54 protein-coding genes and 3 tRNA genes (1 of these 57 cut by a window edge) are annotated in these 57,671 nt (G+C 40.4%); 11 read left to right on the top strand and 46 right to left on the bottom strand.

What is annotated here, in order from left to right:
* The 15 genes from ACHSBP_RS11370 to ACHSBP_RS11300 form a co-directional block, all read right to left on the bottom strand.
* Positions 1–757 carry the 5' portion of an NAD-glutamate dehydrogenase gene (locus ACHSBP_RS11370; RefSeq protein ID WP_395388903.1) on the bottom strand. 4,082 nt of this gene lie to the left of the window's left edge, so only the first 757 of its 4,839 coding nucleotides appear in the window; it begins with the start codon at positions 755–757; the stop codon falls past the left edge of the window.
* Positions 758–960: 203 nt separating this feature from the next.
* The gene (locus tag ACHSBP_RS11365) at positions 961–3,285 is read right to left on the bottom strand and encodes an RND family transporter (RefSeq protein WP_395388901.1); all 2,325 of its coding nucleotides are present in this window, start codon (positions 3,283–3,285) and stop codon (positions 961–963) included.
* 2 nt (positions 3,286–3,287) lie between these two features.
* Positions 3,288–4,274, bottom strand: coding sequence for a WD40/YVTN/BNR-like repeat-containing protein (locus ACHSBP_RS11360; protein ID WP_395388899.1), 987 nt, complete (start codon positions 4,272–4,274; stop codon positions 3,288–3,290).
* Positions 4,275–4,321: 47 nt separating this feature from the next.
* Positions 4,322–5,689 (bottom strand): DUF1329 domain-containing protein, encoded by a 1,368-nt coding sequence (locus tag ACHSBP_RS11355; RefSeq protein WP_395388898.1) that lies wholly within the window; start codon positions 5,687–5,689, stop codon positions 4,322–4,324.
* A 10-nt stretch (positions 5,690–5,699) separates the two neighbouring features.
* The gene (locus tag ACHSBP_RS11350; RefSeq protein WP_010560016.1) at positions 5,700–7,793 is read right to left on the bottom strand and encodes a DUF1302 domain-containing protein; all 2,094 of its coding nucleotides are present in this window, start codon (positions 7,791–7,793) and stop codon (positions 5,700–5,702) included.
* 277 nt (positions 7,794–8,070) lie between these two features.
* Positions 8,071–8,298 carry a DUF2835 domain-containing protein gene (locus ACHSBP_RS11345; protein WP_010560015.1) on the bottom strand — a complete coding sequence of 76 codons (228 nt, stop codon included), beginning with the start codon at positions 8,296–8,298 and terminating at the stop codon, positions 8,071–8,073.
* A complete protein-coding gene (gene pepN / locus ACHSBP_RS11340) occupies positions 8,288–10,891 on the bottom strand; it encodes an aminopeptidase N (protein WP_395388897.1) in 2,604 nt (867 codons plus the stop codon). Before pepN ends, ACHSBP_RS11345 begins: the two co-directional genes overlap by 11 nt.
* Before the next feature lie 18 nt (positions 10,892–10,909).
* Positions 10,910–12,370: a Na+/H+ antiporter NhaC gene (gene nhaC / locus ACHSBP_RS11335; RefSeq protein WP_010560013.1), complete on the bottom strand. Its 1,461-nt coding sequence runs from the start codon at positions 12,368–12,370 to the stop codon at positions 10,910–10,912.
* 137 nt (positions 12,371–12,507) lie between these two features.
* Complete coding sequence (gene prc / locus ACHSBP_RS11330) at positions 12,508–14,532, bottom strand: carboxy terminal-processing peptidase (RefSeq protein WP_100913442.1); 2,025 nt, start codon at positions 14,530–14,532, stop codon at positions 12,508–12,510.
* A gap of 11 nt (positions 14,533–14,543) precedes the next feature.
* Positions 14,544–15,194: an RNA chaperone ProQ gene (proQ, locus tag ACHSBP_RS11325; protein WP_010560011.1), complete on the bottom strand. Its 651-nt coding sequence runs from the start codon at positions 15,192–15,194 to the stop codon at positions 14,544–14,546.
* A 17-nt stretch (positions 15,195–15,211) separates the two neighbouring features.
* Positions 15,212–15,502 carry a hypothetical protein gene (locus ACHSBP_RS11320; protein ID WP_010560010.1) on the bottom strand — a complete coding sequence of 97 codons (291 nt, stop codon included), beginning with the start codon at positions 15,500–15,502 and terminating at the stop codon, positions 15,212–15,214.
* 1 nt (position 15,503) lies between these two features.
* Positions 15,504–15,959 carry a GAF domain-containing protein gene (locus tag ACHSBP_RS11315; protein ID WP_395388895.1) on the bottom strand — a complete coding sequence of 152 codons (456 nt, stop codon included), beginning with the start codon at positions 15,957–15,959 and terminating at the stop codon, positions 15,504–15,506.
* 141 nt (positions 15,960–16,100) lie between these two features.
* A complete protein-coding gene (locus ACHSBP_RS11310) occupies positions 16,101–16,478 on the bottom strand; it encodes a hypothetical protein (RefSeq protein ID WP_395388894.1) in 378 nt (125 codons plus the stop codon).
* Positions 16,479–16,565: 87 nt separating this feature from the next.
* Positions 16,566–16,656 (bottom strand) — tRNA-Ser (locus ACHSBP_RS11305).
* 14 nt (positions 16,657–16,670) lie between these two features.
* Positions 16,671–16,761 (bottom strand) — tRNA-Ser (locus ACHSBP_RS11300).
* Between the two features lie 244 nt (positions 16,762–17,005).
* Between ACHSBP_RS11300 and ACHSBP_RS11295 the strand changes: the two genes are divergently transcribed.
* From ACHSBP_RS11295 to tusE, 5 genes are read left to right on the top strand one after another with little or no spacing between them, the layout of a single operon-like run.
* Positions 17,006–17,671 (top strand): Bax inhibitor-1/YccA family protein, encoded by a 666-nt coding sequence (locus tag ACHSBP_RS11295; protein WP_395388893.1) that lies wholly within the window; start codon positions 17,006–17,008, stop codon positions 17,669–17,671.
* Positions 17,672–17,728: 57 nt separating this feature from the next.
* A complete protein-coding gene (locus ACHSBP_RS11290; RefSeq protein WP_395388892.1) occupies positions 17,729–18,082 on the top strand; it encodes a DsrE family protein in 354 nt (117 codons plus the stop codon).
* On the top strand, positions 18,079–18,435 hold the full coding sequence (tusC, locus tag ACHSBP_RS11285) for a sulfurtransferase complex subunit TusC (RefSeq protein WP_100913445.1): 357 nt from the start codon (positions 18,079–18,081) through the stop codon (positions 18,433–18,435). Before ACHSBP_RS11290 ends, tusC begins: the two co-directional genes overlap by 4 nt.
* Positions 18,435–18,692: a DsrH/TusB family sulfur relay protein gene (locus ACHSBP_RS11280; RefSeq protein WP_010560004.1), complete on the top strand. Its 258-nt coding sequence runs from the start codon at positions 18,435–18,437 to the stop codon at positions 18,690–18,692. Before tusC ends, ACHSBP_RS11280 begins: the two co-directional genes overlap by 1 nt.
* A 5-nt stretch (positions 18,693–18,697) precedes the next feature.
* On the top strand, positions 18,698–19,030 hold the full coding sequence (tusE, locus tag ACHSBP_RS11275) for a sulfurtransferase TusE (protein WP_010560003.1): 333 nt from the start codon (positions 18,698–18,700) through the stop codon (positions 19,028–19,030).
* Between the two features lie 68 nt (positions 19,031–19,098).
* On the opposite strand, the gene ACHSBP_RS11270 is transcribed toward tusE, so the two are convergent.
* From ACHSBP_RS11270 to ACHSBP_RS11230, 9 genes are all read right to left on the bottom strand, one after another.
* A complete protein-coding gene (locus ACHSBP_RS11270) occupies positions 19,099–19,716 on the bottom strand; it encodes an FKBP-type peptidyl-prolyl cis-trans isomerase (protein WP_010560002.1) in 618 nt (205 codons plus the stop codon).
* A gap of 69 nt (positions 19,717–19,785) precedes the next feature.
* Entirely contained in the window at positions 19,786–20,160 is a 375-nt protein-coding gene (locus ACHSBP_RS11265; RefSeq protein ID WP_395388889.1) for a hypothetical protein, read from the bottom strand.
* A 52-nt stretch (positions 20,161–20,212) separates the two neighbouring features.
* Positions 20,213–20,303: transfer RNA gene (locus ACHSBP_RS11260), tRNA-Ser, on the bottom strand.
* A 57-nt stretch (positions 20,304–20,360) separates the two neighbouring features.
* A complete protein-coding gene (locus ACHSBP_RS11255) occupies positions 20,361–20,738 on the bottom strand; it encodes a hypothetical protein (RefSeq protein ID WP_010560000.1) in 378 nt (125 codons plus the stop codon).
* Between the two features lie 93 nt (positions 20,739–20,831).
* Positions 20,832–22,208 (bottom strand): SLC13 family permease, encoded by a 1,377-nt coding sequence (locus tag ACHSBP_RS11250; protein WP_395388887.1) that lies wholly within the window; start codon positions 22,206–22,208, stop codon positions 20,832–20,834.
* 12 nt (positions 22,209–22,220) lie between these two features.
* The gene (nagZ, locus tag ACHSBP_RS11245; protein WP_395388886.1) at positions 22,221–23,207 is read right to left on the bottom strand and encodes a beta-N-acetylhexosaminidase; all 987 of its coding nucleotides are present in this window, start codon (positions 23,205–23,207) and stop codon (positions 22,221–22,223) included.
* Positions 23,208–23,214: 7 nt separating this feature from the next.
* A complete protein-coding gene (locus tag ACHSBP_RS11240) occupies positions 23,215–23,763 on the bottom strand; it encodes an NAD(P)H nitroreductase (protein WP_105171316.1) in 549 nt (182 codons plus the stop codon).
* A gap of 74 nt (positions 23,764–23,837) precedes the next feature.
* Positions 23,838–24,533: a DoxX family protein gene (locus ACHSBP_RS11235; RefSeq protein WP_395388885.1), complete on the bottom strand. Its 696-nt coding sequence runs from the start codon at positions 24,531–24,533 to the stop codon at positions 23,838–23,840.
* Between the two features lie 58 nt (positions 24,534–24,591).
* Positions 24,592–26,565 carry an FAD-dependent oxidoreductase gene (locus tag ACHSBP_RS11230; RefSeq protein ID WP_395388884.1) on the bottom strand — a complete coding sequence of 658 codons (1,974 nt, stop codon included), beginning with the start codon at positions 26,563–26,565 and terminating at the stop codon, positions 24,592–24,594.
* Between the two features lie 215 nt (positions 26,566–26,780).
* On the opposite strand from ACHSBP_RS11230, the gene sppA reads away from it, so the two are divergent.
* Both sppA and ansA read left to right on the top strand, forming a co-directional pair.
* Complete coding sequence (gene sppA / locus ACHSBP_RS11225; protein WP_395388883.1) at positions 26,781–28,646, top strand: signal peptide peptidase SppA; 1,866 nt, start codon at positions 26,781–26,783, stop codon at positions 28,644–28,646.
* Between the two features lie 61 nt (positions 28,647–28,707).
* The gene (gene ansA / locus ACHSBP_RS11220) at positions 28,708–29,718 is read left to right on the top strand and encodes an asparaginase (RefSeq protein ID WP_395388882.1); all 1,011 of its coding nucleotides are present in this window, start codon (positions 28,708–28,710) and stop codon (positions 29,716–29,718) included.
* A 62-nt stretch (positions 29,719–29,780) separates the two neighbouring features.
* Here the strand turns inward: ansA and msrB are convergent, their stop codons facing one another.
* Together msrB and gndA are read right to left on the bottom strand one after the other, a co-directional pair.
* Positions 29,781–30,152, bottom strand: coding sequence for a peptide-methionine (R)-S-oxide reductase MsrB (gene msrB / locus ACHSBP_RS11215; RefSeq protein ID WP_100913455.1), 372 nt, complete (start codon positions 30,150–30,152; stop codon positions 29,781–29,783).
* Positions 30,152–31,525: an NADP-dependent phosphogluconate dehydrogenase gene (gene gndA / locus ACHSBP_RS11210; protein ID WP_054981264.1), complete on the bottom strand. Its 1,374-nt coding sequence runs from the start codon at positions 31,523–31,525 to the stop codon at positions 30,152–30,154. The genes msrB and gndA overlap by 1 nt, the downstream gene beginning before the upstream one ends.
* Positions 31,526–31,992: 467 nt before the next feature.
* Here gndA and pyk point away from each other — a divergent pair, with 467 nt between their 5' ends.
* Complete coding sequence (pyk, locus tag ACHSBP_RS11205) at positions 31,993–33,429, top strand: pyruvate kinase (RefSeq protein WP_395388881.1); 1,437 nt, start codon at positions 31,993–31,995, stop codon at positions 33,427–33,429.
* A gap of 232 nt (positions 33,430–33,661) precedes the next feature.
* Here the strand turns inward: pyk and ACHSBP_RS11200 are convergent, their stop codons facing one another.
* From ACHSBP_RS11200 to ACHSBP_RS11190, 3 genes are read right to left on the bottom strand one after another with little or no spacing between them, the layout of a single operon-like run.
* Positions 33,662–34,315 carry a DUF2987 domain-containing protein gene (locus tag ACHSBP_RS11200; RefSeq protein WP_395388879.1) on the bottom strand — a complete coding sequence of 218 codons (654 nt, stop codon included), beginning with the start codon at positions 34,313–34,315 and terminating at the stop codon, positions 33,662–33,664.
* Complete coding sequence (locus ACHSBP_RS11195; protein ID WP_010559988.1) at positions 34,308–35,111, bottom strand: glucosaminidase domain-containing protein; 804 nt, start codon at positions 35,109–35,111, stop codon at positions 34,308–34,310. Before ACHSBP_RS11195 ends, ACHSBP_RS11200 begins: the two co-directional genes overlap by 8 nt.
* A 59-nt stretch (positions 35,112–35,170) precedes the next feature.
* On the bottom strand, positions 35,171–35,746 hold the full coding sequence (locus ACHSBP_RS11190) for a hypothetical protein (RefSeq protein ID WP_010559987.1): 576 nt from the start codon (positions 35,744–35,746) through the stop codon (positions 35,171–35,173).
* Positions 35,747–35,868: 122 nt separating this feature from the next.
* Here ACHSBP_RS11190 and ACHSBP_RS11185 point away from each other — a divergent pair, with 122 nt between their 5' ends.
* Positions 35,869–37,167, top strand: a complete 1,299-nt coding sequence (locus tag ACHSBP_RS11185) for an anti-phage deoxyguanosine triphosphatase (RefSeq protein ID WP_395388876.1) — start codon at positions 35,869–35,871, stop codon at positions 37,165–37,167.
* Here the strand turns inward: ACHSBP_RS11185 and ACHSBP_RS11180 are convergent.
* The 16 genes from ACHSBP_RS11180 to ACHSBP_RS11105 all read right to left on the bottom strand — a co-directional run bounded on the left by ACHSBP_RS11180 (position 37,164) and on the right by ACHSBP_RS11105 (position 53,638).
* On the bottom strand, positions 37,164–37,430 hold the full coding sequence (locus ACHSBP_RS11180) for a DUF1272 domain-containing protein (RefSeq protein ID WP_010559985.1): 267 nt from the start codon (positions 37,428–37,430) through the stop codon (positions 37,164–37,166). The genes ACHSBP_RS11185 and ACHSBP_RS11180 overlap by 4 nt on opposite strands.
* A gap of 191 nt (positions 37,431–37,621) precedes the next feature.
* A complete protein-coding gene (locus tag ACHSBP_RS11175) occupies positions 37,622–39,547 on the bottom strand; it encodes a CHASE2 domain-containing protein (RefSeq protein WP_395388875.1) in 1,926 nt (641 codons plus the stop codon).
* Positions 39,548–39,623: 76 nt separating this feature from the next.
* On the bottom strand, positions 39,624–40,001 hold the full coding sequence (locus tag ACHSBP_RS11170) for a Crp/Fnr family transcriptional regulator (protein ID WP_010559983.1): 378 nt from the start codon (positions 39,999–40,001) through the stop codon (positions 39,624–39,626).
* Between the two features lie 251 nt (positions 40,002–40,252).
* A complete protein-coding gene (locus ACHSBP_RS11165) occupies positions 40,253–41,044 on the bottom strand; it encodes a putative porin (RefSeq protein ID WP_395388873.1) in 792 nt (263 codons plus the stop codon).
* Between the two features lie 276 nt (positions 41,045–41,320).
* Complete coding sequence (gene prpF / locus ACHSBP_RS11160) at positions 41,321–42,484, bottom strand: 2-methylaconitate cis-trans isomerase PrpF (protein WP_395388872.1); 1,164 nt, start codon at positions 42,482–42,484, stop codon at positions 41,321–41,323.
* 18 nt (positions 42,485–42,502) lie between these two features.
* Positions 42,503–45,097 carry a Fe/S-dependent 2-methylisocitrate dehydratase AcnD gene (gene acnD / locus ACHSBP_RS11155; RefSeq protein WP_395388871.1) on the bottom strand — a complete coding sequence of 865 codons (2,595 nt, stop codon included), beginning with the start codon at positions 45,095–45,097 and terminating at the stop codon, positions 42,503–42,505.
* 71 nt (positions 45,098–45,168) lie between these two features.
* A complete protein-coding gene (gene prpC / locus ACHSBP_RS11150; RefSeq protein ID WP_395388870.1) occupies positions 45,169–46,293 on the bottom strand; it encodes a 2-methylcitrate synthase in 1,125 nt (374 codons plus the stop codon).
* 11 nt (positions 46,294–46,304) lie between these two features.
* Entirely contained in the window at positions 46,305–47,177 is an 873-nt protein-coding gene (gene prpB, locus ACHSBP_RS11145; protein ID WP_010559978.1) for a methylisocitrate lyase, read from the bottom strand.
* Between the two features lie 86 nt (positions 47,178–47,263).
* Positions 47,264–47,917: a GntR family transcriptional regulator gene (locus tag ACHSBP_RS11140; protein ID WP_010559977.1), complete on the bottom strand. Its 654-nt coding sequence runs from the start codon at positions 47,915–47,917 to the stop codon at positions 47,264–47,266.
* 354 nt (positions 47,918–48,271) lie between these two features.
* Positions 48,272–49,660, bottom strand: coding sequence for a serine hydrolase domain-containing protein (locus ACHSBP_RS11135; RefSeq protein WP_395388868.1), 1,389 nt, complete (start codon positions 49,658–49,660; stop codon positions 48,272–48,274).
* 225 nt (positions 49,661–49,885) lie between these two features.
* A complete protein-coding gene (locus tag ACHSBP_RS11130; RefSeq protein ID WP_395388867.1) occupies positions 49,886–50,350 on the bottom strand; it encodes a hypothetical protein in 465 nt (154 codons plus the stop codon).
* Positions 50,351–50,552: 202 nt separating this feature from the next.
* The gene (locus tag ACHSBP_RS11125) at positions 50,553–50,945 is read right to left on the bottom strand and encodes a hypothetical protein (protein ID WP_395388866.1); all 393 of its coding nucleotides are present in this window, start codon (positions 50,943–50,945) and stop codon (positions 50,553–50,555) included.
* A 123-nt stretch (positions 50,946–51,068) separates the two neighbouring features.
* A complete protein-coding gene (locus ACHSBP_RS11120; RefSeq protein ID WP_395388864.1) occupies positions 51,069–51,563 on the bottom strand; it encodes a hypothetical protein in 495 nt (164 codons plus the stop codon).
* Between the two features lie 99 nt (positions 51,564–51,662).
* On the bottom strand, positions 51,663–52,013 hold the full coding sequence (locus tag ACHSBP_RS11115; protein WP_395388863.1) for a hypothetical protein: 351 nt from the start codon (positions 52,011–52,013) through the stop codon (positions 51,663–51,665).
* 141 nt (positions 52,014–52,154) lie between these two features.
* Positions 52,155–53,243 (bottom strand): HNH endonuclease, encoded by a 1,089-nt coding sequence (locus ACHSBP_RS11110; RefSeq protein ID WP_395388862.1) that lies wholly within the window; start codon positions 53,241–53,243, stop codon positions 52,155–52,157.
* A 122-nt stretch (positions 53,244–53,365) separates the two neighbouring features.
* Positions 53,366–53,638, bottom strand: a complete 273-nt coding sequence (locus ACHSBP_RS11105; RefSeq protein ID WP_395388861.1) for a hypothetical protein — start codon at positions 53,636–53,638, stop codon at positions 53,366–53,368.
* A 261-nt stretch (positions 53,639–53,899) separates the two neighbouring features.
* Between ACHSBP_RS11105 and ACHSBP_RS11100 the strand changes: the two genes are divergently transcribed.
* The gene (locus tag ACHSBP_RS11100; protein ID WP_010559968.1) at positions 53,900–54,868 is read left to right on the top strand and encodes an integron integrase; all 969 of its coding nucleotides are present in this window, start codon (positions 53,900–53,902) and stop codon (positions 54,866–54,868) included.
* Positions 54,869–54,887: 19 nt separating this feature from the next.
* On the opposite strand, the gene ACHSBP_RS11095 is transcribed toward ACHSBP_RS11100, so the two are convergent.
* Entirely contained in the window at positions 54,888–56,114 is a 1,227-nt protein-coding gene (locus ACHSBP_RS11095) for a nucleoside recognition domain-containing protein (protein ID WP_010559967.1), read from the bottom strand.
* An 87-nt stretch (positions 56,115–56,201) separates the two neighbouring features.
* Here ACHSBP_RS11095 and rsmF point away from each other — a divergent pair, with 87 nt between their 5' ends.
* Positions 56,202–57,641 carry a 16S rRNA (cytosine(1407)-C(5))-methyltransferase RsmF gene (gene rsmF, locus ACHSBP_RS11090; protein ID WP_395388860.1) on the top strand — a complete coding sequence of 480 codons (1,440 nt, stop codon included), beginning with the start codon at positions 56,202–56,204 and terminating at the stop codon, positions 57,639–57,641.
* The last annotated feature ends 30 nt before the right edge of the window (positions 57,642–57,671 follow it).

The following is a 57,671-nucleotide window of genomic DNA, read 5'->3' as shown; positions in this document are numbered from 1 at the left end:
CTGTTAACTGATAGTCACCTTTAATCGGTGATAAGTCGTATTGGCGATAACCCATAAGTGTGAAGTTATCTTTTGCTAACCAATCTAAGAACTCAACTGTTTCTTTAACTTCAGTTTTATTTTTAATGCCTTTACGTTTTGGCAGCGCTTTGCTGATAGACACAAGTTTATCTTTAATCGCTAACCAGTCTTCAACGGCTACTGACACATCTGCCAACACTGACTCTAACTCTTTTTTAATAGATGCAATAACCGACTTATCAGACTGACGGTCGATTTCAATAAAGAACACGGTTTTGTTTGAGTCAGACTCTTGTTCTGTCTTCATACCAGACAATGCAGAGATTAAACCATCTTTGTCGCGCTTAATTTTTAACGGAGAGTGAAGTAATAAGTGTGAAACAATATTTTCACGCGCCAAAGCCATGCGAACAGAGTCCACTAAAAACGGCATGTCTTTTGCGATTATTTCTACGATTGTGTGAGAGGATTGCCAACCATTATTAGCGAGTTCTGGATTAAATACACGGATAAGCGCTGTATCATCAGTGTGTTTTTCCAAGCTATTCCATAAGCTAAGCGCTGCGCCATATAAGTCACTGTCATTACGGCTTGCTAAGTCTTCAGTCGACATATTACTGTAGAGTGTTTTAGCAAACTTTTCGACAAGCGACACATTTGTGGCTTTTACCTTACTACGGATCAAAGACGATACGTTTTCAAGTAAAACTGAGGTTTGGCCTTCTTGTTGAGTCATTATGTGTTCCTTATCTATACCTACCTGTGAACGGTAACTATTTGCAGTCTAACAAACTGCAATGGAGTCAGGTGAATTCTAACTCTTTTAGCATAGATATAAATAGCATTTTTTGTAGCAAACCAGTACATATTTCAACCAGTTGGCTTACTATTCACAAAATATAGATAGAAATGGCCATTTCTGGCCATTTCAGTACACATTTATTCAGAAGTTTTTTTGCGCCACAGTAGTGTACCTAGCGCTGGTAGGAGGAGTACAGCACCTATCATGTTGACCAAAAACATAAAGGTTAGCAGAATTCCCATGTCCATTTGGAACTTAAGTGCAGAAAATACCCAAGTGCTTACACCAACAGCTAAGGTAATACCGGTAAACAGTACCGCACTACCACGCTCAATCAACGCACGGCGATATGCTTCTGTTAACGGTACGCCTTGGCGCAATAACCCACTCATTGACGATAGAATGTAAATACCATAGTCAACACCAATACCAACACCCAGTGCAATTACCGGTAAGGTACTTACTGTTAAACCAATTTCTAGCGACACCATCAGCGCTTGTGCAAGTGTTGACACCACATAAAGCGGTAACACTACCGCAATGGTGGCACGTAACGAACGGAAACTGATTAAGCAAAGTAAAATTACCGCACCGTAAACGTAGATCATCATCGGCAATTGCGCTTCGCTTACTGACTCGTTTGTCGCAGCCATAACGCCAACTGGACCCGACGCTAACTTAAATTTAAGTGTCTCTGTGCCCTCTTCTTCGGCGAATTGCTTAACCGCATCAACTACGTGATTAATCGTTTTCGCTTTATGGTCTTCAATAAAGGCAACAATTGGCATCACAGAGCAATCGCTGTTTAATAAACCTGAGCTTGTTTCTACGCGGCTAGACGCTTGTACAAGTGATGCTGTGTTGCGCGGCAGAGTTTGCCACTTTAAATTACCTTCGTTGTAACCAGCGTTAACCTGCTGTGCGATACTGCTAAGAGATACAGCGGATTGCACACCGTCAACGTTTTGTAATTTCCATTGGAAACGATCGATTCGCTCCATGGTATCGTGGAAAGTACACGCTTCTGGCTCTGCCTCAACAATCACTTTTAAAATATCAACCGAGATCGAATATTTGTCGGTGATAAGGAAAGTATCTTGGTTATAACGGGCATCTTCATGAAGCGACGGTGCACCCGCATGTAAGTCACCAATTTGCATTTCGTTTGATTTAATAAATCCAAATACAAAAAGAGCAGCAGCAATAAATAAAATCGCCTTACTTGCTTTTGGCTCAGTGGCTTTAACAAGCATTTCACGAATACCCGCAAATGCATCGTGCGTCTCGCCATTACCATCATCAACACGCTTCATTTTGGTGTAATCAAGGTAAGATGCTATCACGGGTAGTAATACAAGGTTGGTAAAGATAATTACCGCTACACCAAGGCTCGCTGTAATCGCAAGCTCACGAATAATACCAATGTCGATTGATAATAACGTGATAAAACCAACAGTGTCAGACAATAATGCAATACCACCAGGAACAAGCAATGCAGCAAAACTAGATTGCGCTGCAACCTTATTAGACAAGCCCTTCGCCACTTTCTGACCAATACTGTTGATCATCTGCACGCCATGACTTACACCGATAGCGAATACCAAAAATGGAACCAAAATTGACATTGGATCAAGACCAAAGCCAACCAGATTTAATAGACCAAGCTGCCAAATTACCGCAATAAGTGAGCACACAATTGGTAACACGGTTAGCTTCATACTCTTACAGAAAAGCCAAACCATCACAGTTGTGATTAAAATTGCAATTAAGAAAAACAACACAACATCTTTTGCGCCATCGGCAACATCACCTGCCATTTTAGCGAACCCAATAATGTGAATAGATACGTTATCGGTAGTAAATTTGTTGCGAATCTCCGATTCAAGCTTTTCAGCAAATACTAAGGTATCCAGTTTTTCTTGCGTCTTTGGATCCGTTTCCATTAACTGAGCTGTTACCATAGCGCACGAATAATCGTTCGCTACCATACGGCCAACAACTTTTGCTTTTTCAATGTTTGATTTAACAGTTGCAAGACCGCGCGAATCGGCTTTGAAATCTGCTGGAATAATTGGTCCACCGGCAAAGCCGTCTTCAACTACTTCAACAAAGCGCGCGCTCGGTGCAAATATCGAACTTACAAGCGGTCGATTAACACCCGGAATAAAGAATAACTGATCGTGCACATTTTTAAGCTGGGTAAAGAACTCTTCATTAAAAATGTCACCACGCGTATCACACACTGAAATTAAAATACCATTAGCACCGCCAAATTGCTTTTCGTGCTTAAGGTAGGTTTTCATGTACTCGTGGTTTAACGGAATATTCTTATTAAACGACGCATCGAGTTTAATTTGAGTAGCTTGGAAACCTAAAAATACAGTGGCCGCAATAAAGATAAACAATACTGCTAAGCGGTGTCTAAAAAGACTTGTTTCTATTTTTGTTAATAATGAATTCATAATTACTGCACGCTAAGTTTATGTATTCCCGCTTCTGATGCGACGATTAATTCATTATTATTCTTCGCACCCGCCAAAAGTGATTTGCCGTCTTTTGTAACAAATTTAACTAACTGGTTATCACTGTAGGTAAACCACACACCACTATTAGCCAAAAGCACCGCTTTATTACCGACAATTTCAATATTATTTATCGATGCTGTGGTGTCAGTTTCTAATTGTGTCCACTCAACACCATCAGTGCTAGAAAACGCAGTACCGCGCAAGCCACCGACTAGGTATTGATTATCTAATTTATTAAATGAGAAAAATGAGCCGGCATAAATTTCATCTAAGCGTTGCCATGTTTTACCCATATCGCTACTGGTAGCCATTAAACCTAGCTCACCCACTAGCCACAGTGTTTCGCCATCTAAAAATATTTTATTAAAATGCGGTAGAATCGCTTGGGTTTCTATTTTGTACCCTTCTGGATCGGATTCTTTTAAGTCATTCAGATACGCACGGTCTTCTTCATACAACAGCGAATCATAAAATTCTTTTTGCCATGTTTTACCACCATCAGTTGTGCGATAACTTAAGCCATACGCGCCAATTGCTAATCCGTGGTTGGCATCAAAAAACAGAATATCAAGTAACGGCTTATCTAATTCAGGTAAAAACTGCTGAATTGTCCAATTTTTTCCGCCGTCTTTAGTATGCAAAATCGTTGCGTCGTGGCCTACCGCCCAACCAATATTTGCATTTATAAAATAAACCCCCGTTAGCAAGCTTTGTACTGGAGAGTTTGCTTGTAGCCATTCTTGGTTGTCATTGCTATAAACAATATTTCCCCACTTACCAACTGCCAAAGTTTGGCTGCCGACACGGGTAATATCGGTTAATAGATTTTTAGCCGCAAGTTTAGCTGGAATTGCCGCCTGTGGTGTAACTTGCGCAATTGCGCTAGTCGTCAATAGAGAGCCGATTAAAAATAGATATTTTTTCATATAGGTAGCGTTGTGAGAAAAACGGCCCTCGCGGGCCGTATTATTATTTAGCGTCGACCAGAGCGACGTAATGCGTTTGAAGTAAACTCGGTGTCTTTGAACATTTCTTGGAAGTCATACATCTTCTCTTCGTTATCTAAGCCAATTGCTAAGTAACGACGTGAGTTAAGATCGTGATAAACATCCAAAGTACTCCAATGAGTTGGTACTTCGTAGTAGTTCACACCATGCGCCATTGCTACACGGTATAACTGGTCGCGGTTATCATAAAGATCTGCAACATGAATTTGCCAGCTATCTTCGTCAATAAAGAATACACGCTTCTTATAAATATGACGCGTACCTTCTTTAAGATTCGCTTCTACTACCCAAACACGGTGTTTTTCATAACGTACGTGTTCTGGGTTAATGTGACCAGGCTTCAAAATGTCTTCATATTTCAGCTCATCGCTATGTAGCTTGTAACTGTTATATGGAATGTACATTTCTTTTTTGCCTAATAACTTCCAATCGTAACGGTTTGGTGAACCGTTAAACATATCGAAGTCATCAGTAGTACGTAAGCTATCCGACGCCGTTCCCGGTGCATCATATGCAACGTTTGGTGCACGACGGACGCGGCGTTGACCGGTGTTGTAAGTCCAAGCCTGACGTGGTGTTAATACTTGGTCCATTGTTTCGTGAACAAGCAGTGCCGTACCCGCTAAACGCGCAGGTTCAGTTACTTCTTGCTTAAACTTAAACAAGATATTCGACTTTTGCAGAGACTCAGGCGTTGCATCTTGCTCTGAATACTTAACCAGTAGTTTTTCATCAAAGCCCACGATATTGTATGAACCGCTTGCCGTTGGAGCCGCTTGACCACCATAACGCTTAATCGAAAGACCACGGTAACGTAAAATATGGTTCCAAATGGCTTCTAGACCTGTTTCAGGAATTGGGAAAGGAATACCAATTGCAGTATTTTTAATACCATTACCTTCTTCAACAAGCTCTGCCGTTGTTGCATACTTTTTCGTTGCATCATAGATGAACTGTGGGTATGACGCACTACGACGCGTTTGGTATATATTCATTTTAAAGCTATCTGGATAAGCTTCAAACATCGCTACCTGACCAGGAGAAAGCATCTCTTTGTACTGTTCAACATTCGACTTATCGATAGTGAATAATACTTTATCGTCAGCAAATGGATCTGGGTGGTGATCACCTACTTTATAGTTGTCAGGTGCTTTTGTAATACCACCTTCCCATGATGGAATTGAGCCATCCGCATTACCCGCCTTTTCTGCACCAAGTGGTGTTAAATCTTGACCTAAACGAGCAACTTGTTCTGGTGAAATTTTAGCTAAAGCTTGTGAAGCGTTAAATACGCTACACAATGCTAGAGCCACTAGGGTAGGTTTTTTAATCATATTGTTACCCTTAAATAGAATACTTAATATTAAATGAAACATAATCGCGGTCTGCTAAGCCATTGGCTTTACCGCCACCCCAGAAACTATTGTAACCAAAGTCAAATGACCACTGGTTTTGATAGTTAAAATTAAGGGTAACAGCAGTAGACATGCGATCTTCAACAAATAAGAACATTGGATCCGGCGTTGTACCATTAACATCGTGTGAGAATACAACACGTGGTGAGAAGTTCACGCCAGCGAATAAGTTATTGTATTCACCTTTAGCAACTAGGCGATAACCCCATGATGTTGCTGATGCAAATTGATTAGTTTCAGGACCGTTAGATAATAACAAGTGAAGTGCTGTGTAATCATCAGCTGGACCTTGCATAATACCACTACGACCGGTACCTGGCGCATTCAACCGAAGTTCATCATACTCTGGCATATCAATAACGTGTACTCCACCTACTTCACCTAATACCGCCCAACTATCTGCACCTAAAGATGGGCCAAATAAGTGTGAAAAACTAAATTGAAGCTGCGCAGAGTCACGTAGAATATAACCTTGTGCAACTTCACTTGGTGACACAGTTTCTACTTGTGAGATACCTGCAAACATGTCCTGACGCACTGCATCTGGCACACCAGGGTTTGCCAACTGCTCGGCCATACCGGCATATAGCAATTCAACGTCATCAATTTGTAATGGCTCGTCTTTTCTATAAGTGAATTCACCAGCAAACGCTGTTTCACCAATGGCTGTGTTCCAGCTAAGTGCATACATTTGAATATCTTCTGGATATTCAAGCTGTGCTTCGGTAAAGCCTTTTAAATTAGTGATGTTGTCTGCATTAATGGTGTTTGTAGCGATATACGCTAAGTCGTGGCCAATTCCAGCAGCAGTAAAGTCTGACGCCTTACCTGAAATTAACGGTCTACGCTCATGGTAGTTTACGTAATAAAATCCAAACTCAGTTTCATTAAGCTCAGGTACAAACCAACCTAATTTCAAACCATACTGGCCTGAATCTTTTGGTTTTTTAAGTGCTTTGTCGCCATTGGCTTTAATCGCAACTTTAGTTGGATGTGCTAAATACATGCTAGCAAGTAGCGATTGCGCTTCAGCGCTTGATGGATCCATACCTTGCGCGGCAACAACTTGGCCCCATTGACCATACATGCTGTTTAGTGAGTTAGTTAAGTACGCTAAATCGATATCTGGGTTTGATGTAAAACCAAGCTGAACATTGTTAGCATTACCGTTTACCGCCGCAAAGTCATTAGTAGAGAAATAGGTTCCAGCTACAGGTAGACGTGTTTCGTGCCACTGATATTGATAAAACATTTCTGCTGAAAGGTTTTCTGTAATACCGAGTGAAGCCCACAACATGCCTACAGGAATAAAGGCTTCTTTAACTTCAGCACCAGGTGCTTTTAAACGATCCACGTCGACTGGGTTGATATTAATACCATGTGAAATTAAGGCACTTTCACCCCAGTTAATTACTTGCTGACCTAAACGAACTGACAATGGGTTGTAGCCATCATTCAAATCAAAGTCTGCATACACAAATGCATCAAGTAAACGAAGATCTTTACACACAAGCTCTTCCGACTCTTTATTTGCACATGGGTCAACGCCCTGTCCTGACGTCGGGTTTTTGTATGCTAAGTCTTTATCATTAAGAGCAAAATCATAGAAATACATAAAACGCGTAAAGAAACCAAAGTTGTCTTTGCGTATTTCTAATTCATGGGTACCTTTTAATAACTGTGAAAATGCTTCACCGCTATCGAAGTTAAGGTTACCGGCATCACCATTATTTGAGTAAATACCTGGCTCGGCCCAGATTTGATCTGATGTGTAGATTGGGTTAAGTGCTGGATGGTATCCAGTCCAATCAAAGCGAGGGTGATTAGATTTACCAATGTGAGTATCGAAATCACGGTCTTCTACACGGTAGCTAGTACCGTAAGAAAAAGTAGAGTCAAATTGTACTTCAAAACCACCAACTTCAAATGATGCAGCTGAAGCACTTTGGCTTGCAAGTGCCATACACGCGGCTGTAACACCTAAAGCCAGTTTATTTTTGACAAAAAGAGGACTTTTTATCATATATATTCCCCCTATGGCGGGCTGTTTTGTTATCAAGTTATTGTTTTTAGTATGCTTGTAACGATAGAAAGCAATTCATAAAATTACAAGTAAAACATGAGATATAGCGTAATCAATTAATTCGATTACATATTCGCTCTTGTTATTTGATATTCTACTTTCTAATCACATAGGTAAGACATCTTACCAGTTAAACAATCGAAATGAAAAGTGCTTAATGAAAAGAACTTGAAAAAGTTCAAACCCCACCGGCAAAATAACACATAAGAAATTGATTTTAATTAACTTTTTCTATTGAAATAAATTTATTTTCGGTGGTTAAATGGATGCGAAAACGCCCTTTTATGCCAATTGATGACATAAAAGGTCGTAATTTTTCTGCAGCGAAGCGAATTGTTTTACCACAATCACTTAGTACCTGAACGCTGGTGTAGTGGCCTTTATAATAGGCCATACACTCTTGATAGTTTAAATTAATTGAAAAGTAGTAGGTTTTACGCTCCATTTAACGCATTACTCACCTTTTCAAACAAATCCGGGCTGAGGTCTGGTAAATCAGCAAGACGTTGTAATTGCGCTTTAACGTGCAATTGACGTTCATCGGTATGACGCTTAAAGCTTAACAGCGGCGTAATTAAACGTGCTGCATTTTGCGGATTAATTTTATCGAGTTTAATCAGTAAATCCGTCAGCAAACGGTACCCTTCACCATTTAGCGCATGGAATGATTGCGGGTTAAACATACAATAACTCATTAGCAATGCACGTACACGATTTGGGTTAGTAATATCAACTTCACCACTTTCAAACATAGCGCGGATCACATTTGTTGTATTGTCACCTTTCAATCGACCTTTAAGTGCAAGCCATTTATCCAATACCAATACATCGTGATGCCATTTATCTTTGAAGCGCTCGAGTAAACCTTCGTGGCTGGTTCGTTTATTTTCACATGCTGCTGACAGCGCGTTTAAGCTGTTTGTCATGTTATCGCTGGTAAATTGCGTCTCAAGCTCAGTATCTACATCCTGCCAATCTGCCGCTGCAAGATAATCAAGTAAGCGACCTTTTAATGCACGCGTTGCAATACTCGTTGCATCTAACTCACCGTTTTCGTTTAGTGTTTGATAACGCGCTGCGATATCACTTAACAACGCGCTCGCTAAAAATGATTTTACTGCATGCAACTGATCAGTAATGGCATCTACAGGAATTGGATGATAATCACTTGCAACCGTATCGAAACTCGGCAATGTTAAAAGCTCACTTAATAACGCAAGGTCTTTAACGTTTGAGGTAAGTAAATAGCGAAACAACGCCACTATTTCTTCATTAATTTGCGTGCCGTTATCGATGCCTGCTTTTAGCGCGTCAACCATTATACGCTGCATCGCATCCCACTTTGAAAAATCGCTGCGCGCATATTTAACAATCGTGATTAGCTCAGAAAGAGATTGTTCAAACTTCACTTTACATGGCGCTGAGAAATCTTCTAAAAAGACGACCGCAGTGTCTTTTGCAATATTTTCAAATATAAATTGCTGACGTGCATCTGTTAGGTTGATAACGCGGTCAACCTTATTGCCGTCAATAACTAAGGGTTGTGATTTACCTTCAGGTGAAATAAGTTCTAGTGCGATTGGAATATGCAATGGCGATTTTTTAATTTGATCTTGCGTGGCTGGTGTAAACTGCGACACAGTCAGCGTTAGTGTATTGTCAGCATCATTAAATTCTCGCTCTACCGCAAGCTCAGGTGTACCTGACTGACTATACCATTTCGAGAAAAGCGAAAGATCAATGTTAGATGCGTCTTGCATACTTTTAACAAAGTCATCGCATGTCGCCGCTGTGCCATCATGGCGTTCAATATACAATTGCATGCCTTTTTGGAAGTTTTCTTCCCCCAAAATTGTATGCATCATACGGATCACTTCTGAACCCTTGTCATATACAGTAACTGTATAAAAGTTATTCATTTCGATAACTTTTTCAGGGCGGATTGGGTGTGCCATCGGACCTGCATCTTCACTAAACTGCGGTCCACGCATCACTTTTACTGCATCAATTCTATTTAATGCACGTGAGCCAATGTCTGAGCTAAATTCTTGGTCGCGAAATACCGTTAAACCTTCTTTTAACGATAATTGAAACCAATCCTGACACGTTACTCGGTTACCTGTCCAATTGTGAAAATATTCGTGACCCACAATGCTTTCAATGGTGTGATAATCTCGATCGGTCGCAGTAGCTTGGTTTGCCAATACACATTTTGAGTTAAATACATTTAACCCTTTGTTTTCCATTGCCCCCATATTGAAGAAATCAACCGCAACAATCATGTATATATCAAGATCGTATTCAAGGTTAAAACGCTCTTCATCCCACTTCATTGCACGCTTTAACGAAGCCATTGCGTGATCAGCTTTATCAAGATTACCTTTATCAACAAATAGCTCGAGTTTTACATCGCGGCCAGAGCGTGTTTTAAAGTTATCATGTAATACATCAAAATCACCTGCCACTAATGCAAACAAATAGCTCGGTTTGTTGTAAGGGTCTTGCCAAGTGCTAAAGTGACGCCCATCAGCCAACTCGCCAGACTCAATTTTGTTACCATTAGACAATAAATGGGTAAACGCCTTATCTGCAATAACCTTTACTGTATACTTGGTTAATACGTCGGGACGGTCTTGAAAATAAGTGATCTTGCGAAACCCTTCAGCTTCACATTGTGTACAGTAAGCACCATCGGATAAATATAACCCTTCAAGTGACGTATTGTTTTGTGGGTCAATTTCAGTTTCGATATGTAGTTCAAACTCTGCTGGCAAGTTTTTCAGCGTCAAACCTAGCTCAGACATTTCATAATCGCTAAACGGTAAGCCATTTACGTTAATGCACAATAATGTTTGATTGACGCCATCTAGCCATAACTCATTATTCGCGCCGACACGCTGATACTGCGCTTTTTGTAATACACGGGTTTGAGTCGCTTTTAAGTCAAATTCTAAATACAGTGACGAAACCGTGTAATCCGGTGCTTTATAATCAGTTCTGAACTTAGCTTGGTTAGTTGATTTTTCTTGTGTTGTCATAACGTTTGCTCCACAAAATTATTCATCGCTTGTCTGTAAATGCTTTGGCGTAATTTTTAAAATTTTAATGCCTAAGTAGGCGTAAATAATTGCCAATAATGGATTAATTAAATTAAAGAATGCATACATCGCATAATCAAGCGGGTTAATGAGTAGTACGCTTTGCATATACGCACCACAGGTATTCCATGGGATAAGAGGGCTTGTGATAGTACCGCCGTCTTCTAATGTTCGTGACAAGTTAACGTTGGCAAGCCCGCGTTTTTCATACTCTTCTTTATACATGCGTCCAGGCATTACGATTGCCATATATTGATCTGCCGCGATTAGGTTAGTGCCAATACAGGTAGCAATGGTCGACGCAATCAATGAACCGGTACTTTTTGCGATTTTTAAAATGCTAGAAACGAAGACTTTTAGTAGGCCCACTCTTTCCATTACAGCACCAAACATTAACGCACAAATAATTAACCAAGTCGTATTAAGCATGCCTGACATACCGCCACCACTTAATAAGCTATCCATTTTCGCATCACCAGTTGTAATGCTAAAACCATCAAATAGCGCAGCCCATACCAATTTAAACGTACCAACAAAGTGAGATACACCAGACTCAATCTGCCCTGCAATTAAGTTTTGTTGAAAAATAATCGCCCAAACCGCGCCAAATAGCGCCCCAATGGCAACCGCCGGGAATGCGGGCATTTTTTTAATTGCTAATGTCAGTAACACAACTAAAGGCACTAACATCTCAATACCAATATTGAAATTCTGAAGTAGAATATTAGAAATCTCCTCTATGCGTCCTTCATTTGGTACGCCTTCAGCATTAAAACCCATTACTAAGAAGATAATCAGCGCGATAACAAAGCTCGGCACTGTAGTCCAAAGCATATGATGGATATGGTCAAATAAATTACTGCCAGCCACCGCCGGTGCTAAGTTTGTCGTTTCCGACAATGGGCTCAGTTTATCACCAAAGTAAGCACCCGAAATAACCGCGCCCGCAGTGACAACTTGATCAAGGCCAAGACCCGTTGATACGCCGAGCAAGGCAACACCGATTGTTGCAGCTGTTGTCCATGAGCTACCAATACTCAAGGCAACGATAGCGCACAATATGCAACTTGCGGCATAGAACCAATGCGGGTTTATCAGCTGCAAGCCAAAATAAATTAACGACGGTACTGTGCCCGACAGTAACCAAGTGCCTATTAATGCCCCTACCATAAGTAGAATTAATACGGCGCCAAGAGAAATGGTGATGCCTTTAATCATCGCCTCTTCTAGTTCGGCCCATTTAAAACCATTTTTAAGACCAATGATTACTGCTATTGCGGCTGAAAATAGTAACGCTATTTGGTTTGGGCCATACGACGAATCGTCGCTGTATAGATAAACGGATGTGCCAAGCAGTAGCACTAAAACGCTAATTGGAATTAACGCGTCTAAAAAGGTCGCTTGTTTTACTTGCTTCACAAAGATACCTCAAATTGTTGTCATTATTTATCAACTGACTTCTGAATAAGCACGAAGCGTTGAATTTTATTATTTTTAGTTTTACATAAAAAAGCGCCGACTTTGTGAAAATCGGCGCTTACTACATTAGTTATAAATTAATGTTTTGCGTAACGGCCATACTTAATAAAATCTGATGTTATATGAACCGCTTCTTCAAGTCCCGGGTCGATTTCATCAAGTACGTCTGGTGCATCGTCTAGTGATGCAATTGGATCAAGCCCTAGACGTTTTAACCTTTCATTCGCTCGAGCGAGCGACTTTTGCTTGTCTTCTTCGCGTTGTTTCTCACGTTTCGCCTTAACAAGCGTCACAGATGCACGGTCTTTCTCTTTTTGATACAAGGCAATGTCATCATTGAGGTAGATAAACTCAGGCTCGCCTGCAATACGCTCTTTATGTTTATCAGTCAAAAACGTAATCGCTGGCGTTAAATCGTCAAGTTTTGAATAATTCGCTTTACGAATGTGATCCCAAGGTAATGCATTGTCTTCTTGGCTTTCACCCCACTCAGCGGGATCAATTGGCGATGGGTATGTGATATCTGGGATCACGCCTTTATGCTGCGTACTGCCACCATTAATACGGTAGAACTTAGCAATTGTGTACTGCACGCTGCCAAGCGGATTTTCAAATAAATCAAATGCTTTTGTTAAGCTACGGTGCTGTTGCACTGTGCCTTTACCAAAGGTTTGCTCACCAATAATAACTGCGCGACCATAGTCTTGCATTGCCGCAGCAAAAATTTCTGACGCTGATGCGCTGTAACGGTCCACTAATACGGTTAACGGGCCGTCGTAATAGGTAACGCCGTCGCGATCTTTTTGTTTTTCAACTTTGCCGTTAATGTTGTGTATTTGAACAACGGGGCCTTTGTCGAAGAACAAACCGGATAATTGTGTCGCCTCATATAACGAACCACCGCCATTACCACGCAGGTCGATCACAATACCGTCTACATTCTGTTCTTGTAATTTAGCTAGCTCTTTTTTAACGTCTTTAGACAAGTTGTTATAAAAACCTGGGATCTCAATGACACCGATTTTGGTATCAAGTTCTGAGTAAACTGGTTCAAATACACTTGATTTAGCTGCTTTATCTTCAAGGCGAATTTTATCACGAATAATTTCCACTTCATGTGGCGTACCGTGCGAATCAGAACCTTTTAGATACTGTAACCTTACCTTGGTGCCCTTCGGCCCTTTTATTAGATCAACTACGTCATCTAAGCGCCAACCGATTACATCAACAAAGCTTTCTTGACCTTGTGCAACGGCAATAATGCGATCATCAGATTTTAGTTTTTCGGTTTTAGATGCTGGACCACCTGGGACAAGTGAGCGGATCACAGTGTAATCTTCGTCAACACCTAATACTGCGCCGATACCTTCTAATTCAAGCTGCATATCTTGCTTAAACTGTTCAGCGCGGCGTGGCGATAGGTAAGAAGTGTGTGCTTCGATGCTTCTTGCAAATGAATTCATTGCAATTTGGTATGCATCTTCGCTATTTGTTTGTGAAATACGTTTTAGCGTGTAACGGTAACGTTTTTTCAGAATTTCTTGGATTTCAGGCCATTCTTTGCCTGTAAGCTTTAAGCGAAGCGCGTCGTACTTGACGCGTTGGCGCCAGATTTCATGCAATTCCGCCATGGTGGTTGGAATTTTTGCATCTTCGCGATCAAAAAAGTAATTGTCTTCAACGTCAAATTTCATTTCTTTATCAAGTAAAGAAAGTGAATATTCGAAGCGTTCAAAACGACGACGCATATTCAAGTTAAAAATTTCAAACGCAAAAGACATATCACCTTTAATTAATGCATTATCAATTTCATACTTGAAATGGTCGAATTTAGCCAAATCTGATTGCATGAACAAGCTTTTGTTACTATCAATCGACTCAATAAATCGGTCGTAGATTTGGCTCGATAAGTCATCGTCTAATCGAATAAGTTTGTAGTGCGAGCGAGTAAATAAATTGGTTATTCGCTTGGTTGCAGCAATATGCTGAATTTCCTGTTTTAACTCAGGTAAGTTTTCGATGCTAATATTATCGGCAGAAGCAAATAAATTTGCTGAAAATAGCGCTGCCGCCAGTGGAATAAGCCTAAACTTCTCACTCATACACTGTCTCCTTATACGATAAATAGACTCTCTGCTTTCGTTTTCACCTGCATGCCTGTTACAAGCACTACATGAATGTCTTCCTTATTCACTTCGGTGATGGTACCTTTTACTAAAGCTTGGCCAAGTTTAACTTTTACTTCAGCATCCACTTTAATATCACCTGAAGGTAGCGCTTCTACTTTATTAGAACGACGCGCAGGTTTGTCTTTATTAGTGTTGCTAGAACTAAATTTAGTTCCTTTTGCAGCATTTTTATCAGCAAAATTGCCTTTCTTTTTGTAAGATTTCTTTTCACCAGCGTTACGCGGTGCAGGTTTCTTACGTTTAGCAAGTTTAGCACGGCTTTCTTCTAGTGCTTTATTTGCATGCTCAACGTGTTCTTGCTCAACTTTTTCTGCATCGTTACCATCAAGGTCAATACGGAACTCGTGTTTTGTAACAGATTCTAAATAACGCCAGTTAGACGTATATTTGCGAAGCGCTTGGCGAACCTGTGTTTTGCTTACGCGTTCATCGTTTTCGATGCGCTCAGCAATATCTTTAAAGATACCAACCTTCAACGGCTTGATGCCGTCTTTCTCTTTGAAGCAGGCTGGAAACTCTGTGAAAAGGTAATTTAATACCTCTTTGATGTCTTTTAGCTTGTTAGTAGAGTCCATGTTTTTAACCTTAAGTTTTAAATCTCTTCGTCTAAGTTGTTTTCCAATTGGTTTGTCACGTAATGTAACACCCAATCGATTAATTCTTCGTGTTCAGCTTCCAAAATTGCAGTATCACCGCGTAAATGTTGCCAAATACCTTCAATAATTTTGTCAATCGTATCTGCGTCTGTTTCGTCAGGCAGTTGTTGCCATGCAACATGAATCAGTTCATTCAAGTTTTCCGCAACGGTTTCTTCTTGCCCTTCCCAATCACCTACCTGATCTATACCAAACAAATAATCTTGTACGCTAAGCCAGTCCTTCATATTAAAGATGCTCTGCCAATGACGCCATAATTCGCTCTAGGCCAGTTTGATCATCACTATCAAAACGACTTAGGCTTGGGCTATCAATATCAAGCACGCCAATATAATTGCCGTCTTTAATAAGTGGAATAACGATTTCTGAATTTGATGCGGCATCACATGCAATGTGCCCTTCAAAGTCGTGAACATTGTCAATGCGCTGTGTTTGTTTTTCGGCAAATGCTGTACCACATACGCCTCTACCAACAGGGATACGAACACACGCTGGGTTACCTTGAAACGGTCCCAAAACTAATGTGTTGTTTTCCAGTAAATAAAACCCCACCCAGTTAATATCTTCAAGTGAAAGATTTAACAAAGCACTTACATTTGCAAGGTTCGCTATCAGGTTGGTTTCGTCTTCAATCAAAGCAACTACTTGGTTGTTCAGACTTTGATATAAGCTTTCTTTATTCATTACGTAGAAAAGTTAACAATTCAATATTCACAAAGCTTAAAGGTACTCTTTCATAACAACAAATGAAACCTTTTTAAGCTAAAAAAAGTGAATATCGCTAAATATTCACTTAATTGTTTACTAATTATTCGACTCTGAAATTTATTTTTGCTGTTTTAATGTAAAAATAAATATGCTTGCTGCGAGCGTTGCCATTAACGTATTTACAACAAATACTTGCCCTGACGCGACATTAAACATAAAACTAAATAACGCACCACCAAATATCGCTGCCATTATCATTGCGGTGTTATTTGATTTATTTCGCTTTTGCAAATACATGTAAACAGGTACAACACATATCGCCATGGTTAACCCTACTATATGTGCATTTGCAACCGCACTTAAAACTATCGACAAAAATAGTTTAGTTGTCGCGCCATCTAATACTGCAACATAATAAATACCGATTAAACAACCAATCAGAAAGGGAGAAAACAAGGAGTAGGCAACACCCTTAAGTACAATTTTTTTATCCATAATCGTGCCAAATGCGTTAAACACACGATAAGCATGGCAAATAGATAAATAATTAACAGTAGACTTAAGTATATAGAGAGGAGTAAGTGGCGGAGAGATAGGGATTTGAACCCTAGATAGGCTATTAACCTATGCCGGTTTTCAAGACCGGTGCTTTCAACCACTCAGCCATCTCTCCGCATAAAAAGAAAGTGGCGGAGAGATAGGGATTTGAACCCTAGATAGGCTATTAACCTATGCCGGTTTTCAAGACCGGTGCTTTCAACCACTCAGCCATCTCTCCGCAGCGGGGCGAATATTAGGGGATTCTATTTCACTTGTGAAGCTTTTTTTTCAATTTATTTGTCAACCGCGCAATAAACATGCAACCCGTACATAATGCAGTCAAATTTTTAAATTAAATTGAACTAAATACCCTACTTCAACGTTCTAATAAAGGAATAGAATTGCTACCTAACATGTTAATTGATATGCTGTTCGCAGTTCTGAAACCTAACAGGAATGCGTTTCAATTTAAGGAGTTATTTATGAGCTTTAATCACACGTACTCTTCGCCAAAATCGGCGCAGTCGGTACTTGAAACAAATAAAGTACTACGCAACACCTATATGCTTTTAGGTATGACATTGTTATTTAGTGCTGTTACAGCAGGCATTTCAATGGCAATGCAATTACCTTACTTAATGGGTCTTGTATTTAGTATCGGCGGTCTGATCACCTTATTTGTAGTTAATAAGAAAGCAGACAGTGCATCTGGCTTACCATGGGTATTTGTTTTTACAGGTCTTATGGGTGCAGCACTCGGTCCAATGTTAAATTACTATGCAGCAATGCCAAACGGCCCGATGCTTATTATGCAAGCGCTGGGTTCTACAGCACTTGTATTTTTTGGTTTATCAGCCTATGCAATGTCAACTAAGAAAGACTTCTCTTTCCTTGGTGGTTTTTTATTCGTAGGTTTAATTGTTGTTGTACTAGTTAGCCTAGTAAACCTATTCGTAGGTAGCTCAATCGTATTTATGGCGATGAACGCTGCCATCGTATTTATTATGTCTGGTTTAATTTTGTTCGACACTAGCCGTATTATTAACGGCGGTGAAACAAATTATATCCGTGCAACTGTTAGCCTATACTTAAACGTATATAACTTATTTACGTCTATCCTGCATCTACTTGGTGCAAATAATGACTAAACGCTAAAAGTTTAATAAAATAAGCCCCGTTCTCCGGGGCTTTTTTATAGGTAAATTTTGGCCAATATTATTATTAGTTATCATGCAAGTGTTAACGCACACGACAGTTTGCAACATTTGTTACGTTTCACTAAAAGCGCACTCGCGCTAGGACACACTGTATCTGGGATTTTTCTCTATCAAGATGCGGTGTTTCACGCCAGTAGTCATTTTTCACTGCCGTCAGATGAGTTACAAGTAACTGATATTTGGCAATCGCTGGCCGATTTAGGTATTAAACTGACACTTTGCGTTACTGCAGCCGAAAAACGGGGGCTCGATATTACACGCTGTGAACCCTTTGAAGTTGCAGGTCTTGCCGAGTTTGCGATGGATGCTAGCAAAGCTGATAAATGGGTGCAGATTAAATGAAAAACTACCTAATTGTATGTAATGCTTCTCCTTTTAATGATGGTAGTCTCAAAGAAAGTCTTGATATGGCGCTAATTTTTGCCGCTATTGATCAGCAAGTTAGTTTGCTTTTACAAGGCGATGCACTTTATGCCCTACTTCAAGGCCAATCAATTGAGTCACTCGAGATTAAAAATTACTTGAAAGCCTTTGGTACCCTGAGCCTTTACGATATTGAGCACATTTATGTGTGCGAACACTCAATGAAGCAACGCGGATTAGATATTACTCAGTTTGCATACGACATCATTACGCTCGATACCTCTGAAAAACAGGCATTACTTCAACAACAGCATCAGGTGGTAACAATATAATGCTGCATATATTTAATAAGCCCTTATCGCATTATCAACAGCATCAACTTATTATTGCCCCCGATGATAAGCTCTTACTGTTATCCGACGCCTGCTACAGCGTTAATTGCTATATTGATGCATTTTGTCAAAACACCCTATACGCACTTGATGTTGATATGAAGGCACGCGCTGTCTCAAACGAAACGATCATCACAATTTCTGATCAACAGTGGGTTGAGCTCATTGTTGACAGCGAACAACATATTACTTGGTAATTAACATGAGCTATTGCATAAACGATAAAACTATCGATACTGATAAAGAGGGTTATCTGAAGGATTTTACCCAGTGGAGCGAAGCGCTCGCCCCTATCATTGCTGAGCAGGAAAACATCTCGCTCAGTGATAATCATTGGGAAGTTGTGTATTTTGTGCGAGATTTTTATCTTGAATTCAATACCAGTCCAGCAATACGTATGTTAGTAAAAGCCATGGCAAAAAAACTTGGTGAAGACAAAGGAAACAGCAAGTATTTATATAAATTGTTCCCTAAGGGACCGGCGAAACAAGCTACAAAAATTGCAGGGCTACCAAAACCAGCGCGCTGCATTTAACCTGGTCGGTTAATTTACACAAATAAAAAAGCCAGCATTAACGCTGGCTTTTTTTAATAAGCAAATGCTTATAGGATATCTAATAACTCAACATCGAAGATAAGTGTTGAGAAAGGTGCGATTGATGCACCCGCACCACGCTCGCCATAAGCTAGGTCATGTGGTACGTATAAACGCCATTTTGAACCAACTGGCATCATTTGTAATGCTTCAGTCCAACCTTTGATAACACCGCCTACTGGGAACTCAGCTGGCTGGCCGCGATCGTAGCTGCTATCGAACACGTCACCATTGATTAATGTACCGTGGTAATGAGTACGTACCGTTGACTCAGCTGTTGGCTTGTCGCCTTCACCTGTAGTTAGTACTTCATACTGTAGACCTGATGCAGTTACCGTTACTTCAGCACGCTTAGCGTTTTCAGCAAGGAAAGATTCGCCTTCAGCTGCAAGTACTTTTGCTTCTTCTTCACGACGCTTTGTGATTTCAGCATTAATTTCTTCAAACGCTGCTTGAATAGCTGGGATCTCAACTTGGAAGTCAGCACCAGTGTAAGCATCTTTCATGCCTTCAAATACTGAGTTTAAGTTTAAACCTTCAAATGGGTTTGACTTAAGTTGCTCACCCATTTGTAGACCGATACCGTAACTTGCTTTTTCAGCATTTGAATTAAATTTATCTGACATAATCTCTATACTTTATTTAAGTTATAAAAATGCCAGTCTAACATAGATAACACCCACTTGTTACCGCAATTACTGACTTTTACTGTGTAACAACTCTAACTTACTTTGTGCTAACAATGCCAAAATTGAAATCACCACATTCGCAAGTAACAAAGGCCAAATCAGCGCCAATTGATAAACAAATAGTGTCGGTAAAAGTGCCGATGCAAATCCAACTGTTAACGAGAAAAGTGAACGTTGATGCGTTTTAAAGTACTTACGTGTGGTTTGTGCGACAAGCAAGTTAAATACAAATAAGCCCAATGCTGTTTGCCACTTGCTAACCAGGGCGTCCGCCCCCACTTGCAAGTAATCGGTAAGTAATAAAATGCCTTGTTGCAGCACTACTGCATAAATAACCGCAAATACTAACACCAGAAAAGTCGACTTCGCTTTATTATTCATAATCAAACTCCAAAACGAAAAAAACCGCCTAAAGGCGGTTTTGGGAATGAGGTGGCGGAGAGATAGGGATTTGAACCCTAGATAGGCTATTAACCTATGCCGGTTTTCAAGACCGGTGCTTTCAACCACTCAGCCATCTCTCCGTTGTTGGAGCGCATATTAATGAGTTCGTATCACGTTGTAAAGTAAAAATTTAATATTTAGTAATATTCTTTTGGCTGACGCGCAATTAACGAACAAACTAAGCTAAAAATAACCGTTACCAGTGATAAAAGCCCCACTTTTATCGCAATATCTGCATTTTTTAATAAGCTAACCGCTTCAAAATTAAAAAATAATACCGGTGTTATTGCAATCGAAAACACCACAAGCGAAATTTTCATCGCACGCCAAAACGAAAACCGTTTCAAATACGTCATATACCAAGTCAGTAGCGAAAAAACGCCAAGCTTAATAAAGACAATATGACTAAAATCATTTGTTTGCGTTGCTGTTATATACACAGCAATCGCTGAAACGACTCCCCACATAAGCCATATTGACCAACTTTCTTTTTCGCGCAAAAACAAGTTATTCATAACTGCGCCTTTTATTATTTTGATGGATTAAATTGGTTGTTAATACATCACCTTAACAAAAAACGAACAGTTTTTAAATAGCCCATTTTAGCTTTATGTCAAGAAATAAAAACTCACAAACGCGACGATTGACGCAACTAAAACATTGAGTGCAACGCCTTGTTTTGCCATATCTTTAATTGACACTTCGCCACTAGCAAAAACAATTGAATTAGGTGCCGTTGCAACCGGTAAACAAAATGCGCACGAGCAACTAATCACCACAGGGATCATTAAAAGTTCAATTGGTAAATTAAGTGCAATGGCAGCACTTGCGATAATTGGCATCATAAGCGTCGCTGTTGCCGTATTAGAGGTAATTTCCGTTAAGAACGAGACCCCTATCGCCAATGCAAACAAACTAAGTAGTACAGGTAACGTACCCAATGCCACAAAAAACTGACCGAGTAACTCACTTAACCCGCTTGAAACAAACGCTTTAGCAATACAAATACCACCGGCAAATAACAGCAGCATGCCCCATGGGATTTCTTTCGCGTCCTGCCATTCGAGAATACGACCCCCTTTGCCATTACTGGTTATTGCCATTGCAAGAACACCTAACAAGGCAACCGACGAATCCCCTACGGTATTAATATCAAGCATCTGTGACCAGCCGCCAAGCGGCTCTTTACGAAATACCCAAAGTAGCGCAACCAGTGCAAAAATCACTAACACGCGTTTTTCTGCAATGCTCCAACCATCGCACTTAGGCAGATGAATAGCCGACGATAAACGAATGCCACGGGCAAGCCATAGCGCCATTAATGGAATTGAAATCACAATAATCGGCACGGTTACTTTCATCCAACGAATAAAACCGTATTCCTCACCAGCAAACTCTTCATAAACCGACGCAAAAATCACATTTGGTGGCGTACCAATCAGTGTACCTACTCCCCCCAACGATGCCGAATATGCCAGCCCTAGCAATAAGGCGATTTTAAATCGATTATCATCGGTTGATGCGCAAATCGCGAGCACCACAGGGAGCAACGCAACGACTGTCGCGGTGTTTGAAATCCACATAGACAAAATGCTGCTAGTTGCCATAATGGCAAAAATAATGCGAAGTGCGCTGTCGCCACCAATGACTTTCAATATGGCAAATGCGATGCGCCGATGAACGCCAGATTTTTCAATTCCCACCGCTAACATAAACGCGCCCATCAACAATACAATAACGTGTGAACCTAGCGATGATGCTGCTTGCTGGTGCGTTAATACGCCAACGAATGGAAACAAACCAATTGGTATGACAGATGTAAGCGGTATTGGCAGTGCCTCAGTCACCCAAAAATAAGCGGTAATAACGGTAATTGCTAAGGTAAAGGAAATGGTATCGGGTTGCAGCCATAAATATCGTGATGCTAAATAAGCAATCAGACACAAAACAACCCCAATCAAAATATGTTTATTATTGTTATTCATATTATTTGTAGGTTAACTTTTTATCAGTTTTTGGCAATATTGCCATCGTGCATCACGTTTCACATCATCCCAACTTGGATAACGCTTTTGATGAAACACCTTCATACGTGAACCGTGTTCTTGAAAATCTGCTACAGATAGCCCATCAAGCACTTGATAAAGTCCTTCTTTTTCATTGCACAGTAGTACGTTATCGCACCCGGCTTGCAAGGCTTTTGTCACTCGGGTGACATAATCCCCCACTTGCACTGCGCCTTGCATTCCCATATCGTCAGATATCACAGGGCCGTTGAAACCAAGCTGCTGTCGTAACACCTTTTGCAACCAAAATGGCGAAAAACACGCTGGATTTTCATCAACTTCAGAGTAGATCACGTGCGCAGGCATGACCGCATCCGCAATGCCTAAATCAATTAACGCTTTAAACGGCAGTAAATCAAACTGACTTATCTCTCTAAAACTACGATCATCTTTCGGCATCGCAATGTGCGAATCTGGACCGACCGAGCCGTGACCCGGAAAATGCTTAATAACCGATTTCATACCCGCACTGTGTAAACCACTGATCAGCGCTTTCGCGCCATTGATTACATCCATGGGTTCAGACGAAAAAGCACGATTGCCAACCACTTGTGAAATACCATTCACGTCAACACAAGGGGCGTACGAGAAATCAATTTGACACGCAAGTAACTCTGCAGCCAGTGTCCAGCCAATGTCATTTAAGCCGCTATTAGCAAACATAAATGCATCCGACATGCTTGGCAATTCAGTAAACCCGTCACGAAAACGCTGTACACGACCGCCTTCATGGTCAACTGAAATTAATAGTGATGGATTAATGGTTTTAATGTGTTTTGTTAGCGCGCACAGTTGCTCGATATTTTCAAAGTTACGGGAAAACAAAATAACGCCGCCCACTAATGGGTGCGCTAATAGTTCAAGCTCTTCTTGAGATAATGTTTTATCATCAATGCCTGTGGTAATCGGTCCTAGCATGATGCTCCTACAAGCTTGTGAAAAAATCATTAACGTCGATATTTCGCGACTTTTTAAAATCGTTTACTTTGCTGCCAAGATACAAAAAGCCAACTAATTCATCTTCTGGAGCAAGATTAAGCGCTTGTTTTACATAGTCGTCTTGTGCATAACTACCCGTGCGCCATACACCGGCAAGCCCTTGCGCAAATGCCGCTTGTTGCATAGCCATTACCGCACACCCTGCTGATTGTACCTGCTCGATTCTTGGCACCTTGTCATGAGGCTTATACTTAGCAATACAAATAATAATAAGCGGTGCACGCAAAGGCAGCTCTTTAGCACGCGCTAATACGGTGTCATCGGCGTTGTTGTTCAATGCGGCTTGATAATAGATTTCGCCAAGTTTCTCACGGGCATCACCTTCAACAAGAATAAACTGCCATGGCTTGAGAGCTGCATGATCTGGCGCGCGAAGCGCTGCTTGTTTAATAATATCCAACTGCTCTGTTGTTGGGCCTGGTGTAGTAAGTTTACTGTCTGATTGACGTTCTAATAAGAGTTCTAATGCGTTCATTAAGCTGACAAGTTAGTTTTTTGCCAAGCTTAACAAACTGCACTGAAAAGAAAAGAGTTTAACGCACCGATGGACTAGCTATCTTGCTGGGTGTTTCGTAAAAACTTGCGCGCAAGCCAATAATCGAGGCTGACGTATCTGCCGCCGCCATTAAAAAATAAACTCAACAACATGGCAAAATAAATAAAACCAAACTCAATACCGTTATTTAACACAACGGGTTTACCGGTTTCATACAAGTATTCTGTAAATCCATGTTCATCAAGGATCTCGCGCATCTTGTTCAATCGTTCTTGTGCTGCTTTGGAATTTTCTAAACTGGCCTTTGCACCAGGAATAGCTAGCCAATCCAATACTTTTGCGGCACTGGTCTCGCTATTTGTTGGGGTAATTGAAAACCAACCATTGTGCCAATGCACAGTGGTAATCGCGACAACCATAGTAAACGCTAATGGAATCGCAACGGCGCGGGTAAATAAGCCAATTAGAATCAACCACCCACCCAGAAACTCTGTCCACCCAGCTAAAAATGCCAATAACCCCGGCATTGGTAAGCCTAATCCCCATTCGCTATTACCAAACCATGAGACAACGCTAGGTAACGCCATAATGGCTTCGGAAAAACTAGCAGGGTTTTCGCTCATACCGAGCTTACTGTAACCTGCAATGATCATGACAGGTGCGAGAATTAAGCGGAACAGTAAAAATGGAATACCAGAGAAAATCTGGCTTTTTTGAATTAATGTTTGATAGTGATTAAGCAGTGTCATACCGACCTCTAATTTTTATAACTAAATTAAAGACCGGTAAAACACAGTTATTTATTCACTAAATTTTTCGAGCAACTTGCAGCGCTTCAAAAATTGCGCGTTTTGCATCGATTGCTGAGGCTAATTTTGCGCCACCGATCACATCAATTTTAGACGCATATTTTCCATTTTCGAGTTGTGATTCAAAGGTATTGGTATTAGACACTTGACCAATACAGGTAATCACCGAATCACATGGAATGGTTTGTTGCTTACCATCTACCTCGATAACGAGGCCGTCTTTATTCAATTCAACATAATTACAACCACTGATCTGTTGTACATTTTGTTGCTTCGCTACCGCACGGTGGATCCAACCAGTCGTTTTACCTAGGTCGCTACCAAATCGACCTGGACTGCGCTTTAACATAGTAATATTGTGTGGAATGTGATGTTGATGCCCGTCGACATTAATTGCCCATTGCTGCTTGAATTCGTCAACCGACTTATTGGCTTTTTCAGCTAAAAATGCAACCATATCAAAACCAATACCGCCGGCACCTAAAATAACGACATCTTTGCCGATTTCTACTTCGCCACGGATAACTTCATCATACGCAAGTAAGGTTCTGCCATCTTTTAACGCAAATGACGCTTCACGCGGACGAACACCGGTAGCAAATACCAGATTGTCGTATTGTTCGTACATGCTATCGTCAAACGCAGTTTCAAGCTGAACATTTACCTTTAACTTAGTTAGCTCTGATTTAAAGTAATCAAGGGTATAGTTAAAGTCTTCTTTACCCGGCACACGCATCGCTAAATTAAACTGACCACCCAAGTGCTTTGAGCGCTCAATTAACGTCACTTTGTGCCCTTTCTCAGCTAAATAGCAACTTGCCGCTAAGCCTGCTGGACCACCACCAACAACCAGTACATTTTTAGGATTAGTTGTAGGTTCTAATGAATAATCTAATTCAAAACCAGCACGCGGATTGACAAGACATGTGGCGCGTTTACCTTTGAATACGTTATCTAAACACCCTTGGTTACACGCAATACACACATTAATGTTGTCGCTTTTGTTTTCAACGTATTTATTAAAGAAATCTGGGTCTGCCAGTAACGGTCTTGCCATTGAGATTAAATCGGCAGATTTATTAGTTAAGATTGAATTAGCAAGGTCTGGCGTATTGATACGGTTTACCGCAACACATGGAATAGATACATGCTGTTTTAGCATTTCGGTTGCTTCAACAAACGCACCTTGCGGTACCATACTGGCAATGGTTGGAACACGCGCTTCATGCCAGCCAATACCGGTGTTAAAAATATCAACACCCGCTTTTTCTAACACCTTTGCTTGTTCAATCACTTCATCTTGGGTTGAACCTTCTTCCACTAAATCCATTACCGAAATTCGGAATACAATAATAAACTTATCGCTTACTTCTCGGCGCACAGCTTCAACAATTTCTTTTGCAAGACGCATACGGTTTTCGTTTGAACCACCGTATTTATCGGTGCGTTTGTTGGTACGCGGAGCCATAAATTCATTAATTAAATAACCTTCTGACCCCATGATTTCAACGCCATCATAGCCTGCACGCTCTGCAAGTCGAGCCGATTTAGCAAATGACTTAACCGTGCTTTGAATATTGCTAAGCGACATTTCTTTTGGCTTATATGGGTTAATTGGCGCCTTAATTGCGCTTGGCGCTTGATTAAATGGGTGATAGGCATATCGTCCTGCATGAAGCAGTTGTAAGCAAATTTTACCACCGTGTTCGTGCACCGCTTTGGTTACTGGGCGATGCTTTAACACATCAAAAAAAGTATTAAATGACGACGAGATTGGCGTTAATTTACCAACCAAGTTTGGGCTAAAGCCCCCTGTAATAATTAAACCAACACCGCCTTTTGCGCGTGCCTCATAAAACGCTTTTAAGCGCTTTATGTTCCAAACACCTTCTTCTAAACCGGTGTGCATTGAGCCCATTACAAGGCGATTTCGCAGTGAATTGTTTTTCAGTTTTAATTCTTGTTCTAACATACTTGCTACTTACTCTACTGGTCATACCTCAAGCACTTTAACTGGTTTAACCAGTTAACTCAAGCTTGTCCAAAGTGATCTCTTAACTTACTCACTAACTATAATGTTTTATCTAAACTTTTTAGCTAAACACTTAGTTACGTTTTTCATTTAAGTTTGCCTAAAAAGTAAGTTAAGATGGTAATAGATGATAAATCTATATATAGGATAGGATTTTGGTTAAAAAGGCATTTGTAGGTTTTTGGAATATTTTAAATTTTTCAAGACGCCTCGTATTAAACATTCTGTTCTTCTTTATTCTAATTGCACTGTTTGTATCAATTATGAGTTCAGAAGACGAAATTATTGTTGAACAAGACTCTGCGCTAGTACTGTCATTATCTGGCAATATTGTTGAAGAGAAAACATACATAGACCCTGTAGAAGCAGCACTTAATGACTCTATGGGTTCAAATGATGAGCCGCCTGAAGTATTGCTTGACGATATTTTGATGACGATTAAGTACGCAGCAAAAGATAAAAAAATAAAGCTGTTATTACTCGACCTACAAAAAATGCAGGGCGCGCATCTTAATAAATTAAAGGCTATTTCAGCGCAGCTTGATAAGTTCAAAGAAACTGGCAAAAAAGTATACGCATACGGCGACTATTATTCGCAAGCGCAGTATTACATTGCCAGTAAAGCCGATGAAATCTTAATGCACCCATATGGCGCTGTTGATATTTCAGGTTATGCAACTTACCCGCTTTATTTTAAAGAAGCGATTGATAAGCTGGAAATATCACAGCATATTTTCCGCGTTGGTACGTTTAAGTCAGCTGTTGAGCCACTGATCCGCAGTAATATGTCAGAAGCTGCAAAAGAAGCAAACAAAGCATGGTTAGACGCGCTTTGGCTTGAATATAAAACAGACGTTGCAGCACACCGTGGTTTTGAAATAACAAACTTTGACGAAGATATGGAAACGTACAAAGAAAAGTTTGCAAAGGTTAATGGTCATTCAGGTCAATTCGCATTGCAATATAAGTGGGTAGACCAGTTAGTTAGCAAAGAGGCATTACGCCAAAAGCTAATTGCAGAAGTAGGCAGCAATGAATCAGGTAAGTCATTTAAACAGATTTCATTTAACAAATACTTAAAAACGTTAAAACCACCGTTCCCAATTGAAAACCCAATTACGGATAAAGTTGCTGTGGTTGTTGCAAAAGGCAACATTGTTGATGGCGAACGTAAAGCAGGTGAAATTGGTGGTGATTCAACAGCGAAACTACTGCGTCGCGCTCGCTTAAACGACAAAGTAAAAGCCGTTGTGCTGCGTATTGATTCAGGTGGCGGTAGTATGTTCGCATCTGAAATTATTCGTGCAGAAGTGTTAGCGTTAAAAGACGCAGGTAAACCTGTTATTGCCTCAATGGGCTCTGTTGCTGCATCAGGCGGCTATTGGATTGCAGCCAACGCTAATGAAATTTGGGCGGCGCCAAGTACTATCACTGGTTCAATCGGTGTATTCGGTACTATGATGACATTTGAAAAGACCCTCGCTAAGTTAGGTGTTTATTCAGATGGTGTTGCAACAACCGATATGGCATCGTTTTCTATGTTGCGCCCACTTGAGCCAAAACTAGCTGACGTTATTCAAATGTCTGTAGAAAGTGCGTATGACCGCTTCTTAACGGTTGTATCTGAAGCGCGCGGTATGGATAAAGCCGAAGTCGATAAAGTAGCACAAGGTCGCGTTTGGATTGGTACAAAAGCAAAAGAGCTTGGCCTTGTAGATGCCCTTGGTAATAAACAAGATGCAATCAAACGCGCAGCTGAGCTTGCTAGCTTATCGATGTACGATGTTATCACTATTGAGCATCAATTAACTGAGCAAGAAATGCTAGTGCAAAAGATTTTTGGTGAATCTCAAGCGGCTGCATTTGTTAAAGCGTACATTAGCAAAGACGATTACGCGCCAGTTAAAAACAGCATAATGCAAACAGCTCATGGTCTTAAACAGCAGGTATCAAGCTTAGAGCAGTTTAACGATCCAAATGGTGTTTACGCTAAGTGTTTAGTGTGTACAGTTAGCTACTAAACGCTACTTATACCCTAACTTTTACACTATAATAGCCCGGTACAACTACCGGGCTATTTTTATGAAAAGAAAGAAAATATATATTGCCTACACAGGCGGTACCATAGGTATGAAGAAATCAAGCAAAGGCTATATTCCAGCTGAAGGATTTCTTACCCAAACAGTTAAAGCCAGCGCTGAATTTAATCGTGAAGAAATGCCATTATTTGATATTCACGAGTATTGCCCGTTAATTGATTCATCTGATATGAGCCCAATGCATTGGCAGCAAATCGCTGATGATATTAAAGCAAAATACGCAGAGTATGACGGTTTTGTCGTACTACATGGCACCGATACCATGGCGTATACCGCATCTGCCCTCTCCTTTATGTTGGAAAATTTAACCAAGCCGGTGATTGTTACTGGGTCGCAAATTCCACTATCGCAATTGCGTTCAGACGGTCAAGTTAACTTACTCAACGCAATGTATCTAGCGGCTAATTACCCTATCGGTGAAGTAAGTTTATATTTCAATAATCAACTTTACCGTGGTAACCGTGCAACCAAAATGCATGCCGATGGTTTTGCTGCTTTTGGTTCACCTAACATGTCGCCGCTTGCTAAGGTAGGCATTAATATTGAGTTAGTTGCCGGCCAATTAAGCCCAAGTTTAAACAATAAACTGGACGTTACTAAAATTACGCCTCAGCAAATTGCCGTATTGCACTTGTACCCAGGCATCTCTGTCGACCTGATTAAAAGTATGATGACAGACTCTTTAAAAGCACTTGTACTATTGAGTTTTGGTGTAGGTAATGCACCTCAAAACCCTGAAATGCTTGAATTATTTAGTAGCGCAACACAAGCAGGGTTAGTAATTATCAACCTTACTCAATGTATTCAAGGCAGTGTTAATATGGGTGGTTATGCAACCGGTAACGCACTATTAAATGCGGGCGTAATTAGCGGTTACGATATGACGTTAGAAGCCTGTCTTACAAAACTACATTACTTACTTAGTCAAAACTTAGAAGTTGAAACGGTACGCCATTTAATGCAAGACAACCTAAAAGGTGAACTCACTCGCTAGAGTAGATGTGATATGCCAGTAAAAAAGCGCCCTACGGCGCTTTTTTGTTAACTAACTTGTAATTACTTTGCTTTAAAATCTAAACACACTGAGTTAATACAATAGCGCGTACCCGTAGGCGGCGGACCATCATTAAATACGTGACCAAGATGCGCATCACACTGCTTACAACGCACTTCAATGCGTTCCATGCCATGTGAGCTATCACGTAAGTAACGAATACTTTCTTTTTCACTGAAACTAAAAGCCGGCCAACCACAACCAGATTGAAATTTATCTTCCGATTTAAACAACAAAGCATTACAGCAAACACAGTAATAATCACCCGACTCAAAGAAGTCGTTATATTCTCCCGTAAATGGGTATTCAGTGCCCCCATCTACGCACACATGTTTTTGTGCATCGGTGAGGTGTGTTTGCCATTTTTTATCCATTATCGTACTTTTGCATCTATGTGAGTTAAGTCAGTTAAATGACAAGTTTCGCCTTCATGCGTTTTAATACCATGCTCACCAAAGTAATCGCGTTGTGCTTGTACTAAATGACCATTGCTTGGTGTTGTAAGCGTTGCATAGTAAGTTTGCGTAGCTGCGAGTACTGGGAACGCAAGGCCTGATCTTACTGCGTCAGCGGCAATGTTGCGAAGTGCGATCACTTCATCATTTAAACCATCAATAAAGCCGTTACCTTCTGCGATTTGATCTAAGTAATCTGCACGAATAATACAGCCTGCACGCCATGTTTGTAACGTTTTAGCTAAATCCACCTTCCACTGATGTGAGCGTGATGCACCTTTAATCAAGGCTAAACCTTGGCGGTAACATAAAAGGCTCGCTAAATGGAATGCTTTACGTAATTCTTCTAGATCAATGTCTACTTTCGCAGGTTGCTTTGCTGCGTAAGTCATTTCTAACGCTGCGTGGGTATCTTGCGTATTGGTTAAGTGACGAGCTTGAACCGCTGCGACTAACGACGGTACCGCAATACCTAATTCAAGGGCATTTTGCGCAGTCCAAAGGCCTGTGCCTTTTGCACCAACTTTATTATCGATTAAATCAACAATCGGTGTGTTATCGCTCGAATTAAGCTTTAATATATGGCTTGAAATTGACAGTAGGTAACTGTTTAGTTCACCTTCAGACCAAGTATCAAAAAGCGCTGCAATTTCATCATTTGATTTACCGCAGCCTAAACGCAGTAAATGATATACCTCAGCAATTAACTGCATTAACGCATATTCAATGCCGTTGTGAACCATTTTTACAAAATGACCTGATGCCGATTGACCAACACGAGCAAAGCACGATTCGCCATTATGGCTTGCCGCTACTTTTTCAAAGAAAGGAATAATGCGTTCCCAACCGCCTTCAGAGCCAGATGCCATCATAGCCGGACCATGACGCGCTCCTTCAGCACCACCCGAAATACCCATAGTGGCAAATTCAAACTTATTTTGATATTTCAGTTTACGGGCAATACCGTCTTTATAATTACTGTTACCGCAATCGACAATAATATCGTTAATATCAACGCCCGCTTCGATTAATTCTGAACACACTTTGTCTACCAACTCGCCTGCTGGTACTAAAAGTAAAATTGAACGCGGTGTTTCAAGACGACGAACCATATCGGATAAGTCGCTTACAATATGCAGTCGTTCGGCAAACCCTTCTTTTTTCGCTAAGCTCAGTAAATCTTCGCCTGCATCTGGGTTTTTGTCATAAGCGACGAGATTTAAACCTTTCTCAATTAAATTTAAGGCAAGGTTCTTACCCATAACGCCTAAGCCAACTAATGCGACTTGCATATAAAATCTCCTAACTGTTAGGTGTGAATTCATTGCTAATCTAAATTTTAGTCAGTGCGATGTTTACACTGTATTTTTAGATTAGTTAAGCGGTAATGGCGCGCATTATATGGCTTTTCGACCAGCATGCAATTTTATTATTAAAAAAATTATAGAATATAATTTCTTTGCTAGGCCTTAATTTTACTCGATTTGTTCAATTCTCTACCGAATATCAATCGTCTAACGACCGATTTCAGCGGACTTATGTCCTTTTTGAGGGCTATTAAGATAATTTAAAAGGCGTATAATAAAATTTACATAAATATTATTCATACTAAATCTAGTGTGCAATCAGTTGACGCCAACATGACACCGGTGTCATAATCTACTAACCACACAAAAAGCAAGTATATTAAGCTAGCCTCTTTAGCTTAGTTGTTGTGTAATACAAAGAATATATAGAAATAGCCAACGGGAGCTACTAAATGCCAAGACGTACCAAAATCGTTGCCACACTCGGTCCTGCTACAGATAGAGACGATAATTTAGAAAAAGTAATAAAAGCAGGTGCCAATGTAGTACGCCTAAACTTCTCTCATGGCGTCGCACAAGATCATAAAGATCGTGCAGCAAAAGTACGTGAAATTGCTAAAAAATTAGATACACACATCGCTATTCTTGCCGATTTACAAGGCCCTAAAATCCGCGTTTCAACGTTCAAAGAAGGTAAAGTTAACTTAGCAGTAGGCGCAAAGTTTATTCTTGATGCTGAAATGGAAAAAGGTCAAGGCGACATCGATGGTGTAGGTATTGATTATAAAGAGTTACCACAAGATGTGTCATCGGGTGACTTATTGCTATTAAATGATGGCTTAATTCAATTAACTGTTGATGAAGTTGTTGGTAAAAAAGTGCACACCACAGTAACTGTTGGTGGCGTGTTATCAAACAACAAAGGTATCAACCGTTTAGGTGGTGGTTTAACCGCACCAGCATTTACAGACAAAGACAAAGAAGATTTAATCACTGCAACTGAAATCGACGTTGACTACATTGCGGTTTCTTTCCCTCGTTCTGGCGATGACATGCGTTATGTACGTTCACTGGCAGAAGCTGCGGGTTCAAAAGCGCAATTACTTGCAAAAATCGAACGTGCAGAAGCCGTTGAAACGGAAGAAGCGATTGACGATATCGTATTAGCATCTGACGCCGTTATGGTTGCCCGTGGTGATTTAGGTGTTGAAATTGGCGATGCGGCGCTTGTTGGTAAGCAAAAAGCAATTATCAGCCGTGCACGTACACTAAACCGTACCGTTATCACTGCGACGCAGATGATGGAATCAATGATTGATAACCCAATGCCAACACGTGCTGAGGTTATGGACGTTGCAAACGCCGTACTTGATGGCACTGACGCGGTAATGCTATCAGCAGAAACTGCAGCGGGTGACTACCCTGCTATCACAGTTGAAACTATGGCGCGTGTTTGTTTAGGTGCAGAGTCTCAGCCACAAACTGCTATTTCTAAGCACCGCTTAGATTCAATGTTTGAAAACACATCTGAAACAATCGCACTATCCGCAATGTACGCAGCAAACCACTTAGATTCTGTAAAAGCACTAGTTGCATTAACTGAATCGGGTAGCACGGCAAAATTAATGTCGCGTATTAGCTCTGGTTTACCAATTTATTCGCTATCTCGCCATAACCGCACTCTTGGTCAAACAGCACTTTATCGTGGTGTTTATCCGGTGTATTTCGATTCAACAGAATACGATTCAGGTTCATTGGTAAAACAAGCATTAGCGACATTAGTAAGCAAAGGCTACTTACAATCTGGTGATAAAGTAATTTTGACCCACGGCGATGCGATGGAAACTGTTGGTGCAACAAATACACTTAAGTTAGTTACGGTAGATTAAGCCGAAATTAACATAAAAAAACCAGTTCAAATGAACTGGTTTTTTTGTTTTTAACAATGAATAAATCGCTTATACCAATTCTGTTAAGTATGTGATCAAGAATCGCGCTGGGTAAATGAAATGGTAACAAGGCGGAATTTTTCTTATGTAGTTGTTCTACATTGATAAATTCTAACGCAGTTAACATGATATTTAGTCCGCTAGGATGATCAGCTACTTAAGTGAATTAGTATTATTTTGCGATATATGGGATCACTTGTTTAATTGGTTGTGAAAACGTTAAACGCTTGTCTTCCCCTTCCACATCAAGCGATTCAATTGTACAGCGATTGTCCTTACACTTAATTTCATCGCCCGCACCCATTGGTGCAGTTACTGTGTTATCAAACACTAAGGTGACACCTTTCACTTCTGGCATCATAAACGAGAACAGCGTACGCATAAAAAAGCCGGACAAACGGCCAATTAAATCATCAAACTCAGTTTGCAGCTTTGCCATTTGTTTTAACGACACACTGTCACCGTAATCTTGGCTTGATTCCATCTGCAATTTTAACTGACATTGCTCACCCGCATTTGGCTGTACCACGATAAGTGCTTTGTCTTTATCGAGCGTTTCGTCAAACGGTAACAGCAATTTACTGGTTTTCGTATAATTAAGTGGATATTCATTGGTTTTAGTAATAATACTGCCGCTTTCAATCGTACAGGGATTGGCGTTTTGGTTAATTAAATAAAAACCAACATCTGCGCTTGCGTAATCCCCTTTCGACATCACTTTTAAACGGTCATAAAAGCCATCATACGAGACAACAAATTCAGACGCATTTGCCGTTAACGAAAGTGTTGATGCAAAAATGCCTGCCGCTACTAAAATCTTATTCACCGAAATACCTTTGATTCGTCATTAACATGTGATTTAGTTCATCAATATAAGCTTGACCGCGTTCTGAGTAGCTGCCAAGACCATTCAATAACTTCTCGGCTAGTATAATCTGCTCGTCGTAGCGATTGCTTTGCCTTAGATCACGAAGTTGTTGATATGCTGGGTGCGTATTAATGTTTCTGAAATATGCGCGCACACTTTGCTCAAGTGTTTTAAATGCCGCAACTTCATGGCTACGCCCTTCATTACGCTTATTAGGTACCATGCCGCAACCTTCTTTAAAACACCACAAGCCAAAGAAATTTAAGCCAATACGTGCAAAACGCGAGGTTCCCCAGCCTGATTCGTTAGCTGCCTGTGTTAACACCATGGCACGTGGAATCATATCAACACGGCGTAATGCACGGGTTAAGTTTTCTTCGTTAACTGTGTCGTCGAGTTTATATTCAACAAGAATTTTCTTTAACGGTTTGATTTGTGCGTCGGGAATGGCAAAGCCGAGTTCTAGCTCGGTTAAGGCTAAATCAATTTTTTCCCGTTGCTTTAGTATGCGTTTGTTTTCCGCGATTACATGTGGCTTCAACAAATCAAAAAATGCTTTTTTGCGCGCTTTCACATCACGAATTTTCGCAAAATCAGGCAATTTCACATTATGCAGCGGCTTTTCAACAACCACTTTTTTTACTTGTGTTGTTTTATCTTTAGATTCGGCTTGTTTGTCAGAGTCAGTGAGCCAAGGAGCGACCAACATGTAACCAAACAAACACACTATAATTAGTTTTAATAATAACTTCATATAAAATTTAAGTAGTTTAGAAATGTCTAAAAAAAGGAACAATTCTACACTAATGCATACTAGGACGTAAGCTTTTTAATCTTTGCTCTATCCCAATAAATACTGTGACCCACTAATGAACTAAGTGCTTTATTAAATAATTCGAAACTCGCAAACGGCGTCATTTTACCCGTTAAGCAGTACCAGGAATGTGAATAACAATTGCGTTTACTCACATGATAATCGTGATAAGCAAACACCTGACGAGCAACGTGTTCTTGGTCAAAATCAAATATGATTGGGTTGGCAAGCGTGTCTGTTGCAACAAAAATATGCTGACCACTGCGGTCTTGTAAAAAGCGCTTGAAACTAATGGCGCGCGATAATCCAGAACCATGTAGCTCTAACACAAGATCATCGTCAATTACTAAGCCTGTGTGGATAAACCCGTTGTAAACACCACAGCACACTATACTGCCAATTTCCGGCGTTATTTGAAATTCACTCGGTAGATGGTCGCACGGATAGCGACCGACCGCACTGCGTGCCTTTAAACCTAACTTACGTTGTTTATCTTGCTTTTCTATCTCACTTCGATAAAACGAATTTGCTAACACTGCGGCCGCTGAAACGCCGAGCAAAATTGGTAATGGCATAATCTCACTCCAAATATCACCCTAGCTTTAACTATGGCACAGCTTATACCTTAATAGTGTTTTAAGTTGTTGCAATTTATGTCTAAAATAACACTATGATAGAAGTAGATTAAACCGGATTTATGACTGAAGAATGGCTGGCTAGACGTTATCAAGAAAACAAACATCGTCCCGACGATAAACGTTCCCCGTATCAAAAAGACCGATCTCGCATTATTCACGCAGCCGCTTTTAGGCGTTTACAAGCAAAAACCCAAATTATGGGCATTGGCGTAAATGACTTTTATCGCACCCGATTAACCCATTCACTCGAAGTAGCACAAATTGCCAGTGGTATTTTAGGTCAACTAAGAGCAAATCCGAGCAATGCATCATTTTCAGCATGCTTACCTTGTCGCAGTCTTATCGAAACGTTATCACTAGCACACGACATTGGTCACCCGCCTTTTGGTCACGGCGGTGAAACGGCTCTCAATTACATGATGCGTGCGCACGGTGGGTTTGAGGGCAACGCCCAAACACTTAGAATTGTGGCTAAACTAGAGCCTTACAGTAAAGGCTACGGTATGAACCTAACACGCCGCACTTTATTAGGTTTTATAAAATACCCACAGCTGATCAAATCGTTGTGGAAAATTCCGCATGATGATGGCACAGATAAATTTATCAACTCTACTCGTTGGCTTCCCGCAAAAGGGCTTTATTGCGAAGAAAGCGCGGTGTTTGATTGGGTATTAGCACCGCTTTCAAATACAGACAAAACCATATTCACATCATTTGCCGAAAACGCGAATGGCGTTGCTCGCACCCACTATAAATCCCTCGACTGTGCCATTATGGAACTAGCCGATGATATTGCGTACGGCGTGCATGATTTAGAAGATGCGATTGCCACGGGCATGGTAAGTCAGCATCAATGGCATGAATTTGTCGCAAATCATTTGAGTGAGTTAGAAGACGGTTGGCTTAAAACCAATTTACCACGCATTTCTGCTCAACTATTCTCGCGCGATGAAGCCGATTTAAAAGAGGTAATTGGCGAACTAGTTAATTTATTTATTACACAGGCAAAAGTGAAAAAGCTTGGCGTATTCGACAGCCCGTTACTCGACCACTCGGTATATTTAGACAAAGAGTTATTTATTTTACTTGAAGGGTTAAAACAATTTGTGTTTCGTAATGTAATTCGCCACCCAGAAATGCAGCAAATTGAATTTAAAGGACAAAAAATTATTTCCGATTTATTTGCCGCGTTTGCCAGCGATCCGCTAAGGTTGTTACCTCATACTCGTCAAACAATTTACCAAGCGGCGCTCGAAAACGGCGAAACCGGCTACCGTCAACTTTGCGATTACATCTCATCAATGACCGATGAATACGCCATAAAGGTACACGGTCGCTTATTTACTACTGAGTATTAAGCTATTTTTGAGTCGTCGTAAAATACTGTACCATCGTCTTTTGATACATTACGACTACAGTGACTTTCTTGTGTTTCAAGTAATTCACTGGGTCGTAAACTACGTTCTTTTAATGCTTCGCCACAATGCGGACATACATCAATTAAACATTCGCTACTCAGATGAAAACAGTTGGTGCACTCAAAGCAACTCACTTCCGTTTCACTTTGTGCTTGTTCGCTTTTTTGACAATGGAACAATGCGTGTTCTGCCATATTTGACATTACGATCCTCCTTTTTGTTTGAACATAAAGAAAGCAACTCTGTTTGACAAGCTTATTTAATGAACAATTAATAAAACCAGTAAAAAGTGCTAATTAGTGCATTTTAATTGTCACAATAGCGTCATATTTATTAATCCATAAATGTGACGAAGCGCACTAATCTTTCCCAGAAATCAGGCGCGATAGCATAATCATTTTTTATCTAAATATGACTCACCACCCCATGATGCTGGGAGTGCTTGGCGTTTATATTCTCCGATGCGCTCAAGAAACAATCTACATAAAACCATTAACTCTGGGTCAGAATAAAGTGATTGGTAGTTGGTGTGCGCTTTTTGCCAGTCCTTCTCGCAATACGCAGAAAATGCTTGTGTTAGTGTCTGTTGGTGCATTGAGCTTTCAAAATAACAATAGATATTGATGGCCTGCGATTTACCTTTTAATACCACTTTATCAATTAAGGTAAAATGGGATTTGTCATCAAGTTGCTCATAAACAGCTTGTCCAATCAATAAATCACTGCCGTACAATCTATTGGCGCTTTCTAGGCGCGCCGCTTGGTTTACCGCATCGCCAATACAAGTGTAATCGAATAAAATATCTGAGCCAAGATGGCCAACGATAACTTCGCCATAATTTACACCTATACGCAGTTTCAGTTCAGGAAGCCCCTGGCGTTGTAATTCTTTACTGAGTTTTACGCAAGTTGCGTTCATTTCAATTGCCGCAGCAACCGCTTTTTCAACCGAGTTTTCACAAGCTACTGGTGCACCCCAAAACGCCATTACCGCATCGCCTAAATATTTATCAAGGGTGCCCCCGTGTTTTACGATAATGCGACTATGCGCTGTCAGTACCTGATGCAAAATATCCGCAACTTGTTCAGCCTGAGTTTGCTCTGCGAGCTTGGTAAACCCAGCTAAATCAGCAAATAAAATCGCTAAAAATTTACGCTCGCCTCCAAGCTCTAACTTTGTAGGGTTGTCTTTAAGCTCATGCAATACCTGACCGGATACATAACGTGAAAACGCATTAGTAATAAACTGCTGCTGTCTGTGCTGTTTTTTAAAGCCAAGGACAAAGTAAAAGAAATAACTACTGATTGCTATCGCACACAAACTTACTACCGGCAATGAAACACTATGATAAAACGCAAAAAGTGAAATAATCACAATGAAACCAACTAACTTAGCCAAACCTAGTAGTGATTTTTTCAACGACGCTGCAGTAAATAGATAACTTGCAAACAATGCAACTAACAAAGCTAAAAACGCGGTTTGCAAAACAGTTAACGTTGAAATACTTAACCCGTTTTGTACATTAACAATCGCGTTAGCATGCACCTCAACACCCGACATTGTATTGCCAGAAAACCAAGTAAGCGGGGTACGATAGCGGTCAATGGCCGTATCACCAAAACGCGTATTGGTAAGAATATCGATGCCCACTAAGATGATTTTGTCTTTGAAAATATGATCGGGTAGCAGATTTGCATTTGCAGCCTTGACGAAAGGTATCGTTACAAAGCTATTTGTATCGCCAATAAAATGAATTCGGGTATTATTTGTGGGGTTTTGTGCGCTAAACGCGTAACTTATACTGCTGCTACCACGCGGTAAACGTCTTATCACACCATCAAGATCCGATGACAATTTAAAAGACTTAACTTTTGCACCCGCATCTCGATAATAATTCAATAAAGAATCGTCCTGTCCACTTTGACTCTTTGCAAAATAAACAGGCAAGTTGCTAGCTGTTATACTGCTTGCAAAATTAGAAGCTTCTTTCTCATTTGCATTAGGTAAAGCATCTACAGGTAGATTTAATACAACCGCTTGTGCGCCTGCGTGATTTAACCGTTTTAGTAAATTAATGTAATAACCTACAGGCCAAGGCCAACTAGATTGATAGTGCGCAAAACTTCGCTCGTCAATAGCAACAATAACAATATCGGTTTTATTGACGTTGGCGGGAATAATACTGGATTGTGCATCAAATGCCGTGTTTTCAAGTTGCTGCCAAGCATCACTTTTTGACAAAACGTACACACAACACACACTTATTAACGACGATAACAGGCTATACAACAACCACTTTTTGCTAACCTGATTAAACATACAAGTAATTAACCTTGAAATATGGCTTCACGCGTTGTGCTAGTCTATTTTACGCAAAGTTTGATTTACTGAACGTTTATTCGCCTTCCGCTTCTAACAACGTGACAGGTTCCATTAAACGTTCTGTGGTTTTTTCTAAACGTACCGCCAAGCCTTCTATTATACGTGCGGCAATACCCGCGTTATTCGCTAACATTTCTTCAAAGCGTTCGCGCTCGTATACTTGCAATACGGTATCTTCCGTTGCAATGGCACAACAACTACGCAATGAGTTTGTGATAATCGCCATCTCACCTAAAAACTCACCCTCGCCTAAGTAACTTAATACCACGGATTGTCCCATTTTTGACTTAACCAGCTTAATTTTACCTGAGCGGATCACATACATACGCTCTGCTTTGTCGCCTTGTTGAAACAAGGTTTGACCTTCTAATAGGGTTAATTCGCGAGTCATAGTATTCCTTACTTATAAATTGACTTTAGGCTAAATTATCGCGATTAAACAAGGGGATGTCTACGACTTAATGACTAATTAACCTGATCTAGGGATAACAAATTACTTTCCAGAAGATATGAAACAACATAGTTATTATATTTGAGATGCTTAGATATCCTCACAACCCGAGTTCAGGTTAACTAAAACCTTTTCACATTAAAAAAGGAAGCGAATGCTTCCATTTCACAAGATTACAATCAACGGTTTTTTTAGAACTGCGCTGTTAGATTGATTTGATACATATCGTACTCAAAATCGCTATCTAGATTTGTACCGTAGCTACCCGATAAAGACCAGTTGGTATTAAAGTAATAACGTCCACCAATTTGAATATCATCTGATTTATTAACTGATGCAAATACTGATAAACCTTCATTGAAATAGTAGTTTGAACCTAATAACCAATGATCGAAGTCACCTGCATCAATATCAAGGTTTACGGTTATGTAACGACCTTGGCCAAGCTCTGCATAATACTTGGTATCTAAGCTAAAGAAATCAAATTCCTCATCAACTGATGCAGTAAAGCCAACATAATCCGTCGTGTTTAAGCTTAAATTGTACTGTGCCGTTGCATAAAAACTACCATCAATGCCTCGCGCATCAGAATCACGGTAGTGAATACGTGCAATTAAATCGGGTGTAAATAAGTAACCAAATGCTGCCTCGTAATAGTCTACATCACCCCAATCTGAATCAGCATTGTTGTAGCTAGCACCCGCTACAAAATTGTTGAAGAAATATTCACCGCGAACACCTATTGTATCCGTGTAATCATTATCGCTGTAAGACGCACCGATATTCGACTTGGTATTGATGTAAGAAAACTCATTGTATGGGCCAAGTGCTTTACGCGCATCAAAATAATATACAGAATCAATGTTTACAATTTCATAGTAGTCCGTATCAGCATATGACGCATTTGAAATTGACTGGTATTCATTTGCACAGGCTGCAAATGATGTAAGCGTAACTAAACTCGCTAATAATGTTTTTTTCATGCTACTTTCCTTGTGTAGTGATCTTCTCGACGATATGCATTATATAGAGTCTCAAATCAGTTACAATAACGACGCCATTTACATTAAGTCAATAATATCCATTTCTATTCATAGACTTAATGCTTTTTAATCAGATTTAACACCGGATTTACAATGGTGTTTATTTATTATCTTGCACTGTAGAGATCTCTTACACGACTTTAAGACAAAATACCCGCTTTTAGAACGAAAAAAGGAAGCCACAGCTCCCTTAAAAATTAATGATTTACAGCGTATTTACAAAGGTACGTGTAACACGCCTTCCATTATTACGCGTGCACTTCGGCTCATACTAGCAAATTCGGCTTGCCAACCAGCGTCAGTTTCAGCTGTCTTTGCGCCGACTTTCATGGTGCCTGACGGATGACCAAAGTTCACATCAGAAATGTCACCGCCACCAGCAGCTAAATTAACTAATGTGCCTTTTGTCACAGCAGCGCAAGCAATCGCAACTGCTGCTGTGCCCATCATCGCATGATGTAGCTTACCCATTGAAAGCGCGCGCACATTTAAATCAATGTTTGCACTTTTTACCATATCACCGCTTGAGCTGATGTAATCTTGCGATGGTGAAACAAACGCAATTTTTGGTGTGTGCTGGCGCGTTTTCGCTTCACTCGCATCGCTAATTAGCCCCATTTTAAGCGCCCCTGCGATTCTTAGCTTTTCAAAAAAAGCCAGCTTGTCACTATCACCATTGATGTCTTCTTGCAGCTCTACACCACTGTAGTTAATGTCATGACTATTAACAAAAATGGTCGGAATACCCGCGTTAATCATGGTTGCTGGAATATCCCCTAATCCCTCAATCGTTAACGTATCGACCAAATTCCCGGTTGGGAACATATTCTCGCCTGCTGGGGATGGCGCAAGGAATTGCACTTTAATTTCGCTGCTTGCAAATGCGACGCCATCAAGTTTAAAGTCACCAACCTCGTTAACTTCACCGTCTTTTATGGGTACTTGCACCACCAGCGTTTTTTTGATGTTTTTTTGCCAAATACGCACTTCAACATCGCCGTTTTGCGGAATACGTGACGCATCTACTAAACCATTATTAATCGCAAATGCGCCCACGGCAGCCGTTAAGTTACCGCAGTTACCACTCCAATCAACACTTGGTTTATCGATTGCAACTTGACCAAATAAATAATCAACATCGTGATCCGCTTTCTCGCTTTTAGCGACAATTACCGTTTTACTGGTGCTGGACGTTGCTCCGCCCATACCATCGATTTGCTTCTCGTAAGGATCAGGGCTGCCAATCACACGCATTAGTAACTTATCACGAAATTCGCCAGGCGATTGTGCTTCAAGCGGTAAATCGCTTAGCTTAAAAAACACCCCTTTACTGGTGCCGCCACGCATATAAGTTGCTGGAACTTTATATTTTGTTGTCATAGTGAGGTATAGCAGCGATTAACTCGCTGCTGTCTCCGCTAAAAAGTCTTGTGCAAAGCGCTGTAATACACCACCTGCACTGTAAATAGAGACTTCTTCCGCTGTATCTAAACGACAGGTAACCGGCACCTCTACTACTTCGCCATTTGCGCGATTGATAATCAGCGTTAACTCACACCCTGGCGCAGGCTCGCCTTTAACATCAAAGGTTTCTGTACCATCAATTGAAAGCGTTTTACGCGTTGTGCCAGCTTTAAATTCAAGCGGCATAACACCCATACCAATTAAGTTAGTACGGTGAATACGCTCAAAACCCTCTGCCACAATGGCTTCAACCCCTGCCAAGCGCACACCTTTTGCCGCCCAGTCACGAGATGAACCTTGGCCGTAATCAGCACCGGCAATAATAATTAGCGGTTGTTTACGCTCCATATAGGTTTCAATTGCTTCCCACATACGCGTTACTTTGCCTTCTGGCTCAATACGCGCAAGTGACCCTTGTTTTACTTCGCCATTCTCTAACACCATTTCATTAAACAGCTTAGGGTTGGCAAAAGTAGCTCGCTGCGCTGTTAAGTGATCGCCTCGGTGCGTTGCATACGAGTTAAAGTCTTCTTCTGGTAACCCCATTTTGGCAAGGTATTCCCCTGCTGCACTGCTTGCTTGAATAGCATTAGACGGTGATAAATGGTCCGTTGTAATGTTATCGCCAAGTACAGCAAGCGGACGCATGCCTGTCATAGTACGAGGTTTTGCAAGTGCGCCTTCCCAATATGGCGGACGGCGAATATAAGTACTCATTTCGCGCCAATCGTATAGTGGGTTATTGTCTTCGCCGTAATCCACGGTTAGATCGAACATTGGCGTATAAACTGCGTTAAATTGCTCTGGCTTAACGCTTTTTGCAATTACCGCGTCAATTTCTTCATCGCTTGGCCAAATATCATTTAAGCGAATTTCTTTACCTTCAGCTGATACACCCAATACATCGTTTTCAATATCAAAACGAATACTCCCTGCAATTGCATAAGCAATAACCAGTGGTGGCGACGCTAAAAACGCTTGATTAGCATGCGGGTGAATACGACCGTCAAAGTTACGGTTACCTGAAAGTACCGCAGTAGTATATAAATCGCGCTCAATAATTTCTTTTTGAATAACAGGGTCTAGTGCGCCACTCATACCATTACACGAAGTACACGCGAAACCCACAACACCAAAACCTAAGCTTTCTAGTTCTGGTAATAAGTTTGCTTCTTCCAAGTAGCTTTTAACCACTTTAGAACCCGGCGCAAGTGAAGATTTAACCCAAGGCTTACGAGTTAAACCGAGTTTATTTGCATTGCGTGCAATTAAACCTGCGGCAATCATGTTGCGTGGGTTTGATGTATTGGTACAGCTCGTGATAGCTGCCACAATTACTGCACCATCGGGCATTTGTGTATCTGTATGCGAATAATCACCTAATAAATCGGTGTTTTTAAGTTCATTGGTTGCTACACGGCGATGCGGGTTAGAAGGCCCTGCGATATTTCGGCCAACTGCACTTAAATCAAAGGTTAATACACGCTCGTATTTAGCCTCAGTCATTTCAGATGCCCAAAGGCCTGTGGTTTTTGCGTATTCTTCTACGAGTTTAATTTGAGTGTCTTCACGGCCTGTTAGCTTTAAGTAATCAATGGTCTTTTCATCAATGTAGAACATGGCCGCAGTTGCGCCGTATTCTGGCGTCATATTTGAAATGGTTGCACGATCACCTAAATTTAAGTGCTGCGTACCTTCACCGAAAAATTCAAGGTAAGTAGACACCACTTTTTCGTTACGTAAAAACTCGGTAATTGCTAGCACAATATCGGTTGCGGTAATACCTGGCTTACGCTCACCGACAATTTCAACACCTACAATGTCTGGTAAACGCATATACGATGCGCGGCCTAACATTACACTTTCCGCTTCAAGGCCACCGACACCAATGGCGATAACACCTAATGCATCTACATGGGGTGTATGGCTGTCTGTGCCTACTAGGGTATCTGGAAAGGCAACGCCATCACGCGCCTGTACTACCGGCGACATTTTCTCTAGGTTGATTTGGTGCAAAATACCATTACCCGGAGGGATAACATCAATATTTTTAAATGCCGTTTTAGTCCAATTAATAAAATGGAAGCGGTCTTCATTGCGGCGATCTTCAATCGCACGGTTTTTTTCAAACGCGTCTTTATCGTAACCACCGTGCTCTACCGCAAGGGAGTGGTCAACAATCAGTTGTGTAGGTACAACAGGGTTAACTAATGATGGGTCGCCGCCTTGCTCTGCAATGGCATCACGAAGGCCTGCTAAATCAACCAGTGCGGTTTGGCCTAAAATATCATGACACACCACACGTGCTGGATACCAAGGAAAATCAAGGTCGTGCTTGCGCTCAATCAATTGTTTTAACGAATCAGTTAGCATTGAAGGCTCGCAGCGGCGAACGAGGTTCTCAGCAAGCACTTTTGAGGTATAAGGTAATTGTTGATAGCTCCCCGGTGAAATAGCATTCACCGCAGCTTCAACATTAAAATAATCTAGGCCTGTATTGCCTAGCTTTTGACGGTATTGGGTATTCATATGGGCTCCACAACAAACTCGGAGTAAAGGCATGCTAGGCATGCCTTGATATAATGCGAATTACTTAGAAATTAACGCGCTGAAATAGGTGGTACTTCGCGTGCATCTGGGCCTGTGTAATCTGCACTTGGACGAATAATACGGTTATTAGCACGTTGCTCTTTCACGTGTGCTGTCCAGCCTGTTACACGGCTCATTACAAAAATTGGCGTAAATAACGCTGTTGGAATACCCATAAAGTGATAAGCCGATGCATGGAAGAAATCAGCATTACAAAATAGCTTTTTCTCACGCCACATTACTTCTTCACAGCGCACAGACACTGGGTAAAGCACGTCATCGCCTACTTCTTTCGCAAGTAATTCAGACCACTTTTTGATGATCACATTGCGCGGGTCAGACTCGCGGTAAATTGCGTGGCCAAAGCCCATGATTTTTTCTTTACGCTCAAGCATGCCCATCAGTGCTTCTTCCGCTTGATCAGCACTTGTGAAGTTCTCAATCATTTCCATTGCGGCTTCATTTGCACCGCCGTGCAGTGGGCCACGTAATGAGCCAATTGCACCGGTTACACATGAATGCACATCTGACAGTGTTGATGCACATACGCGCGCTGTGAACGTAGATGCGTTAAATTCATGCTCTGCATATAAAATTAGCGATACATTCATCACCTTAGCAAATAGCTCGCTTGGTGCTTTGTCGTGTAATAAATGTAAGAAGTGAGCGCCAATTGAATCGTCGTTAGTTTCAACATCAACACGTACACCGTCGTGCGAGAAACGATACCAATAGCAAATAATACTTGGGAATACCGCAACCATACGGTCAATATGGTCGTTCACATCGTTAAAGTCAGTTTCCATTTCAAGGTTACCCAGCATAGAACAACCGGTACGCATTACATCCATTGGGTGCGCTGATTTCGGAATAGATTCTAGAACACTTTTAAGTGCCGCAGGTAAACCACGAAGTGTTTTTAGTTTCGCCTTGTACTCATCAAGTTGTGATTGATTTGGTAATTCGCCACGGCTTAAAAGGTACGATACTTCTTCAAATTCAACTTTATCTGCAAGTTCTGAAATATCATAACCACAATACGTTAAACCACTGCCTGATTTACCTACTGTACATAACGCTGTTTCACCAGCAACTTGACCACGTAATCCTGCTCCGCCTAATGCTTTATCTACCATTTTCCTGCCCCTTATTTATTATTCTGAAAAAGTTTATCAAGTGTGTTTTCAAACGAGTGGTAATCTAAAAAGTCATACAACTCAGCGCGGGTTTGCATTGAATCAATTGCGTTTGCTTGCGAGCCTTCACTTAAAATTGTGTTATACACATTAAGCGCCGCTTTATTCATTGCTCTAAACGCACTTAGCGGGTAAAGTACCATGCCTACACCCACTTCTTCTAATTGGGTTTTAGAATAAATTGGTGTTTGGCCAAATTCAGTAATATTGGCAAGAATTGGTACATTCAGCGCATCGCTAAATGCTTTATAGTCAGCAAGGTCGTGCACGGCTTCTGCAAAGATTGCATCGGCACCTGCTTCAATACACGCAGCTGCGCGGTCGATTGCGGCATTTAACCCTTCTTTTTGAAACGCATCGGTACGCGCCATAATGTAAAAGTGCTCATCCGTTTTTGCATCAACTGCCGCTTTAATACGGTCAACCATTTCTTGTTGACTTACGATTTCTTTATTTGGACGGTGACCACAACGTTTTTGCGCGACTTGATCTTCAATATGAAAACCCGCTGCACCTGCTTTTGTCATTTCTTTTACGGTACGCGCAATATTAAATGCACCACCCCAGCCTGTATCGGCATCGACTAGTAGTGGTAAATCAGATGCGCTGGTAATACGGCGAATATCTTCAAGCACATTATCTAAGCTTGTCATGCCTAAATCCGGTAAACCGTAACTGGCGTTGGCAACCCCAGCGCCTGATAAGTAAATAGCTTTATGCCCTACCTTCTCTGCCATCATTGCAGTATAGGCATTGATAGTGCCGACCACTTGAAGCGGTTGGTTCTCTGCTAATGCTTGGCGAAACTTCAAACCTGCTGACATGTATGTCTCCTTTGAACGGTATTTTTATATTTTTACGTTAGCTTTACGCTAACTAAATTTGTTTACACTTTTATTGGCATCACGCATTACTGAAACTTACGTTCAATATTGTTACCTGACGCCGCGATATGTCTTTTCATTAATAATTCGGCTAGTTCACCATCGCGTGCTGCAATGGCATTAATAATAGCCAAGTGCTCATCAAATGCTTTGCTAACACGTGGGCCATTCATGCCCATTTGCACTCGGTACATTCGCACTAATTGGTATAATTCGTTGCACAATAGATTAATTAAGTGACTGTTTTTACTGCCTTTAATAATGCGGTAGTGAAAGTCTAAGTCACCTTCTTCTTGGTAGTAAGACTCTCCTTGGCGCACCCGTTGTGTCGACAAATGATCATCAAGTAAGGCTTTTACCTGATTGATTTCATCGTCTGTCATATTGGTTGCTGCTAAACGGCACGCCAGCCCCTCAAGGGCACTGCGCACTTGATAAATTTCATCTAGCTTTTCTGGGGTAAGTGAAATTACACGGCAGCCCACATTCGCTTTTCGCTCAATTAAATGACAGCTTTCTAAACGATTAAGCGCCTCACGCAAAGTTGCGCGGCTAACTTGATGCTTTTTGGAGAGTTCTGGCTCAGAAATTTTTGAGCCTTGCGCTATTTCACCTTCCACAATGGCTTGGCGAATGTCGACAAAAACCTTATCTGACGCTGTTTTTACTTCATTTTCCAATTTAAAACCTAACTATTGTCGACAATAACTAGGGGTAATATAGGAGTGATTCACGAAGAGATCAACAGATTGTCGACAATTTTAGCAATTAATTTTATTAAATTAGACTAGAGAGGTGGTAATTGTCGACAATAGAGAACAAGAAACACTCCGGTGAGCGTTCCGCTATTAACGTATAACGACCATTAACTAGCCGTTATGCACTAACGCTTAATGTAAATCGCTTCATTAAGCCTCTTGATTCAAAGAGCCCCTAGCAATACACGTTAAACGCTGAAAAAATGTAGGCCATCGTTAACTACGCCACCTACACCTAAGTTCGTTCACATAACGCCATTTAAGTATTAAAAGCCTTTAAAGTGTAGCACCGCAAATAGAGTTTCGTTCTTCTAAACTCTTAACTAGTCTGTGATTACACGCCTTTGCAAAATGATGTTTCGCATCTTTCGATTGTTTAAATTGGTTACCGATCACAGCAAATAACTGTAACGATTTACTCGCTAGGTTTGACCAAAGTAACTCATAGGCAAACGATGTCATCATGCCTTCATCTAATGTGTATTTGTTTGTTTTAATATCCGATAGTACCTTTTCAAAGGTGCCTGTGGTAATCGCTTGTGTTAGTGCAAGCGCAACGTCATTTTCACGGTTAGGTGCCTGCTCGCCATAAAGCACCTTGGCAATATCCCCGACTAGTTGGCGTTTCAACTGATAACTCATACCATTATTGCTAAGTAGAATAACACTGTGTTTATCATCTATAAGGCGCAGTACCATGCTGCTGTAGCCTTTTATTTTGCCATCATACATATGGGCATTCACATTACGTGACTCTGTAATTGGCAATTTGCCTACTCGCCAACTGTAAGGTAAATCGGGGTTAAACAATTGGCGCTTGCTTTTTTCATTAATGAGTTCAGTGCCATAAAGCGCTAAATCAAATCGATATAAATCATCGGCGCTACTATAAATGGCGGCACCTGCACCAAATAACTTGTAGTTGTTATCTGGCTCACGTTTATAGCCACCAGCACCTCGCCATTGATGCGCTTTAATTACGTGAGCACTTTGTGTATTACCAGGGGCGACACCCGAATGCGTCATATTAAGTGGTGCTAAAATATTGGTTTTTAGACTTTGTGCAAATGATTGCCCTGTGACTTTTTCAATGATTTTACCTAACAGAAAATACGCAGGATTTGAATAATTGTGCTCTTCACCAGGCTCAGCACTTAACGGCATATTTGCTATAACATCAACAAATGCCTGCTCAGTGGTTACTTTGTGAAAGTCACGATTAAACCAGTTATTGAGCGTAAAGTGATTAGGTATACCCGATGTATGATTCAATAAATGATGTAATGTGATTTGTCGGCCAATATCATTATCAAACTCAGTAAAGTAGTCGGCTAATGTACTTTCAAGCTTAAGTTTGCCTTGCTCTTTAAGTTTAAGCACTAACGTGGCTGTAATGGGTTTACTAAGCGATGCGATTTGAAACGAACTGTTTACGCTAATTGGTGTGCGATTGTCATAATTGGCAAAGCCGTACGCCTGCTCAAATATTTTTTCACCTGATTGAGAAACCAGTAACACACCTTCAAATGCACCATGTGAAACGTAACTATTAACCACGTTTTCGATAGCGCTTTTTGTTGTTTGTGTTGTGGGCTGTGGTTTAGCACAAAGGCTAAAAGATAAGATAACCCCGATGGCTGCAACCGCAGTTTTTGCTGTTAACACAATTAAGTTCCCTGTTTTTGCATAGCGTTAGATGGTGTTTAGTATCTATTGCTTAATTACACTCAGCAAATCAAAATTGTATACAAATATTAATGAGTTATTAGTGCGTGTTACCCTTTTTGCCCATAATTTAAAGGCCAAATCCGCTGGCTTTCTACCGCTAAGTAATAAGCTTATTGCAAAAAAATAGCCCAACTATTTAAATGTTTGGGCTATCACAAATTGCTACGTTTTGTTATTTGTTGTATCCCGCGTTAAATATAAAAACACACCTAAAGATGCTAGTAAAAACGCGGTGCTAATAATAATGGCTACGGGATAATACAAATTACCTGCTAGTTCAAGTTGGCTGTATTTAATAACCATAATCAGCCCCTCTAATGAAAGCGCGATACTCACAGTACCAATAAAACGCGGAATTGTGCCACGCAAACTCTCAATGGCATTGTTAATTTCTTCGGCTACCGAGTATTCTTTATGGATCACTAAGGCTAGCTCAAACACTGCCAACGCAATAATGCCTGTATTAATGCCGTTTAAGAAGATTTGGGTAACGTCTTTACCTGCCAAAATGCCGCTTAATGTCGATTTTCCAAGTGAGTACAACAAGGCTAACGCCATGCCTAAAAATATAAACACAAAGATTTTAGCAATTATAAAACGGACTTTTTGAAACAGGTCATTACTCATAAACTCTCCAGCAACATTTATATAAATACCAATACATCTCAACATATCGCGTATTATTAAACAACAGGTTAGCTATGACGCTTTGTTATTAAAAGTAATCTATAGCCCGTAATAAATGTGAGAATTGAAGTTAAAAAAAGATGTGAAAATATTGTGCTTAATGAGTTTAAGCATGCGATAAGGATATCAATCTAATTGCTTGTTATGTGCACTTGTTGATTTCTGCTAACTCTAAATCAATATTGGCAACAATATAACCATACTCTTTTTTAGATAACTCTTTAGACTGAAACTGTTGCTTAGCTAAATCATGATTCCAAGCTTTACCACAAGGTGCCGCAGGGATAGCGGTATCAACCTTTAGTAGATAGATATCTTGTTCTTGAACAACGCCACCTTTTTTTACAATACTTTTGGCACAAAGGCTTAAAGCATACTCAACCGCAAATTTATCTACACTTGGCATTCCAATAAACTCAACATCACAACCAAGTTTTTTATTACCCTTAGTATCAACATAATAAAGTTGCCCTGACGTTGTACAGGCTGAGCAAGTAAAGGCTACAAAGATTAAAAAGATATGTTTAATACTCACAGGGACTCCTTGTGCACATAACGCCCCAATAAGAAGCTAAAAATCAGTTGGTTATACTTTAGCGAGGTACGAGCGACAAACCAACTGTTTTTTGTCCTACTACTTTATTGGTTTGTTATATGCCTATTGCTGAACACTTTCAAAATTAGATATTTCAAACAGTTTATTACCAAGTGTTACCAAATCAGTTAAATTCCTGCGTTCTGTATTTGAATAAGGCGACCAAAGGCAAGTTTCTGAGTAATTATTTCCATTTTTGGGCTTGAAGCACCATGTTGAACCATCCATTCCACGAGAAATATCATTTTTTATGGTAGCTTGAACTGATCTATAAAGATCTTTAATCATTAAAGCGGTGTTTGGATCCAGCTTTGCTTTAGAGTCATGCTTCACTGTCGTTCTTGAGGGTTGTTTTACTGAAACAACCTCTAAATACTCAGAAATCAAATAGCTTGTTTTATCAAAGCAAAATTTAAAGTTATAACTTCCACGGAATGATGTAACAACACTTAACTCAAATAGTTTACCGTGAAAAGCTCCATTAACAGAGCAATTCGGTGAGGTAGCCGAAATGGCATTGAAGCTAAAGAAAATTAAAAATGCTAAAAGTAGTCTCATATATCAAAAGGCATATAACGCATTAAATTTGGGGCAGTTGTGAGCGTTTTGCCGAAGGCAGCGAGTTACTGTCCCACCAAGATTTGTTGTTATGTGCCACTAACACCCAGAAAGTTCCAATTTTTTTCGGTACCTGTTTAAAATACCTCTAGCGGAACTCAAAGTTTGCTCTGCTTCAGCCTGTCTAGAAGAGTTGTATTCATTGTGATTAACTTTATATTCAAATATCTCTATACCTGAACATATAAGTACAACATTGAGAGCTATAACTACTTCGAGGTCACCTTTTTCCAAGTTTTCAACCGAGCTAACCTGAGAAGCAAAATCAATACTTGTTTTTGTAATTTCACTTGCGAGTAATTTTTGTTGGAACTGATACGCATAGATTCCAAATAGAACTGCGCTAGCAAGCACACCAACAAAAAAAGCAATGCATATTTTAAGATTCATATTTACTAACTTCCATGTGGCGCATAACGCCCTGTTAAGGTGTGAGCAACGCAATACCAATGCTACCGAATACCACTTTAAACACTAAAAGCAATGCATAGTAAAAATGCCACGTGTTGCGAATCACTCTTAAACAGTTTGTTATGTGAATTTTTTGTCCATTACAGCTTCGATCGCAGACTCTAGATCTTCTTCAGTGAGAAACTCTAATGACGATATCTCGGCCAATACCTCTTCCTGTATCAATTTCAGCGTACGCTCCTTATTTTTATTTAGCCATGGACTCATAAAGATAGGCATTTTTTCATCAACCCACTTTTCTGATTTCAAGAATGTAGTTCTATCTGGAGCTAAATATTCTTTTACTTCCTTTTCAATTTTTTCATAGTCAATAATTACATCTAACTCACGGCCTGATACGGGATCTAGGCAATAACTCTCACAGAGTTCAGCATTTGTATAAGTATCTGATATGTTAAATATATATTTAAATAGGCCGAATAATTCAACGTAACCAATAACCTTGTTATTTTTCGCACACAGAGACACTATATGCGTAGGGATATTATCTGAACGATCTACAACGATATCTTCATCGTAGTAAGGACCAAAACATTGGGGGGCATTGGAGACAGATAAATAGTCATATATATTTTGGGCAGTATCTTTTTCTAAACCAACTTCAATTGAATACAGATACATCATTTTTGCGATTGAACGACCTACCTCTGCTCCCGCTAAATCAAAGCTAAATGTAGTATCTAGTCCGTCTTTAGCGCATAAAGTCTCTTTATACTCTATGCTAGAAATGTCTGCTTTGTACTTATTCTTACTGCACAATGACTTAATTATTTTTTTCGCTTCTTTTGGGTTGTTAGATTTAACTGTAATTTTTATTTCATTTTCATTTATGTCTTGCTCCGAAAACTCTGGCTTTCTCGGTTGAAACCGGCCATCAGGTGAGATGACATTTTGTTGGCCATCCTTATTCTTCAGTAGCAAATTCGGAACATCCCCGCGCTCTCTGGTTATCCCAAAGAAAACACAAAGAGAAGAAAATTGATTGCATAATACTGCATCCCATCTATTTCCAGATTTAGAGTTACAGTTCCTACAGATCAACTTATTACTAGACAGTCTTCCACCAATTGCGTTAGGAATTATGTGTTCTAAGCTTCCAGCTTCCCCTTCACAACCATCGAATACACCATCCAACAAGCATATGGCCATTTTGCACCTTCTATCTTAATAAATTTACATAACGCCGCAAATAACGGGCTTAAAAAGTTTGGCTAAAAAAGCGAGGCACGAGCGGAGCCAAGCTTTTTAAGTCCATTTCGTTGATTTGCTTGTTAGGTGTTTTTCGCACCATATTTTTCGTAAGCAAGATCATTTGCAAACACATCCAACTGGACTATGAAATCAACTTCATCTGACCAGTCACCATTTTTTAGTTCGTACCATTCATCAGTTGCTGGCTCAAAATGATTATCTGCGTATGGCAGATCAACTTGACCGCCTCCGACTTTATCCACGACAACAGTATTGTCACTGAATGTATTAACAACACCAAAGAAAGTGTCGAACTTTATATTTTCATTTTCGTCTATGTGTTTAAGAGACACTAAGAGAACTTTATTGTGCAGATCTATCATAGACACCTAACAGTTTATTAAGAGGCAAGTTGCCTCTTTTTCTACCGCAACATCGCCTTTTTATCTTCAAGCCAATTTATAACATTTGTAATAAACATTTACTAGTCATAAACTTAGCTGAATAACTCTTCATAGTTAACTGGTAAAAAGAGGCAAATTGCCTGTTAATTTGATTAAGGAGGAAAAACTGCAATACTGTATATAATTACAGTAAAATAAAAGTCAGTTCTTATGAAAACACGTTCTCCATTTTTAAATTTAGTCATTGAGGAAATGCATTCTAAAAGATATGCAAAACAAACAATCGAATCATATATTCATTGGATAGCTGCCTATATTAATTTTCACAATAAACGTCATCCAGCTTCAATGGGAGATACCGAAGTTGAAACGTTTTTAAACTACTTAACAGTACAACGAAATCTTGCAGCAAATACACAAGCACTTGCTCTAAATGCTATTGTCTTTATGTATCGGCACATTATTAAACAGTCGCTTTCGATAAAATTAAATTTTATTAAGAGTAATCGCCAACAAAAGCTTCCATCCATTTTAAGTCGTGAAGAAGTTCGCTTGTTACTTTCAAATTTAACTAAGCGGAATTATTTAGTTGCGAGTTTAATGTATGGCAGTGGCTTAAGAAGTAGAGAAGTGGTTAACTTGAGAATTCAGGACATTGATTTTGATTATCTCTGTGTGCGTATTTGGAACGGTAAAGGAAACAAGCACCGCATAGTCACACTTGCTAGAGAGCTTATTCCTTTATTAAGGAATCAGATAATTCAAGTCAATGAGTATTTAAAACGCGATTTAAACAACAAACTATTTGCAGGGGTATGGATGCCAACTGCCCTTGCTAAAAAATACCCTACAGCCAATAAGTCACTCGCGTGGCAGTTTTTGTTTCCCTCTTATAAGTTAAGTGCTAACCCAGAAACAGGCGAAATAAGACGTCATCATTTTGATGTAAGTTGTATTCGTAAAACAATAAAACAAGCTGCTAAACAATCTGGCTTTATAAAGCTTGTAACACCACACACATTACGGCACTCCTTCGCGACTCACCTACTGCAAAGTGGTGCAGATATTCGTACTGTTCAAGCACAATTGGGGCACAGTGATGTGCGCACCACACAAATTTATACGCATGTTTTACAACAAGGAGCGAACGGTGTGATTAGTCCCTTGTCGCATTTGTAAAAATTTAGCTTTGTAGCAACTAACCAAAAAACCAATAGCACACACCAATGGCTGTTAAAATTCCAGCGAAATCTGCAGCTAAACCACAACCCACCGCATGGCGAGTATGCTTAATGCCAACTGCACCAAAATACACAGCTAAAACATAAAAAGTGGTTTCGGTTGAACCTTGAATGGTGGATGCTAAACGCCCTGCGAATGAATCTGCACCATGGGTATTCATGGTTTCTAACATCATTGCCCGCGCGCCAGAGCCTGAAAGTGGCTTCATAAAAGCGGTTGGCATGGCATCTACAAATTGTGTATCACCGCCAAGCGTAATCACTACAGTACGCAGCCAATCCAATACATAATCAAGCGCCCCGCTCGCTCTAAATACGCCAATGGCACACAACATAGCTAATAAATATGGGATGAGAGAAATAGATAGCTCGAACCCTTGTTTGGCACCTGTAATAAAGCTGTCGTACACATCTATTTTTTTAATACTTGCCCAACATAAACACACAATAATAAACGCGAATATTAAAAAGTTACTGAAAATCGCGGAGTGCGTTTGCATTAGCTCTGTGGTGAGGTTCATAAAATACAAAATAAGTGCCATCACAATGGCTACTAACCCACCAAGGTATAGCAGCACAACAGTATTAAACAGTTTAATTCGTTGAATGGCGCACGTAACGAGCAAACCAACAAAGGTTGAAGCAAAGGTTGCTAATAAAATGGGAATAAACACATCGGTTGGGCTGGCCGCGCCTTGCTGTGCACGATACACAAATACCGCTATCGGAAATAGCGTTACTGAGCTGGTGTTTAATACTAAAAACAGTATTTGCGCATTGGTTGCGGTATCAGGCGTTTTGTTAAGTGATTGCAGATCATGCATGGCTTTAATGCCCATTGGCGTTGCTGCATTATCAAGGCCCAGTAAATTAGCGCTTAAATTCATGGTAATTGAGCCAAACGCTGGGTGTCCTTTTGGCACGCCGGGCATTAAGCGGGTAAATAGTGGCGATAAGCCTTTGGCAAGCACATCTACCATGCCGCCGCGCTCGGCAATTTTCATTACCCCTAACCAAAAACACAGCGCGCCAATTAAGCCTATAGCAATTTCAACGGATACTTTGGCCATGCTAAATAGAGCTTGCACCAACCTTTCAAATACTAAGCCGTCACCGCCTATCCACGTAGCTAATGCAGACACAAACGCGATAATGAAAAATGAAAGCCAAATTTTGTTAAGCATAATCAGATTATTATTATTTTGAATGCTGCTTAGTGTGCCACATTTCCTGTATTATTGTCGCAATTCCCCTTACATGGCAGATAAAAAGTGCATTCTAATATTTATATTCCACAAACGTTTATTGATGATGTTGAAAGCTATATTCCAAATCACCTCTCAATAGATGATTACCTCGCCTCATGTAAGAAGCCACTTAGAACGGCCGTTCGCGTAAATACCAAAAAAATGTCAGTTGACAGTTTTAAACAGTACGCGCAACAAAACGACTGGCAAATAACGCAAGTGCCATGGTGTGAAAATGGCTTTTGGCTAGAACGCCCTGAAAACCAACAATCACTTTCACTGGGTAATACCGATATTCACTTATCTGGTTGTATTTACGTGCAAGAAGCCAGCTCAATGATGCCTGTTACCGCCCTGTTAGATGGTAACGACTTAAGTGATAGCTGTGTGCTTGATATGGCAGCAGCTCCCGGCAGTAAATCAACTCAAATTGCCGAAGCCCTTTCAAGCGACGGTGTATTAGTTGCCAATGAGTATTCGAGTTCGCGTATTAAGTCATTAAGTGCCAATATGCAGCGTTTAGGTATTAGCAACTGTGCCCTTTCGCATTTTGACGCCAGTATTTTTGGTCAGTATATGGAACAGAGCTTTGACCATATTCTGCTTGATGCACCATGCTCAGGCGAAGGCACTATTCGTAAAGACGAGAATGCATTAAAAAATTGGTCTATTGAATCTAATATTGAAATTGCCGATGTACAAAAACGCCTAATAGAAAGTGCGTTTTATGCGTTAAAAACCGGTGGCACGCTAGTTTATTCAACCTGCACCTTAACGCCACTTGAAAACCAAGCGGTATGCCAATATTTACTCACCACATTTGCCGACCATATTGAGGTAGTGCCGCTAACTCACCTATTTGAAAATGTGAAAGACTCGGCAACCGATGAGGGTTACTTACATATTTGGCCGCAAATTTACGATACCGAAGGTTTTTTTGTTGCCAAGTTTGTTAAAAAATCCCATGTGCCACAGCCTGAGCCTAAAGTTAAAAAAGGCGCTTTTCCATTTACTGCTGCCGATAAAAAAACAACCGAGCAATTTAACCAAATAATCAAAAAGCAATTTGGTATGAAACCGCTTGCAGGCGAGCTTTGGCAACGCGAGCAAGAGCTTTGGTTGTTCCCTAGCAATATAGACTCGGTAATAGACAAAATTAAATACAGTCGCATTGGAATTTTGCTTGGTAAGGTGCATAAAAATGGCATTCGATTACAGCATGAATTTGCAACTTGCTTTGGCGCTGAAGGCCTTAAAAACACCCATAAACTGTCAGTTTCAGAGGCTTGTGACTACTTTCAAGGAAAAGATATTAAATTAGCACAAGTTACTAGCGCGAAAGACGAGGTATTACTTTTGTTAAACGATACTTGCGTTGGCTTAGGTAAATGGCAAAAGAACAAAATCAAAAATGGCTTACCACGTGAGTTAGTTCGGGATAGTCGGTTGATAACTTGGGAATAACTCAATGAAAACTTGTTAACAATTTTTTAA

This window comes from Pseudoalteromonas sp. XMcav1-K (assembly GCF_044005875.1).
Classification (GTDB): domain Bacteria; phylum Pseudomonadota; class Gammaproteobacteria; order Enterobacterales; family Alteromonadaceae; genus Pseudoalteromonas; species Pseudoalteromonas spongiae.
Note: the sequence above shows the minus strand (reverse complement) of the source record. Positions and strands in the feature narration are given on the sequence as shown.

What these genes read in the sequence shown, in the direction of transcription:
- ACHSBP_RS11320 (WP_010560010.1), bottom strand. Translation starts at nt 15,502, where the DNA reads ATGAAGGACTGGCTTAGCGTACAAGATTATTTGTTTGGTATAGATCAG.
- tusC (WP_100913445.1), top strand. Translation starts at nt 18,079, where the DNA reads ATGAAAAACTACCTAATTGTATGTAATGCTTCTCCTTTTAATGATGGT.
- ACHSBP_RS11265 (WP_395388889.1), bottom strand. Translation starts at nt 20,160, where the DNA reads ATGAATAATAAAGCGAAGTCGACTTTTCTGGTGTTAGTATTTGCGGTT.
- msrB (WP_100913455.1), bottom strand. Translation starts at nt 30,152, where the DNA reads ATGGATAAAAAATGGCAAACACACCTCACCGATGCACAAAAACATGTG.
- prc (WP_100913442.1), bottom strand. Translation starts at nt 14,532, where the DNA reads ATGAGTGAGAAGTTTAGGCTTATTCCACTGGCGGCAGCGCTATTTTCA.
- ACHSBP_RS11355 (WP_395388898.1), bottom strand. Translation starts at nt 5,689, where the DNA reads ATGATTAAAAAACCTACCCTAGTGGCTCTAGCATTGTGTAGCGTATTT.
- ACHSBP_RS11315 (WP_395388895.1), bottom strand. Translation starts at nt 15,959, where the DNA reads ATGAATAAAGAAAGCTTATATCAAAGTCTGAACAACCAAGTAGTTGCT.
- ACHSBP_RS11185 (WP_395388876.1), top strand. Translation starts at nt 35,869, where the DNA reads ATGACTGAAGAATGGCTGGCTAGACGTTATCAAGAAAACAAACATCGT.
- ACHSBP_RS11195 (WP_010559988.1), bottom strand. Translation starts at nt 35,111, where the DNA reads ATGAAGTTATTATTAAAACTAATTATAGTGTGTTTGTTTGGTTACATG.
- ACHSBP_RS11310 (WP_395388894.1), bottom strand. Translation starts at nt 16,478, where the DNA reads ATGGATAAAAAAATTGTACTTAAGGGTGTTGCCTACTCCTTGTTTTCT.
- ACHSBP_RS11100 (WP_010559968.1), top strand. Translation starts at nt 53,900, where the DNA reads ATGAAAACACGTTCTCCATTTTTAAATTTAGTCATTGAGGAAATGCAT.
- ACHSBP_RS11250 (WP_395388887.1), bottom strand. Translation starts at nt 22,208, where the DNA reads ATGAATAACAATAATAAACATATTTTGATTGGGGTTGTTTTGTGTCTG.
- pepN (WP_395388897.1), bottom strand. Translation starts at nt 10,891, where the DNA reads ATGACAACACAAGAAAAATCAACTAACCAAGCTAAGTTCAGAACTGAT.
- pyk (WP_395388881.1), top strand. Translation starts at nt 31,993, where the DNA reads ATGCCAAGACGTACCAAAATCGTTGCCACACTCGGTCCTGCTACAGAT.
- ACHSBP_RS11350 (WP_010560016.1), bottom strand. Translation starts at nt 7,793, where the DNA reads ATGATAAAAAGTCCTCTTTTTGTCAAAAATAAACTGGCTTTAGGTGTT.
- gndA (WP_054981264.1), bottom strand. Translation starts at nt 31,525, where the DNA reads ATGCAAGTCGCATTAGTTGGCTTAGGCGTTATGGGTAAGAACCTTGCC.
- nagZ (WP_395388886.1), bottom strand. Translation starts at nt 23,207, where the DNA reads ATGCTAGGACCGATTACCACAGGCATTGATGATAAAACATTATCTCAA.
- prpC (WP_395388870.1), bottom strand. Translation starts at nt 46,293, where the DNA reads ATGGTAGATAAAGCATTAGGCGGAGCAGGATTACGTGGTCAAGTTGCT.
- ACHSBP_RS11295 (WP_395388893.1), top strand. Translation starts at nt 17,006, where the DNA reads ATGAGCTTTAATCACACGTACTCTTCGCCAAAATCGGCGCAGTCGGTA.
- ACHSBP_RS11180 (WP_010559985.1), bottom strand. Translation starts at nt 37,430, where the DNA reads ATGTCAAATATGGCAGAACACGCATTGTTCCATTGTCAAAAAAGCGAA.
- ACHSBP_RS11280 (WP_010560004.1), top strand. Translation starts at nt 18,435, where the DNA reads ATGCTGCATATATTTAATAAGCCCTTATCGCATTATCAACAGCATCAA.
- prpF (WP_395388872.1), bottom strand. Translation starts at nt 42,484, where the DNA reads ATGACAACAAAATATAAAGTTCCAGCAACTTATATGCGTGGCGGCACC.
- ACHSBP_RS11165 (WP_395388873.1), bottom strand. Translation starts at nt 41,044, where the DNA reads ATGAAAAAAACATTATTAGCGAGTTTAGTTACGCTTACATCATTTGCA.
- ACHSBP_RS11120 (WP_395388864.1), bottom strand. Translation starts at nt 51,563, where the DNA reads ATGAGACTACTTTTAGCATTTTTAATTTTCTTTAGCTTCAATGCCATT.
- ACHSBP_RS11365 (WP_395388901.1), bottom strand. Translation starts at nt 3,285, where the DNA reads ATGAATTCATTATTAACAAAAATAGAAACAAGTCTTTTTAGACACCGC.
- ACHSBP_RS11170 (WP_010559983.1), bottom strand. Translation starts at nt 40,001, where the DNA reads ATGACTCGCGAATTAACCCTATTAGAAGGTCAAACCTTGTTTCAACAA.
- ACHSBP_RS11230 (WP_395388884.1), bottom strand. Translation starts at nt 26,565, where the DNA reads ATGTTAGAACAAGAATTAAAACTGAAAAACAATTCACTGCGAAATCGC.
- acnD (WP_395388871.1), bottom strand. Translation starts at nt 45,097, where the DNA reads ATGAATACCCAATACCGTCAAAAGCTAGGCAATACAGGCCTAGATTAT.
- ACHSBP_RS11235 (WP_395388885.1), bottom strand. Translation starts at nt 24,533, where the DNA reads ATGACACTGCTTAATCACTATCAAACATTAATTCAAAAAAGCCAGATT.
- tusE (WP_010560003.1), top strand. Translation starts at nt 18,698, where the DNA reads ATGAGCTATTGCATAAACGATAAAACTATCGATACTGATAAAGAGGGT.
- ACHSBP_RS11360 (WP_395388899.1), bottom strand. Translation starts at nt 4,274, where the DNA reads ATGAAAAAATATCTATTTTTAATCGGCTCTCTATTGACGACTAGCGCA.
- ACHSBP_RS11095 (WP_010559967.1), bottom strand. Translation starts at nt 56,114, where the DNA reads ATGCTTAACAAAATTTGGCTTTCATTTTTCATTATCGCGTTTGTGTCT.
- ACHSBP_RS11130 (WP_395388867.1), bottom strand. Translation starts at nt 50,350, where the DNA reads ATGAGTAATGACCTGTTTCAAAAAGTCCGTTTTATAATTGCTAAAATC.
- ACHSBP_RS11255 (WP_010560000.1), bottom strand. Translation starts at nt 20,738, where the DNA reads ATGAATAACTTGTTTTTGCGCGAAAAAGAAAGTTGGTCAATATGGCTT.
- prpB (WP_010559978.1), bottom strand. Translation starts at nt 47,177, where the DNA reads ATGTCAGCAGGTTTGAAGTTTCGCCAAGCATTAGCAGAGAACCAACCG.
- ansA (WP_395388882.1), top strand. Translation starts at nt 28,708, where the DNA reads ATGAAAAGAAAGAAAATATATATTGCCTACACAGGCGGTACCATAGGT.
- ACHSBP_RS11270 (WP_010560002.1), bottom strand. Translation starts at nt 19,716, where the DNA reads ATGTCAGATAAATTTAATTCAAATGCTGAAAAAGCAAGTTACGGTATC.
- ACHSBP_RS11110 (WP_395388862.1), bottom strand. Translation starts at nt 53,243, where the DNA reads ATGGCCATATGCTTGTTGGATGGTGTATTCGATGGTTGTGAAGGGGAA.
- ACHSBP_RS11115 (WP_395388863.1), bottom strand. Translation starts at nt 52,013, where the DNA reads ATGAATCTTAAAATATGCATTGCTTTTTTTGTTGGTGTGCTTGCTAGC.
- ACHSBP_RS11345 (WP_010560015.1), bottom strand. Translation starts at nt 8,298, where the DNA reads ATGGAGCGTAAAACCTACTACTTTTCAATTAATTTAAACTATCAAGAG.
- ACHSBP_RS11190 (WP_010559987.1), bottom strand. Translation starts at nt 35,746, where the DNA reads ATGCCATTACCAATTTTGCTCGGCGTTTCAGCGGCCGCAGTGTTAGCA.
- proQ (WP_010560011.1), bottom strand. Translation starts at nt 15,194, where the DNA reads ATGGACTCTACTAACAAGCTAAAAGACATCAAAGAGGTATTAAATTAC.
- ACHSBP_RS11175 (WP_395388875.1), bottom strand. Translation starts at nt 39,547, where the DNA reads ATGTTTAATCAGGTTAGCAAAAAGTGGTTGTTGTATAGCCTGTTATCG.
- ACHSBP_RS11240 (WP_105171316.1), bottom strand. Translation starts at nt 23,763, where the DNA reads ATGAACGCATTAGAACTCTTATTAGAACGTCAATCAGACAGTAAACTT.